Source organism: Mesorhizobium sp. SP-1A (assembly GCF_032460275.1).
Taxonomy (GTDB): Bacteria; Pseudomonadota; Alphaproteobacteria; order Rhizobiales; family Rhizobiaceae; genus Mesorhizobium.
Map to the genome: position 1 here is coordinate 1 of NZ_JAVXZD010000009.1, position 56,168 is coordinate 56,168.

General features: G+C 62.7%; 57 protein-coding genes and 2 pseudogenes (1 of these 59 running past the window's edge). 27 read left to right on the top strand and 32 right to left on the bottom strand.

Annotation, left to right across the window (positions count from 1 at the left end):
• Positions 1-117: 117 nt before the first annotated feature.
• The 4 genes from QU595_RS26515 to QU595_RS26530 form a co-directional block, all read right to left on the bottom strand.
• Positions 118-381: an enoyl-CoA hydratase-related protein gene (locus tag QU595_RS26515; protein WP_315927646.1), complete on the bottom strand. Its 264-nt coding sequence runs from the start codon at positions 379-381 to the stop codon at positions 118-120.
• 80 nt (positions 382-461) lie between these two features.
• Positions 462-2,099: an acyl-CoA synthetase gene (locus tag QU595_RS26520; protein WP_315927648.1), complete on the bottom strand. Its 1,638-nt coding sequence runs from the start codon at positions 2,097-2,099 to the stop codon at positions 462-464.
• A 149-nt stretch (positions 2,100-2,248) separates the two neighbouring features.
• The gene (locus QU595_RS26525) at positions 2,249-2,719 is read right to left on the bottom strand and encodes an IS5 family transposase (RefSeq protein ID WP_315927650.1); all 471 of its coding nucleotides are present in this window, start codon (positions 2,717-2,719) and stop codon (positions 2,249-2,251) included.
• Between the two features lie 150 nt (positions 2,720-2,869).
• Positions 2,870-3,022, bottom strand: coding sequence for a transposase (locus tag QU595_RS26530; RefSeq protein WP_315927652.1), 153 nt, complete (start codon positions 3,020-3,022; stop codon positions 2,870-2,872).
• 365 nt (positions 3,023-3,387) lie between these two features.
• On the opposite strand from QU595_RS26530, the gene QU595_RS26535 reads away from it, so the two are divergent.
• Both QU595_RS26535 and QU595_RS26540 read left to right on the top strand, forming a co-directional pair.
• Positions 3,388-4,878: a phospholipase D family protein gene (locus tag QU595_RS26535; protein WP_315927654.1), complete on the top strand. Its 1,491-nt coding sequence runs from the start codon at positions 3,388-3,390 to the stop codon at positions 4,876-4,878.
• Between the two features lies 1 nt (position 4,879).
• On the top strand, positions 4,880-6,064 hold the full coding sequence (locus QU595_RS26540) for a chloride channel protein (RefSeq protein WP_315927655.1): 1,185 nt from the start codon (positions 4,880-4,882) through the stop codon (positions 6,062-6,064).
• A gap of 40 nt (positions 6,065-6,104) precedes the next feature.
• Here the strand turns inward: QU595_RS26540 and QU595_RS26545 are convergent, their stop codons facing one another.
• On the bottom strand, positions 6,105-6,776 hold the full coding sequence (locus tag QU595_RS26545) for a GntR family transcriptional regulator (protein ID WP_315927657.1): 672 nt from the start codon (positions 6,774-6,776) through the stop codon (positions 6,105-6,107).
• Positions 6,777-6,974: 198 nt separating this feature from the next.
• On the opposite strand from QU595_RS26545, the gene QU595_RS26550 reads away from it, so the two are divergent.
• The 11 genes and pseudogenes from QU595_RS26550 to QU595_RS26600 all read left to right on the top strand — a co-directional run bounded on the left by QU595_RS26550 (position 6,975) and on the right by QU595_RS26600 (position 16,994).
• On the top strand, positions 6,975-7,874 hold the full coding sequence (locus tag QU595_RS26550) for an SMP-30/gluconolactonase/LRE family protein (protein ID WP_315927659.1): 900 nt from the start codon (positions 6,975-6,977) through the stop codon (positions 7,872-7,874).
• Positions 7,874-8,659 carry a glucose 1-dehydrogenase gene (locus QU595_RS26555; RefSeq protein WP_315927661.1) on the top strand — a complete coding sequence of 262 codons (786 nt, stop codon included), beginning with the start codon at positions 7,874-7,876 and terminating at the stop codon, positions 8,657-8,659. Before QU595_RS26550 ends, QU595_RS26555 begins: the two co-directional genes overlap by 1 nt.
• Positions 8,660-8,670: 11 nt before the next feature.
• Positions 8,671-9,867: an AGE family epimerase/isomerase gene (locus QU595_RS26560; protein WP_315927663.1), complete on the top strand. Its 1,197-nt coding sequence runs from the start codon at positions 8,671-8,673 to the stop codon at positions 9,865-9,867.
• A 102-nt stretch (positions 9,868-9,969) separates the two neighbouring features.
• Positions 9,970-10,929, top strand: coding sequence for a sugar ABC transporter substrate-binding protein (locus QU595_RS26565; protein WP_315927665.1), 960 nt, complete (start codon positions 9,970-9,972; stop codon positions 10,927-10,929).
• A 64-nt stretch (positions 10,930-10,993) separates the two neighbouring features.
• Positions 10,994-11,968: an ABC transporter permease gene (locus QU595_RS26570; protein ID WP_315927667.1), complete on the top strand. Its 975-nt coding sequence runs from the start codon at positions 10,994-10,996 to the stop codon at positions 11,966-11,968.
• On the top strand, positions 11,969-12,751 hold the full coding sequence (locus QU595_RS26575; protein WP_315927669.1) for an ATP-binding cassette domain-containing protein: 783 nt from the start codon (positions 11,969-11,971) through the stop codon (positions 12,749-12,751). It abuts the gene before it with no gap.
• Between the two features lie 70 nt (positions 12,752-12,821).
• Positions 12,822-14,069 (top strand): enolase C-terminal domain-like protein, encoded by a 1,248-nt coding sequence (locus tag QU595_RS26580; RefSeq protein WP_315927672.1) that lies wholly within the window; start codon positions 12,822-12,824, stop codon positions 14,067-14,069.
• 110 nt (positions 14,070-14,179) lie between these two features.
• Positions 14,180-14,320: pseudogene (locus QU595_RS26585) on the top strand (IS6 family transposase); the annotation flags it as partial.
• Positions 14,321-14,339: 19 nt separating this feature from the next.
• Positions 14,340-14,630: pseudogene (locus QU595_RS26590) on the top strand (amino acid ABC transporter ATP-binding protein); the annotation flags it as partial.
• 57 nt (positions 14,631-14,687) lie between these two features.
• A complete protein-coding gene (locus QU595_RS26595; protein WP_315927674.1) occupies positions 14,688-15,530 on the top strand; it encodes a MurR/RpiR family transcriptional regulator in 843 nt (280 codons plus the stop codon).
• A gap of 150 nt (positions 15,531-15,680) precedes the next feature.
• Positions 15,681-16,994, top strand: coding sequence for an MFS transporter (locus QU595_RS26600; protein WP_315927676.1), 1,314 nt, complete (start codon positions 15,681-15,683; stop codon positions 16,992-16,994).
• Positions 16,995-17,058: 64 nt separating this feature from the next.
• Here QU595_RS26600 and QU595_RS26605 read toward each other — a convergent pair whose 3' ends face one another.
• The 14 genes from QU595_RS26605 to QU595_RS26670 form a co-directional block, all read right to left on the bottom strand.
• Complete coding sequence (locus QU595_RS26605; RefSeq protein WP_315927678.1) at positions 17,059-17,682, bottom strand: hypothetical protein; 624 nt, start codon at positions 17,680-17,682, stop codon at positions 17,059-17,061.
• Positions 17,682-18,554 carry an ABC transporter permease gene (locus QU595_RS26610; RefSeq protein ID WP_410000576.1) on the bottom strand — a complete coding sequence of 291 codons (873 nt, stop codon included), beginning with the start codon at positions 18,552-18,554 and terminating at the stop codon, positions 17,682-17,684. Before QU595_RS26610 ends, QU595_RS26605 begins: the two co-directional genes overlap by 1 nt.
• A complete protein-coding gene (locus tag QU595_RS26615; RefSeq protein ID WP_315927680.1) occupies positions 18,551-19,330 on the bottom strand; it encodes an ABC transporter ATP-binding protein in 780 nt (259 codons plus the stop codon). The genes QU595_RS26610 and QU595_RS26615 overlap by 4 nt, the downstream gene beginning before the upstream one ends.
• Before the next feature lie 32 nt (positions 19,331-19,362).
• Entirely contained in the window at positions 19,363-19,809 is a 447-nt protein-coding gene (locus QU595_RS26620; RefSeq protein ID WP_315927682.1) for a hypothetical protein, read from the bottom strand.
• 22 nt (positions 19,810-19,831) lie between these two features.
• Positions 19,832-20,761 carry a YVTN family beta-propeller repeat protein gene (locus QU595_RS26625; protein ID WP_410000579.1) on the bottom strand — a complete coding sequence of 310 codons (930 nt, stop codon included), beginning with the start codon at positions 20,759-20,761 and terminating at the stop codon, positions 19,832-19,834.
• Positions 20,762-20,822: 61 nt separating this feature from the next.
• Complete coding sequence (locus QU595_RS26630) at positions 20,823-22,085, bottom strand: ABC transporter substrate-binding protein (protein WP_315927686.1); 1,263 nt, start codon at positions 22,083-22,085, stop codon at positions 20,823-20,825.
• A 220-nt stretch (positions 22,086-22,305) separates the two neighbouring features.
• Positions 22,306-23,451 (bottom strand): pyrroloquinoline quinone biosynthesis protein PqqE, encoded by a 1,146-nt coding sequence (pqqE, locus tag QU595_RS26635; protein ID WP_315927688.1) that lies wholly within the window; start codon positions 23,449-23,451, stop codon positions 22,306-22,308.
• Complete coding sequence (gene pqqD / locus QU595_RS26640; protein WP_315927690.1) at positions 23,421-23,717, bottom strand: pyrroloquinoline quinone biosynthesis peptide chaperone PqqD; 297 nt, start codon at positions 23,715-23,717, stop codon at positions 23,421-23,423. Before pqqD ends, pqqE begins: the two co-directional genes overlap by 31 nt.
• Positions 23,714-24,472: a pyrroloquinoline-quinone synthase PqqC gene (gene pqqC, locus QU595_RS26645; RefSeq protein WP_315927692.1), complete on the bottom strand. Its 759-nt coding sequence runs from the start codon at positions 24,470-24,472 to the stop codon at positions 23,714-23,716. Before pqqC ends, pqqD begins: the two co-directional genes overlap by 4 nt.
• Positions 24,469-25,401 carry a pyrroloquinoline quinone biosynthesis protein PqqB gene (gene pqqB / locus QU595_RS26650; protein WP_315927695.1) on the bottom strand — a complete coding sequence of 311 codons (933 nt, stop codon included), beginning with the start codon at positions 25,399-25,401 and terminating at the stop codon, positions 24,469-24,471. The genes pqqC and pqqB overlap by 4 nt, the downstream gene beginning before the upstream one ends.
• A 357-nt stretch (positions 25,402-25,758) precedes the next feature.
• A complete protein-coding gene (locus tag QU595_RS26655) occupies positions 25,759-26,316 on the bottom strand; it encodes a PQQ-dependent catabolism-associated CXXCW motif protein (RefSeq protein ID WP_315927697.1) in 558 nt (185 codons plus the stop codon).
• 39 nt (positions 26,317-26,355) lie between these two features.
• On the bottom strand, positions 26,356-27,249 hold the full coding sequence (locus QU595_RS26660; RefSeq protein ID WP_410000577.1) for a quinoprotein dehydrogenase-associated putative ABC transporter substrate-binding protein: 894 nt from the start codon (positions 27,247-27,249) through the stop codon (positions 26,356-26,358).
• A gap of 4 nt (positions 27,250-27,253) precedes the next feature.
• Positions 27,254-27,778, bottom strand: a complete 525-nt coding sequence (locus tag QU595_RS26665) for a c-type cytochrome, methanol metabolism-related (protein WP_315927699.1) — start codon at positions 27,776-27,778, stop codon at positions 27,254-27,256.
• Between the two features lie 170 nt (positions 27,779-27,948).
• On the bottom strand, positions 27,949-29,766 hold the full coding sequence (locus QU595_RS26670; RefSeq protein ID WP_410000580.1) for a methanol/ethanol family PQQ-dependent dehydrogenase: 1,818 nt from the start codon (positions 29,764-29,766) through the stop codon (positions 27,949-27,951).
• 819 nt (positions 29,767-30,585) lie between these two features.
• Between QU595_RS26670 and QU595_RS26675 the strand changes: the two genes are divergently transcribed.
• Positions 30,586-30,933, top strand: a complete 348-nt coding sequence (locus QU595_RS26675; protein WP_315927703.1) for a hypothetical protein — start codon at positions 30,586-30,588, stop codon at positions 30,931-30,933.
• Between the two features lie 12 nt (positions 30,934-30,945).
• Here QU595_RS26675 and QU595_RS26680 read toward each other — a convergent pair whose 3' ends face one another.
• The 6 genes from QU595_RS26680 to QU595_RS26705 all read right to left on the bottom strand — a co-directional run bounded on the left by QU595_RS26680 (position 30,946) and on the right by QU595_RS26705 (position 35,648).
• A complete protein-coding gene (locus tag QU595_RS26680) occupies positions 30,946-31,767 on the bottom strand; it encodes a quinoprotein dehydrogenase-associated SoxYZ-like carrier (RefSeq protein ID WP_315927705.1) in 822 nt (273 codons plus the stop codon).
• 141 nt (positions 31,768-31,908) lie between these two features.
• Entirely contained in the window at positions 31,909-32,889 is a 981-nt protein-coding gene (locus QU595_RS26685; protein ID WP_315927707.1) for a quinoprotein relay system zinc metallohydrolase 2, read from the bottom strand.
• The gene (locus QU595_RS26690) at positions 32,868-33,641 is read right to left on the bottom strand and encodes an ABC transporter ATP-binding protein (protein WP_315927907.1); all 774 of its coding nucleotides are present in this window, start codon (positions 33,639-33,641) and stop codon (positions 32,868-32,870) included. Before QU595_RS26690 ends, QU595_RS26685 begins: the two co-directional genes overlap by 22 nt.
• Positions 33,610-34,443, bottom strand: coding sequence for an ABC transporter permease (locus QU595_RS26695; RefSeq protein WP_315927709.1), 834 nt, complete (start codon positions 34,441-34,443; stop codon positions 33,610-33,612). The genes QU595_RS26690 and QU595_RS26695 overlap by 32 nt, the downstream gene beginning before the upstream one ends.
• A complete protein-coding gene (locus QU595_RS26700; RefSeq protein ID WP_315927711.1) occupies positions 34,440-35,429 on the bottom strand; it encodes an ABC transporter substrate-binding protein in 990 nt (329 codons plus the stop codon). Before QU595_RS26700 ends, QU595_RS26695 begins: the two co-directional genes overlap by 4 nt.
• Before the next feature lie 9 nt (positions 35,430-35,438).
• Positions 35,439-35,648: a hypothetical protein gene (locus tag QU595_RS26705; RefSeq protein WP_315927713.1), complete on the bottom strand. Its 210-nt coding sequence runs from the start codon at positions 35,646-35,648 to the stop codon at positions 35,439-35,441.
• 311 nt (positions 35,649-35,959) lie between these two features.
• Between QU595_RS26705 and QU595_RS26710 the strand changes: the two genes are divergently transcribed.
• Positions 35,960-36,340, top strand: a complete 381-nt coding sequence (locus QU595_RS26710; protein WP_315927715.1) for a cytochrome c family protein — start codon at positions 35,960-35,962, stop codon at positions 36,338-36,340.
• 189 nt (positions 36,341-36,529) lie between these two features.
• On the opposite strand, the gene QU595_RS26715 is transcribed toward QU595_RS26710, so the two are convergent.
• The 5 genes from QU595_RS26715 to QU595_RS26735 form a co-directional block, all read right to left on the bottom strand.
• Positions 36,530-37,015: an EF-hand domain-containing protein gene (locus QU595_RS26715; RefSeq protein WP_315927717.1), complete on the bottom strand. Its 486-nt coding sequence runs from the start codon at positions 37,013-37,015 to the stop codon at positions 36,530-36,532.
• Positions 37,016-37,305: 290 nt separating this feature from the next.
• On the bottom strand, positions 37,306-38,019 hold the full coding sequence (locus QU595_RS26720) for a helix-turn-helix domain-containing protein (protein WP_315927719.1): 714 nt from the start codon (positions 38,017-38,019) through the stop codon (positions 37,306-37,308).
• A gap of 188 nt (positions 38,020-38,207) precedes the next feature.
• The gene (locus QU595_RS26725) at positions 38,208-38,792 is read right to left on the bottom strand and encodes a DUF4337 domain-containing protein (protein WP_315927721.1); all 585 of its coding nucleotides are present in this window, start codon (positions 38,790-38,792) and stop codon (positions 38,208-38,210) included.
• A 204-nt stretch (positions 38,793-38,996) separates the two neighbouring features.
• Complete coding sequence (locus QU595_RS26730; RefSeq protein ID WP_315927723.1) at positions 38,997-40,040, bottom strand: LacI family DNA-binding transcriptional regulator; 1,044 nt, start codon at positions 40,038-40,040, stop codon at positions 38,997-38,999.
• A 69-nt stretch (positions 40,041-40,109) separates the two neighbouring features.
• Positions 40,110-41,138 (bottom strand): ester cyclase, encoded by a 1,029-nt coding sequence (locus tag QU595_RS26735; protein ID WP_315927725.1) that lies wholly within the window; start codon positions 41,136-41,138, stop codon positions 40,110-40,112.
• Between the two features lie 94 nt (positions 41,139-41,232).
• Between QU595_RS26735 and QU595_RS26740 the strand changes: the two genes are divergently transcribed.
• The 12 genes from QU595_RS26740 to QU595_RS26795 all read left to right on the top strand — a co-directional run bounded on the left by QU595_RS26740 (position 41,233) and on the right by QU595_RS26795 (position 52,286).
• Positions 41,233-41,502 carry a hypothetical protein gene (locus QU595_RS26740; protein WP_315927727.1) on the top strand — a complete coding sequence of 90 codons (270 nt, stop codon included), beginning with the start codon at positions 41,233-41,235 and terminating at the stop codon, positions 41,500-41,502.
• The gene (locus QU595_RS26745) at positions 41,475-42,524 is read left to right on the top strand and encodes an ABC transporter ATP-binding protein (RefSeq protein ID WP_315927729.1); all 1,050 of its coding nucleotides are present in this window, start codon (positions 41,475-41,477) and stop codon (positions 42,522-42,524) included. The genes QU595_RS26740 and QU595_RS26745 overlap by 28 nt, the downstream gene beginning before the upstream one ends.
• A 54-nt stretch (positions 42,525-42,578) precedes the next feature.
• Entirely contained in the window at positions 42,579-43,793 is a 1,215-nt protein-coding gene (locus QU595_RS26750) for an extracellular solute-binding protein (protein ID WP_315927731.1), read from the top strand.
• 149 nt (positions 43,794-43,942) lie between these two features.
• Positions 43,943-44,971 (top strand): sugar ABC transporter permease, encoded by a 1,029-nt coding sequence (locus tag QU595_RS26755; protein ID WP_315927733.1) that lies wholly within the window; start codon positions 43,943-43,945, stop codon positions 44,969-44,971.
• Between the two features lie 9 nt (positions 44,972-44,980).
• Positions 44,981-46,192: a carbohydrate ABC transporter permease gene (locus QU595_RS26760; protein WP_315927735.1), complete on the top strand. Its 1,212-nt coding sequence runs from the start codon at positions 44,981-44,983 to the stop codon at positions 46,190-46,192.
• A gap of 12 nt (positions 46,193-46,204) precedes the next feature.
• Positions 46,205-46,744, top strand: a complete 540-nt coding sequence (locus tag QU595_RS26765) for an ester cyclase (RefSeq protein ID WP_315927737.1) — start codon at positions 46,205-46,207, stop codon at positions 46,742-46,744.
• A gap of 24 nt (positions 46,745-46,768) precedes the next feature.
• Positions 46,769-48,076 (top strand): histidinol dehydrogenase, encoded by a 1,308-nt coding sequence (hisD, locus tag QU595_RS26770; RefSeq protein ID WP_315927739.1) that lies wholly within the window; start codon positions 46,769-46,771, stop codon positions 48,074-48,076.
• Positions 48,076-48,840 (top strand): SDR family NAD(P)-dependent oxidoreductase, encoded by a 765-nt coding sequence (locus tag QU595_RS26775; RefSeq protein ID WP_315927908.1) that lies wholly within the window; start codon positions 48,076-48,078, stop codon positions 48,838-48,840. Before hisD ends, QU595_RS26775 begins: the two co-directional genes overlap by 1 nt.
• 9 nt (positions 48,841-48,849) lie before the next feature.
• The gene (locus QU595_RS26780) at positions 48,850-49,824 is read left to right on the top strand and encodes an ester cyclase (RefSeq protein WP_315927741.1); all 975 of its coding nucleotides are present in this window, start codon (positions 48,850-48,852) and stop codon (positions 49,822-49,824) included.
• A 4-nt stretch (positions 49,825-49,828) separates the two neighbouring features.
• Positions 49,829-50,797: a cupin domain-containing protein gene (locus tag QU595_RS26785; protein WP_315927743.1), complete on the top strand. Its 969-nt coding sequence runs from the start codon at positions 49,829-49,831 to the stop codon at positions 50,795-50,797.
• 65 nt (positions 50,798-50,862) lie between these two features.
• The gene (locus QU595_RS26790; protein ID WP_315927745.1) at positions 50,863-51,579 is read left to right on the top strand and encodes an alpha/beta hydrolase; all 717 of its coding nucleotides are present in this window, start codon (positions 50,863-50,865) and stop codon (positions 51,577-51,579) included.
• Positions 51,576-52,286: an RraA family protein gene (locus tag QU595_RS26795; RefSeq protein ID WP_315927747.1), complete on the top strand. Its 711-nt coding sequence runs from the start codon at positions 51,576-51,578 to the stop codon at positions 52,284-52,286. Before QU595_RS26790 ends, QU595_RS26795 begins: the two co-directional genes overlap by 4 nt.
• 129 nt (positions 52,287-52,415) lie before the next feature.
• Here QU595_RS26795 and QU595_RS26800 read toward each other — a convergent pair whose 3' ends face one another.
• A complete protein-coding gene (locus tag QU595_RS26800; RefSeq protein WP_315927749.1) occupies positions 52,416-55,565 on the bottom strand; it encodes an efflux RND transporter permease subunit in 3,150 nt (1,049 codons plus the stop codon).
• A gap of 27 nt (positions 55,566-55,592) precedes the next feature.
• Positions 55,593-56,168 carry the 3' portion of an efflux RND transporter periplasmic adaptor subunit gene (locus tag QU595_RS26805; protein ID WP_315927751.1) on the bottom strand. The gene runs 564 nt beyond the window's last position, so only the last 576 of its 1,140 coding nucleotides appear in the window; its start codon lies beyond the right edge, outside the window — the gene reads right to left on this strand; its stop codon occupies positions 55,593-55,595.

Sequence of the window (56,168 nt, forward strand, 5' to 3'; positions counted from 1 at the left end):
AATAACGCCATGTCGATCACTCCATAGCCCCCGCTGAAAACATGCGAGGGAGGGTTCAAACATGGGTCAATTCTCAATGGAAATATTGGGCTGCGCCGGGTCAGTTCTCAGTGGCAATCAACAGTGGGTCAGGCCTGCGAATCCGTTTGGGCCATAATTGATATCGTTCTGCGCCGCCTCCATCTCCTTCAGGTCACCCCCGGTGCAGAAGAACCTACCCTCTGCTGTGAAGATGGCTGCGCGATAGCCTGGATCGGCGTTGAAATCGGCCAGGACCTGATTCAACGCACGGCTCGTCGCGGAATCGATCGCGTTTGCCCTGGGTCGGTCTAGAACAATTTCGAGAACCACGCCGTGCTTTTCGATCTTGAAACCTGTCATCGTCTCCCACTCCCAGGATCGGTGTCCCGATCATCGACGAAGATCAGGTTTGGACTAGCTATGCTCCTCGAGATTAGGTCTCACCAATTACTTCTTCCATTTGCTCCTGCCAGGAGCGCCCTGCGCACCTCCCGACGCTGGATCTTACCGGTCGTTGTCACCGGGATGTCATCGACGAAAATTATCTGCTTTGGATAGCTGTGCACCGCAAGGTCGCGTTTCACCAATTGCTTTAATTCGCCGACGAGCTGGTCGGATTCCTCAATGTGATCCTTCAGCACCAGAGCAGCCACCACCGCCTCGCCGCTGCTCGGATCGGGCAGCCCGACAACCGCAGCTTCCTTCACGGATGGATGGGTCATCAATGTCGCTTCGACCTCTTCTGGACCCACCCGAAGCCCGTTGACTAGGATCAGATCGTCCAGGCGGCCGTAATAATAGAGATAGTTCTGATCATCGATCCGGCCTTCATCTCCGGTACGCAGCCAGCCGCCAATGAGCTTCTTAGCCATCTGCTCAGGACGGTTCCAGTAACCCAGCATGTTAACTGGCGAATCGAACCAGACCGCGATTTCTCCCTTCTCGTTAACCGGAAGTTCCTTGCCATCCGGATCGAGAATGACGACCTTCTTGCCGGGCGCGATACGTCCCACCGAACCGACAGGGGTCTGATACAGCGTCTCGCAGCCGACCGACATCTGGTTGGCTTCGGTGAGGCCGAACTCGTCGTTGACCGGAACGCCAAAGGCCTGTTGCGACCACTTGAAAACCTCGGGCGGCATCGCCTCGCCTCCGGTCATGATCCCGCGGATGCGAAACCTCGCACCCTCGGGGAACGGCTCCTTGCTCATCCGGCGCAGGACCGCCGTAGCGAGATACGGACAGGTTACCTTATGCTCTTCCATGACTTTGTAGGCGCGTTCCGGCGTGAAGCGGCCAGGCATGGCAATGACCGTCCCGCCGCAATGGAGGGCGGGAAACACCAGATCGCCCAGAGACCCGAGCCACGACCAGTCCGACGCAGTCCAGAATACGTCATCTTCCTGAGGCGCCATTTCAAAGCCGAGTTGGAAGCAAGGCAGATGCCCTATGACAAGCCGGTGCCCATGCAGCGCTCCTTTCGGGTTACCCGTCGAACCCGAGGTGTAGTAGATCATAGCCGGATCATCCGGCTCAGTGTCCGCCAACGAGAATTCTCCGCGATCACGCGCGATCAGGTCATCGAAGTCGATCTCGCCGTCGTTGGCGCCGCCGTGGGTCACGACAAGGCAAGGGGTTGACTTGTTTAGGGCATGCAGCTTGTCCGCGCCTGTCCGGTCGGTAACGATGAGGCTCGCCTCGCAGTCGTTGATGCGAAATGTTAATGCCTCCCCCGCATAGAGGCCGGCAACCGGGACCGAGATCGCGCCCATCTTGAAACAGGCGATGTGAGCAAATACCGCCTCTACGTTCTGCCCCAGAGAAACGACCACGCGATCGCCCCGCTTGACGCTGAGATCGGCGAAGGAATGCGCAAGATTATCGGTGATACGCTTGAGGTCTGTGTAGCTATATCGCCTGGCGGATCCTTCGTTATCTTCGATTAGGGCGATCGCATCGGGAATAGACATCGCGTGACGGTCGCAGATGTCAAAGCCGATATTCAGCTTCTCAGGGAGATTCCAGGAGAAATTGGCTATCAATTCCTCGTAGGAGGAAACGGTCGTCGCTATGAGCATTTTGCCCCCTGTCCGACGGTCCCTTGGCAGCAGGCCGGGCCCGTCAGTCGCGGGGCATGAAGCTCCGAAATTCGAAGGCTGAAAAGCGAGTAATTTCGATGTTGGAGTTCGAAGATTTCGATGCCCTTCGAGAGACACGCACGCTCTTGCTAGCGTTCGTGGACAAAGGGTATCCATAGTTTGACTGCGGCGATGGCGACGAAGCCGAGATAGGATTCTTTGGTCTTATCGTAGCGGGTTGCGACGCGTCGCCAGTTCTTAAGTCTGTTGAAGAGGCGCTCGATCTGATTTCGCCACTTGTATTTGGCTCTGTCGTGCGGGATGGGCTCGCGCCGGTTGCTTTTCGCCGGGATGACGGCCTTGATGTCGGCGTTGGCAATCTCCTTGCGAATGGTATCGGCATCATAGCCTTTGTCGGCAAGGAACGCCTCGATGCGGTCAGCGATCATTCGAAACAGAGGTGCGAAGCCCTGGATGTCGTGCGTCTGTCCGGGTGTCAGTACGAAGCCGAGCGGACGGCCTTTGGCATCGCATCGGGCATGGAGCTTGGTGGTGAAGCCGCCGCGCGACCGGCCAAGCGCCTCGGCCTCCTGAGTCCCCTTTTTATGCCGACCGCACAATGATGTGCCCGGACAATCGTGCTGTCGATCATGTCAGCGCTTCGATCCCGCTCGACCAGTTCGGCCGAGGTTTCGAGCATCGCCTCTAACACGCCGGTCTCGACCCATCGTCGGTAACGGCGAAAGATGCTGTTCCACTTGCCGTATTCATCAGCAGATGCCGCCATTGCGCGCCATCCACATCATACCCTCAAAATAGCGCCGGTTGTCCTGCGCCGGGCGGCAGCCCCGCCCTCGTTCAGCGGGCAGTAGCGGTCCGATCAGCGCCCATTCTTCGTCCGTCACACCAATCCGTTCGCCCAAGGACGCCTCCAAAGGAAGCCTTGAATCAAAACCGGGTTCCACAGTCAATCTTTGTCCACGAGCACTAAAGACGTTAACAACAACAGCCGCCTTACTTGGGCTGACCTGAGATAGTAGTCCCCGGACAGAAGCCAACTGGCGGATCGAAGAGTCGGCGCGCCCTGTTCCGGTGGCCGAGCCGTTTCTGGGCAGGATTGATAGTATCGCCAAACGACCAATCTACCCTGTGAAAACGATGGTGGCTTTGCAGGGACAAGGCCGCCGCAAGCTCTCGCCACCGGAGCTGACACAGAAACTTCCAATGCCCCAGCCTGCGAAACTCTCTTGCTCGATCACGCCTTGCCAGCCTTGTCGCTGCGGGGGTCGTGCTGCGCCTGCTGTTCCCGGTTCCCGACATAGCGGGCCGGCCACTGTCCGCCGCCATCAGCGCCGACACGACGGGCGGTCTCGGCCGGCGCATGGCGCAGGCCGCGTCCGGGCATCCTGGCCAGTCCGGCGTCGTCCCCCTCGAGCGCGGCCATGACGCCCTCGTCAGCCGGCTGGCGCTCATCGACGCCGCCGAGCATTCGATCGATGCGCAATACTATATCTGGCACGACGACACTTCGGGCCTGTTGCTGCTCGATGCGCTGCTGAGAGCGGCGGAGCGCGGGGTCAGGGTTCGGCTGCTGCTCGACGACAATGGCGTGCCCGGGTTGGACGGCATCATGGCGGCGCTCGACGCACAGGACAATTTCGAGATTCGGCTTTTCAACCCGTCGACGGTGCGCTCGCCGAAGATTCTGGGCTACGCCTTTGATTTCCCCCGCATGAACCGACGCATGCACAACAAGTCGCTCATGATTGACGGCGCAGTCGCAATCATCGGCGGGCGCAATATCGGCGACGAGTATTTCCAGGTCGGCAACGACCAGTTCTATGTCGACCTTGACGTCCTGGGCACCGGAGCGATCGTGCCGGAAACGGCCAAGGTCTTCGATGCATATTGGAACAGCAGATCCGCGCATGCGGTCAAGACAATCATAAGCGGCCAGGGAGACATCGCGGCCTTCCGGTCGGCGGTCGCCTCGGCGCGGAGCGGCGAGGCCGCCAAGGCCTTCGAACTGGGCATGACCTCCAGCGGACGGCGCCTGATCGATAGCGGTATTGCGTTCGAGTGGACGGATGTAAAGGTCGTTGCCGACGATCCGGTCAAGGGGCAAGGCATCGCCAAACGCGACCAGCTCATGATCGCCCGGCTGGGCGATATCCTCGGGGCGATCGACCACAAACTGCTGTTGGTGTCCGCCTATTTCGTGCCCGGCAAGCAAGGCACCGCCTACTTCTCGGACTTGGCGCGCCAGGGGCGGGACGTGCGGGTCCTCACGAATGCCCTGAACACGACGGACGTGCTGCCTGTCCATGCGGGCTACGTAAAGTATCGCGATCAGCTGCTGAAGGCGGGGATCAAGCTCTACGAACTGAAGCTGCGGGCAAACGGAAATGACGAGTCCGGGCTGCAGCTCAATCCCTTGGGTTTGTCCGGCGCCAGCCTGCACGCCAAGACGTTCGCGGTCGATGACAAACGCATCTTCATCGGCTCGTTCAACTTCGACCCCCGTTCCGCAATCCTGAACTGCGAGATGGGGTTCCTGATCGACAGCGCGACCATGGCCCGCAGCATTGGAGCGGGCTTCGACGGTCCGATCAATGCCGTTGCCTATCGTCCCGCGATCGACGCGAACGGCGCGCTTGTGTGGCATGAAAGGCTTCCCGGCGGCGGCGACGCCACATATGACAGCGAGCCGGGAGCCACCTGGTTCGACGCCATCGCACTGAAAATCATAGGTCTGTTGCCAGTGGAGACCCTCCTCTAGAATGAAAAAACCGGCGCTGAGAACGGTATTGCTCGCCGCACTTTACGGCTTCGTCGCCGGTGCGGCGGCGGCCGCCGTTCTGTGGCTCATGGGCCTGGTGTCGGGCATGGTTTGGTCCGGCTCCCGCCCGCGATGGTACGTGTTCGTGATGGTCATGGCCGGAGGCGTGCTCATCGCCGTCCTGCGCTACTGGTACGTCGGTGAAGGACTGTCGGAACAGATCGAGAAGGCGACGCGGCGCGCCGACGCGCAGAAGGCGCGGGACGCCCTGCTGCTTGCCTTGATGGCGATCGTGGCGGTCGGGTTCGGCGGCGCCGTCGGCCCCGAGGCCGGTATCCTGGCCGTCGTCTCCGAATTGTCGGGCCTGGTCTCCATGCTGATCGCCCGCAATGCCGCCGAGGCGCGTTTCATTGCCGAGACCGGTGCGGCGGGCGCGTTGGGCGGCCTGTATGGGTCTCCTCCCGGAGGCGCGATGTTGTCGCAGGACGAGCACGCGGCACCGCGATGGCAGATCTACCTGGCGGGCGTGGCCGGGCTCCTCGGCTTTCTTCTGACCGCAAGCCGGATATTGCCCGGCAACCCGATCCGCATCGAATTGCCGCCCCATGTTTCCGCCAGAGACGGAAGTGACATGTTCGCAGCCGTTCTGCCCGCCATGGTGGGCGCGGCGAGCGGCCTTCTGTTCGTGCTGGTTCTTCCGCGGATCGAAAAACATCTTCACCGGCTTGGCAACATTCACCTCCAGACCATCGTAGGAACGGCGCTCTTTGCAGCCCTGGCCACGTGCTTCCCCATCCTGTTGTTCTCTGGCCACCATGAGCTGGACTCGATGCTGAGTTGGGCGCAGGATGCCGGTATGGGAGCGCTGCTGGTGCTTGCGCTCCTCAAAGCGCTCGCGCTGGCCCTGTGCCTGGCCTCCGGCTGGCGCGGGGGTGCGGCTTTTCCCCTGTTGTTCATCGGCGCCGCAGCGGGCGCCGCCACGCTGGTGCTGGTCCCGCAAATTCCGGTGACGGTAGCGCTCGTCGCCGGCATGTCAGCCGCGCTCACCGTCGGCATGGGCCGGCCGATCGCGGCGATGCTGATTGCCGTCCTGCTGATCGGGCCGGCAGCGCTCGGGCCGCTCTGCATGGGGTGCCTCGTCGGCTGGGGGGTCTCCAGTCTCGCCCCGGCGCCGAAGCTCCATTGAGCTGCCCGGCGGTGCCGCAAGCTCAGCCAGGGTCGAATGATCACTGCGGTTCGAAATATTGAGGGAAACGTCCGCGAATCTCGGTCAGGTCGTGAATGACACGCCGCAGGTGGGTCTGCATGATTTGCGCGGCGGTGCTCCCGTCTCCCGCGCCGACGGCGTCGGCGATGCGCCGGTGATCTTCGACCAGAATATCCAGGTGACCGCCTTGAATGGAAAGCATCCGCATACGGTCCATATGTTTCTTGGCGTCTGAGATGATGGCCCACACGCTTTCGCGACCAGCCATGGCGCAAAACATCGTGTGCATGCGTTCGTCGGCTTCGAAGAACAGTTCCGGGCTGTTCTCCTGGATCGCCAGGTCCTGTTCCTCGATCGCTTGGCGAACTCCGAGCATGATACGCCGGTTGGGATGGCCCGCCGCTTCGCTGACGATCGCCATCTCCAGTTTTTCGCGCACGAATTGCGCCGTCTGGACGGCGTCAACGCGGATAGGAGCAACGATTACGCCGGCACGCGCGCGCAGGTCCACCAGCCGCTCGTCGCTCAGGCGCGACAACGCCTCGCGCACCGGCGTGCGGCTCACGCCCAGCATCCCGGCCAGCGCCTGTTCGCCGATCGACTCGTTCGGTTTCAACTCGAGCGAAACAATCTTGCGCGAAAGCGCCCTGTAGCAACGCTCCGCTGCAGACACATTGGAATCGCGCGTCATTCATCAGCACTCCACCGCTTTGTTTTTTTGTATGCAATCTCAGCATAGGTCAAGTCTGCCGACTTTATAAGGGTTTATCTGGATGCTTCGGCCTTGCTTGACATGCAAAGAGGTTTTTGCATACAAGGATACAACACGAGGGAGGAGGCTCGACAATGCTTGCCTGGCGAGTGACGGACGTGGCTGCGGTCGGCAAGAATGATTGACTTGGCCTATGACGCTCGCGACATCGTCGGAGAGAGCATCATCTGGTCACAAGACGAGCGCGCGCTCTACTGGGTCGATATCGTCGGGCGTCGGATACATCGGCTTGAGCCGGCCGGCGGTCGCCATGATCTGTGGCCGACCCCCGATTTCATTACTTCGATCGGCATGCGCCAGGATGGCGGTTTCATCGTCGGGTTGCGCCAGGAAGTGTTCTTCTGGTCCCCGGGTGATGATTTCGTGCCCTTCTCGAAGCCGGAGCCGGACTTACCCGACAACAGACTCAACGAGGGAAAGGTGGCGCCCGACGGCTCGTACTGGGTCGCCACGATGCAGACCAACCTGCATCCGGATGGTTCCCCAAGAGCCATGGATCGCCGCTCGGGCGCCATCTACCGCATCGACGCGGACGGAAATGTCAAAAAACTGACGGACAACGAATTCGGCATATCGAATACAATGGCCTGGACCGAGGACGGGCGTTTCCTTTTCGCGGACACTGCCGCCAACGAGATTTACAGCTTCGACTACGATGCCGGCAGTCATACGCTGACCAACCGCCGAACGATCGCCGCCGGACTTGAAAGAGGCTTGCCGGACGGGTCGTGTCTGGATGCGGCCGGCACGTTGTGGAACTGCCGCGTCGCTGGCGGAGCCGCCGTCGCCAATTTTGATGTCGACGGAAGCCTGCGGCGCCTCATCGACATGCCGGCCACATGGCCGACGAGTTGCACCTTCGGCGGCGACGACCTGTCGACGCTCTACGTCACATCCGCCCGTTTCACCATGGCGCCGGAGCATCTCAAGGCGCACCCGCTGGAGGGCGGACTGTTCGCGCTCGATGCGGGCGTGCGCGGGCTTGCGGAGCCCAAATTTGGAAGGGAGAGCGCATGATGGCCGAGTTCAGCGGCAAAAGCGTTGTCGTGACTGGCGGCAGCCTCGGCATGGGCCGTGCCTGCGCGGAGCGCTTCGCTCGTGCGGGGGGCAAGGTGCTGATCGTCGCAAACGACAAGGCGTCGGTTGATGCGGCCGTGGGCGATATCGGCGAGAACGCCGTCGGGTTCGTCGGCGATGTCCGCAGAGAAAGCGACATGCAGGCTGCGATCGGCGAGGCCGTGACCAGGAACGGCGGCGTGGACATTCTTGCCTGCTGCGCGGGCATCCAGCGCTACGGAACGGTGGTCGATACGCCGGAAGATGTTTGGGACGACGTTCTGGACATCAATCTCAAGGGCATCTTCCTCGTTTCGAAATTCGCCATCCCGGAAATGAGAAAGCGGGGTGGAGGCGCCATCGTTGCGATCTCGTCGGTGCAGTCCTACGCCTCGCAGGCGGGGGTGGCCGCCTATACGGCCAGCAAGGGCGCCATCAACGCGCTGGTGCGCGCCATGGCTCTCGACCATGCGCCTGACAATATCACCGTCAACGCCGTCTGCCCGGCGTCGATCGACACGCCGATGCTGCGTTGGGCGGCCGATCTCTGGAAGGGCGACAGTACGGCAGATGAGACAGTGCAGGCCTGGGGCAAAGGGCATCCGCTCGGGCGGGTCGGAAAGGCGTCCGAAGTAGCCGATCTGGTAGCGTTCCTTGCCAGCGACAAGGCTCGTTTCATCACCGGCGCGGACATGAAGATTGACGGTGGCGTGATGTCGAAACTCGGCATCGTGCTGCCGGATTGAAGGAAATCGCGATGCGCCCGACTCCCGATTTCCGTTCGAAGGACTTTCTCGTCTCGCATCTGCGCGAGATCATGGATTTCTACCATCCACGCTGCCTGAACCAAGGGGATGGCGGCTATTACAACGAGTATCGAGACGACGGGACCATTACCGACCGCAAGACCCAGCACATCGTTTCCACCACACGCTTCATCTTCAACTACTCGATCGCGTCCGACGTCCTGGATCGCGGCGAATACGCGGATGCCGCGGCGCATGGCGTGAAGTATCTGGATGAGGCGCATCGTGATCCGGAGCATGGCGGCTACTTTTGGGTGATGAGCGGGCGCGAGCCGGCGGACGCGACCAAGCACTGCTACGGCCACGCCTTCGTGCTGCTCGCCTACGCCTCGGCGGCCAAGGCCGGGATCACCGGCGCCAGGAACAGGATCGCCGAAACCTGGGAGTTGCTGGAGCAGCGCTTCTGGGAGCCCGAACGCGAACTCTACAGGGACGAGATCAACCGCGACTGGTCAATCGTGTCGCCCTATCGTGGCCAAAACGCCAACATGCATATGACCGAGGCGATGTTGGCTGCGTATGAGGCAACCGGCGAAACGCGATATCTTGATCGGGCGGAGGTCCTGGCCAGACGCATCTGCGTGGAGCTTCCTGCCCAGGCGCAAGGCGTGGTGTGGGAGCATTATCGCGAGGACTGGTCGGTCGACTGGGATTACAACAAGGACGATCCCAAACATCTCTTCCGTCCCTACGGCTACCTGCCGGGCCATATGACGGAGTGGACCAAGCTGCTGCTGATCCTCGAACGCTACAGGCCGAGCGACTGGATGCTGCCGACGGCCGTCACGCTCTACGAGACGGCCCTGGCCAAGAGCGCCGACCTCGAGTTCGGCGGCATGCACTACAGCTACGGCCCCGACGGCAAGCTGTACGACCTGGACAAATATCACTGGACACATTGCGAGACGATCGCGGCAGCGGCGGGACTTGCCGTGCGCACTGGCCTGGAACGCTATTGGCAGGACTATGATCGCCTCTGGAAATACAGCTGGCGGCATCTGGTCGACCATCAATATGGTTGCTGGTTTCGCATTCTTTCGCCTGACGGCGCGAAGCAGAGCGACATCAAAAGCCCACCGGGAAAGACGGACTACCACCCTTTTGGTGCGTGCTGGGAAATCCTGCGCGTGTTGGGAGAGGCGAAGTAGCGAGGCAGAGATACCGGACCTATGCCGCGCGCTCCATGGGCCTCCGGTTTGAAACAGGGCACGTCAGCACGCGGAGGAGAAGACATGGTGAGAAACTCATTGATGGCTCTGGCCTTGGGCGCAGCCGCGCTCGTCACGCCGGCGCAGGCCCAGAACAAGCCGAAATTCGTCTATTTGACGCAGACCGGAATCGACAACAGCTTCTGGCAGTCGATCAAGAAGGGCATGGACGATGCCTGCGCCCAGTTCGAGGCGGATTGCCAGTTGCTGTTCACGACGCCGAACGGCGATCTGCAGAAGCATCTCCAGAACCTGGAGACTGTCATCGAGCAGGGCGTCGACGGCATCGTCACCGTCATCGTCAATGACGACCTCTATGATGAAGCCGTGAAGAAGGCGATCGACAAGGGCATTCCGGTTATCAGCGCCAATGTCGACGACACCAAGCACGGCGAGGGCAATGCCCGCCTGGCCTTCGTCGGACAGGACCTCTTCCAGGCCGGCTATCTTCTGATGCAGGGGCTCTACAGGAAGATCCCGGAAGATCAGCCCGTGCATGCGCTGCTCGGCCTGTCGCGTCCGGGAGAAAGCTGGGCTGAAGACCGTATCGGCGGGGCCAAGAAATTCCTGGACGAGGCGAAGGCGGCCAATCCGAACCGTCAGATCACCTATGAGGTGATAGATTCGTCGAACGACATTTCGGTGACCGCGCAGCGTATCTGCCAGTACGTGCAGGGCAAGCCGGAGACCAACGCCTATGTCGACGCCGGGTTCTGGGGGGCGGGCGCCGGCGAGTGCCTGCGCGACCTCGGCATCAAGCCCGGTCAGCTTCACATGGCGACCTTCGACCTGGTGCCGGTCGTGCTGGACGAAATGAAGAAAGGGTATGTCGATCTGACCATCGACCAGCAGCCCTACTATCAAGGCTACCTGCCGATCCTGCAGCTCGCGATGATGAAGAAGTACGGCCTGTCCGCCTTCGACGTGAACACCGGCAAGGCGCTGATCGAACCGAAAGACGTCGAAGCAGTCGAGAAATACGTCTCGATGGGTGTGCGCTAAGTCCCGACGACTTCCCTAAACCCAGCCTCCCGCCGGCGCGGGAGGCGCAGCCAAGGTTCGGCCTATGCGCGTCAATTTGCGATCCCTGATGGTGCGCCCGGAAATGGCAGCGCTTGCCATCTTTCTCGTGCTCTTCGTTCTTTTCAGCTTCCTTAACGGCCGGTTCTTCACCAGCGGCAACATGACGGTCTACCTGCAGCCGATCCCGGAATTGGCGATCGTCGCGATAGGCATGACGATCCTGATCATTGCAGGCGAGTTCGACCTGTCGGTGGGGTCCGTGTTCGGGTTGTCGCCGATGGTGACGGTGCTCCTGATACAGGCCGGTTGGCCGGTGGCGGCCGCGATCCTGATCGGCCTGCTGGTCGCGGCCGCGATCGGCGTCGCCAACGGGTTGATGACGCTCCGGCTGAAGATACCGTCATTCATCGCGACGCTCGGCATGCTGTTCATGGCGCGCAGCTTGACCGTGGTCCTGGCGGGCGGTTTCCCGCCGATCTTCCCGCGCGAGCTGGACGTGTCGTGGCTGGTGGGGCGTCTTGATCTCGGGCTGGTTACCCCTCGCGCTTCGCTGCTTTACATGATCGCCATTGCGCTGGCGCTCGGCTTCATGCTGCGGCGCATGGATTTCGGCCACTGGATTTACGCTACCGGCGGCCAGCCCCAGGCGGCGCGCGACATGGGCATCAAGACCGACCGAGTGAAGATGGCGTGCTTCGTGCTTTGCGCGACGCTCGCCGGTTTTGCCGGCATCATCCAGAGCTTCCGCGTCAAGGTCATCGTGCCGAACCTTGGTACCGGACTGGAGATGCAGGCGATCGCCGCTGCCGTCATCGGCGGCGTGGCGCTGACTGGCGGGGTCGGGTCAATCCTCGGCGCCATCGTCGGCACGCTCCTGATAGCGGTCATCGAGAACATCCTCGTGCTGAGCGGCGTCAACGCAAACTGGTTCATGTTCGCGGTGGGGGCGATGATCGTCATCGCCGTGGTTCTCAATACGCAAACCCGGCTCAGGGCCGAAGGTATGAAGGGGGCGTAAATGAGCGACATCGCCGCAGAAATCGTGCCGGTCATCACGTCCAGGCCTTCGGCCGATCCGATAATCCGATGCACCGGCCTGCAGAAATGGTACGGCGCGGTGCATGCGCTCAAGAACGTCGATTTTCATGCCGAGCGCGGCGAGGTTGTCGGTCTGGTTGGCGACAACGGCGCCGGCAAGTCGACGCTCATCAAGATATTGTCAGGCGTCCATACGCAGGACCAGGGCCGGATATTCATCGAGGGCAAGGACGCCTCGATAACCGGCCCGGAGGTCGCGATGAGGCTCGGCATAGAGACGATCTACCAATATACAGCGATGGTTCCGGAGATGAGCATCGCGCAGAATTTCTTCATCGGCCGCGAGCCGCTGAAATTCGGCCGTGCCGGATTCGGCGTGGTCGACCGCAAGAAGATGCGGCGTGAATCCATGGAAGGGCTGAAGGGCGTCGGCCTCCATCTCCGCGGGCCGGATACGCCGGTGAAGGCCCTTTCCGGCGGCCAGAGGCAGGGTGTGGCGATCGCCCGGGCGATGCACTTTCGGTCCAAGGTGCTGATCCTGGACGAGCCGACGAACCATCTCTCGGTGAAGGAAACCAACAAGGTGCTGGACCATGTCGTGGAGTTGAAGGCACAGGGCGTGACCTCCATTTTCATCAGCCACAATCTGCATCACATCCATCCCATCTCCGACCGGATCGTTGCCATGGCGCGGGGCCAGAAAGTGCTCGACGTGCCGCGCGACGAGGTCAGCGTCGAAGAGATGACGCGCATCATCAGTTGACCGGAGCCTTTCAGCCGCGCCGGCCCTCGAACGGCCGGCGCCATTCCAAATCCATTCCAGGAATTCGACCATGAAGCGGCCAAAGATTACCGACATCCGCGCGACCACTGTCACCGTTCCGCTGGAGGCGCCGCTACGCCATTCCAATGGCGCGCACTGGGGGCGCTTCGTGCGCACCGTCGTGGAGCTGGAAACGGATGTCGGGATCGTTGGCCTCGGCGAGATGGGCGGCGGCGGCGAAAGCGCCGAGGCGGCGTTCCGGGCGCTGAAGCCCTATCTCGTCGGTCACGACCCTTTCGAACTTGAAAATCTCCGCTTCTCGATCTGCAACCCGACGGCAAGCCTGTACAACAACCGCACGCAGATGCATGCGGCGATCGAGTTTGCCTGCATCGACATTATCGGCAAATTCCTGGGCGTTCCCGCTTATGACCTTCTCGGCGGCAAGATGCGCGATGCCGTGCCCTTTGCCAGCTACATGTTTTTCCGGCTGCCCAACAAGGACACCGGCGAGGGCGAGACACGCACTGCCGACCAACTGATCGAGCAAACGCTGGCCCTGAAGCAGAAATGCGGCTTCACCACGCACAAGCTGAAGAGCGGCGTGTTCCCGCCCGACTACGAACTGGAGGTCTACCGCGCTTGGGCGAAGGCGCTCGGCGACGACAAGGTCCGTTACGATCCGAACGCAGCGTTCAGCGTCGAGGAGGCCATCCGTTTCGCCAAGGGCATCGAGGATTTGAACAACGACTACTACGAAGACCCGACATGGGGCCTCAACGGCATGCGGCGTGTGCGCGAGAATACCTCGATGCCGCTCGCCACCAACACCGTAGTTATCAATTTCGAGCAGTTGTCGGCCAATGTCCTGAACCCGGCGGTTGACGTTATCCTGCTCGACACGACCTTCTGGGGTGGCATACGGCCCTGCATAAAGGCGGCCGGCGTCTGCGAGACCTTCCAGCTCGGAATCGCCGTGCACTCTTCGGGCGAACTCGGCATCCAACTTGCCACCATGCTGCATCTTGGCGCAGTGGTGCCGAACCTCGTCTTCCATGCCGACGCACACTACCACCAACTCGTCGACGACATCATTGTCGGCGGCCCGATGCGGTATGTGAACGGCGCCATTCAGGTTCCCACGAAACCCGGCCTGGGCGTGGAACTCGACCGGGACAAGCTGGGCAAATACGCCGAACTGTACAAATCGCTCGGCGGCTATCCATATGACCGCGACCCGTCGCGGCCCGGCTGGTTCTCTGTGGTTCCGAACACGCGTTGGGCCGATCCCACCGACGGCAGGGTCGTCCAATATTGACAGGCGGTGGACCTTGCCGTTTTGAGGGATCGGCTTTGGAAGGTTGTGTTGCAAACTTTCCGATAATGGCCGAATGTCATGAGGTCGGCTCCAACTTCGGAACTTGTTTCATGTTCAAAGGCCGCCACTTCGATCGATCCGTCATATTGCTCTGCGCGCGGTGGTATCTGGCTTATGGCCTGAGCTTGCGCGATCTGAAGGAGATGATGGCCGAGCGCAGTATCAGCATCGACCATTCGACGATCCGCCGCTGAAGGCAGCAACAGCGCCGCGATCGCGCGGGCGCTTTGCATGAGCCCGAAGGTCATGCTGTTCGATGAACCGACCTCCGCCCTCGACCCCGAGATGGTGAAGGAGGTTCTGGACACTATGGTCGGGCTTGCGCATGAGGGTATGACCATGATCGTCGTCACGCACGAGATGGGGTTTGCCAGGCAGGTGGCCGACCGGGTCATCTTTATGGACAAGGGCAGGATTGTCGAGGAAAACAATCCCAAGGATTTCTTCGAGAACCCGTCGAACGAGAGAAGCAGGCTGTTCCTGTCGCAACTGCTTCATTGAGCGGGCACGAATGCGAGCAGCAATCATGGTAAGCTACAGGAATAGCGGCGAGGGGTGATGGCTGTCAGGGAAGCACATACGGTCGACGACGTCCTGCAAGCGATCCAGCGTGAACTGGAAAACCTGAGCGCCCGTCTCAAGCAGGCGGGAACCTACGTGCTGGAACATCCCAACGACGTGGCCCTGCAATCCATCACCGCGCTGGCAAAGAATGCCGATGTGCAGCCCTCGGTTTTCATGCGCTTGTCCAAGCATTTCGGCTTTTCCGGCTTCACCGATTTCCAGAAGGTCTTCCGCGCGGCCCTGGCCGATCAGTCGCCCACATATGGCGAGCGGATCAAGCACCTTCAGCGCGATTTTCCCGATGCGGGAGTCGCATCGCAGCCTGTCGACTTCGTCAGGGAGTTCGCGGCCATAAACACCGATGCCCTCAGCCATCTGGCGACGAGCATCGACGAAAAGGCCATCAATGAGTTCGTTCGGCGGCTCAAGGAGGCGACGGAAATTTTCATTCTCGGGCAGCGGCGTTCCCATGCCGTGGCGAACTATCTTTCCTATGCGCTGATGCGGGCCAACCTGCGTACGCGCCTTATGCTGGGGGCCGGCGGCACGCTCCATGACGAGATCAGGCTGATGCGCAAGGGCGATCTTCTCGTCGCCGTCAGCATGCACCCCTATTCGAACGAGGTGCTCGAGTTGGTCGATCACGCCAGGAACTCTGGCCACGACGTGATCGCCTTGACCGACAGCAATTACAGCCCGCTTGCAAAACGCGCGAACACCTCGATCGTGGTGCGCGACGTCCATTATCTAGGGTTTCGATCGCTGGTCGCGCAGGTTTGCCTCGTACAGGCGATCGCCATCAGCATAGCCGCGGCAGCGGCAAAGGCGGACAGCTAGGCTGAGGGAGAGGGTCAGCGCATGGCGGATGCTAGCCTTGGGACCCCCGGTTCAGCCAAAAAAGAAAACGATCTAGCGATCGCATCGGTTAATGTGCTGTGATTTCGATGAACCGCAAATGCATAGACCGCAAATGCATAGAATGACCGAATGACGACAATCACAGTAGATGAGGCGCTCGATCGTGCCGGCACGGGGACGTATCAATGGCGGCTTCTGTGGATATTTGGCCTCGTGTGGACCGCCGATGCCATGCAGGTGCTTGCAGTTGGCTTTACGGCCGCATCGATCGCCGCCACCTTCGATCTCACGGTTCCGCAAGCGTTGCAGACCGGCACGCTTTTCTTTCTCGGGATGCTTGCAGGTGCCGCCGGTTTCGGTCGGCTTGCTGACCGCATCGGCCGGCGCCGGGTTCTGATCGTCACGGTCGCGTGCGACGCACTCTTCGGCGCCCTGTCCGTCTTCGCTCCCAATTTCATGCTTCTGCTCGTGCTGCGCTTCCTCACCGGGATGGCAGTGGGCGGCACATTGCCCGTCGACTACGCGATGATGGCGGAATTTTTGCCCGCGCGTAATCGCGGGCGCTGGCTGGTCATGCTCGAGGGCTTCTGGGCGATCGGCACGCTTATCATCGCATTCGCCGCCTGGGCTGTCGGCCGCGCGGGCTTTGCCGATGGCTGGCGCTACATCTTTGCCGTGACGGCGATCCCGGCGATGCTCGGTATAGGCTTGCGTTTCCTGGTGCCGGAATCGCCTCTCTACCTGCTGCGTCTCGGCAAGAAGCAAGAGGCAAAGGCTGTGCTTGACCAGATGCTGGTCACCAACGGCAAGATGCAGTTAGAAGCGGATGTGACACTGGTTTCGCCACCGGTTCCGCACGAGGCCGGGATCTTTTCGGCGGAACTGCGTCAGCGCAGCGTGATGGTCCTGGCGATCTGGTTTTTGGTCTCCGTATCCTATTACGGCGTTTTCACCTGGCTGCCTCCGAAGCTTGCGGGTGACGGATTCGGTTTCGTCCGGGGATATGGCTTCCTCGTTTTCCTGGCGCTGGCCCAGATTCCCGGCTATGCGCTGGCGGCCTACGGTGTCGAGAAGTGGGGCCGCCGTCCTACCCTCATAGGGTTCTGCCTGCTGTCGGCGCTCGGCTGCCTCTTGTTCGTGGAGGCGAGCACCGGCGCGCTGATCGGCGCTTCGCTGCTGATCATGAGCTTCGCTCTGCTGGGCACCTGGGGTGCGCTCTACGCCTTCACGCCGGAGCTATACCCGACGGCGTCGCGCGCTACCGGGATGGGTATGGCGGGAGCTATGGCCCGGTTCGGCGGTTTGCTTGCGCCATCGTTGATGGGATTGGTAGTGGCGCAAAGCTTTGCCCTCGCCATCGGCATTTTCGCCGGACTTCTCGTCGTCGCGGCAGTTGCCGCCGTCATGGTCGATGCGGAGACCAGGCGCACATCGTTGGCATAAGTACGGCACGCCGCTGCGGCATACTTCTTTCCCGACCTGGATCGGCTGAGACGTCTTTCAGGCGTCACTGCTTCGGCAGGGCTTCCCGCACCGCCCTGGCCAGTTGATAAAGGCGTTGCCCGATGATCGTCGGCACTTCGCAGACGGAACTCAGCGACTGCCGGCGCTCATCGTAGATGCGGGTGGCGAAATTGAACCGGTCCGTCTGCCGCTCTATCTCGGCCGGGTCGGCATCGGCTTTGGTGGCCAGCACGTCCAGCGCCGCGCTCTGCTTGCGCAGGTCCGCGGCCATGGCGGCCTGCTTGCGCGCATAGCGGGCGATGCCTTCCATGACTTGCGTGCGTTCGCTGTCCATGTGGTCGAACAGCCCCTGCATCAGCATTTCCAGTTTCGGCGTGAGTTGATCCGCCGGCTGCGCGGCGACGAGATCCTTGATCCGCTTGCGGGCCTCGTCCAGCGGCATGCGTCGTGCCGACAGTTCCGCCACAAGGGTTGCGATCTGGGTATCCTTTTCCCAATCCGCGGCCGATTTCGGCAATTCCGGCCCGTTCCAGACCTCGCCGACGGAAAGGCGCGGCACCTTGCGCTGGACGCAGGGCCAGTCGGAATCAATATTGGCCGCCACGGCGCCCGCCGGAACAAGCAGCGGCGCAATGGCGGCGATCGCGACAAGCAATATCCTGGCCATCAGGCGTTAGCTCCCATGTCCTTCTTGCGGTTCATCAGCCCGCGGGCCGGATCATAGGCAAGGATCGCGGCGGCGAGAAACAGTGCGGTGCACGCGCAGACAACGCCGAGCGAGGTCCATTCGACCTGACCGTAAAGGGCGAAGCGCACCAGTTCGACGGCATAGGTGAACGGGTTCGCGCGGCAGATCCAGTAGAGCATCGGGCTGGCTTCCTGGATGCGCCACAGCGGATAGAGGGCCGGCGAGGCGAAATAGGCGGGGAAGATCACGAAATTCATGACTCCGGCGAAATTCTCCAGTTGCCGGATGACGGAGGAAAGAACCATGCCGAGCGCGCACAGCATCAATCCGGCCATGAAGAGCGCCGGCAGGATCCAGAGATAGCCCATTGCCGGGGCGCGGACATTGAAGAACCATGCTACGGCGAGAAAGGCATAGACCTGCGCGATGGATACGGCGACGCCGGCCAGCATCTTGGCAAGCAGAAGGAACCAGCGCGGGAAGGGGCTGACAAGCAGGGTCCGCATATTGCCCATTTCGCGGTCGTAGACCATCGACAGCGACGATTGCATGCCGGAAAACAGCAGGATCATGCCGCACAGACCCGGCATGATATAGACTTCGTAGAGCACGTAGGTCTTGTAGGGCGGGATGATCGACACGCCGAGCACCTGGCGGAAGCCGGCAGCGAAGATGAACAGCCACAGCAGCGGCCGGACCAGCGAGGAGATGAAGCGCTCGCGCTGATGAAGGAAGCGCAGGCCCTCGCGCACCACGATGCCCTTCAGGCAGGTCATGTATTGGCGCAGGCCGAGGCGCGTGCCGCGCGGCGCAAGCACGTCTTGCGCGGCGTTGTCCAGCGGCGCGCTCATGACGTTGTCTCCGCTGTCTCTGCCCGGTTCAGGAGTGCGAAAGCTTCGCCGATCGAGCCGCATCCGCTGGCCTCGACGATGTCGCGGACCCGGCCCCGGGCCGCGACCTCGCCCTGCCGCAGCACCACGGCGTCGTCGCCGTCATCGACTTCGTCGATCAGATGCGTTGCCCACAGGACCGCGAGGCCGCGCGATTTCACCAGACCCCGGATCGTCTTGAGGATGCCGGCACGCGAGCGGATATCCAGCCCGACTGTCGGCTCGTCCAGGAGCATCAAAGCAGGGCTGTGCAACAGCGCCCGAGCGATCTCGACGCGCCGCATCTGGCCGCCTGAAAGGTTGCGCGCCTTGTCGTCCACCCGATCGCTCATCTCGACGATCTCAAGCGCGGCAGCGGTACGCCGCGCCTCCTCTTGGCCGCCGATGCCGTGTAGCCGGGCGTGATAGGCGAGGTTCTGGCGGACGCTGAGATCGAGGTCCAGCGTTCGTGCCTGGAAGACAACGCCCATGCGTCGCAGCGCCTCGCCGGACTCGCGGTTGATGTCATGGCCGAACACGCGGATCGTGCCGTGGCGCGTGTCGTAGAGATGGTTGGTCAAGGAAAACAGCGTCGTCTTGCCAGCGCCGTTCAGGCCGAGCAGGACAGTGAAGCTTGCCGGACGGACGCTGAAGGACACGTTCTCCAGCGCCTGCTTGCGGCCATAGAAATGGCTGACGCCGGCGACATCCAGCGCCGCCGGCCCGTCCTCACGGTCGATTGTCCTCACATGCTGCAAGACGAGTTCCTCGCAAGCCTGAACATAGCCGGTTACTTGATGATGATCTTTCCCTTCATGCCCTTGTCGGCCAGATCGGGGATCGACCAGGTGTATTCGCCGGGCCGCACTGTATGGAATTGCACCAGGATGGTGCCCTTGTCATCGAATTCGAGCCATGCCGGGGCGCCCGCCATGTGGACCTCGAGGTCGTCGATGACGATCTGGTCTACCCAGACGTTGCGGAACAGATCGGTCATGAACTTGTATTCGAAGCCGCCATGCGAGGAAATCTTCCAGCGGTAGCCCTGACCGGCGACCAGCTCGAAATCCTTGCGATTGACGTCGTAAGTCGAATCCTTTGAGCCGAGCACCAGTTCCGGCAGGTTCTTGCTCGCCCGTGTGACTTTGGGCGCATCCTCGTCGTCGGCATGAGCGGTGAACGGCGCAAAGACCAATCCCGTCAAGGCCGCAAGGGCGAGGGCGGTGTGGAATTTCATCATGTCCTCCCTGGTGGCGGTGCTATTTCGGCGCGACAACGACACCCCATGGCTCCTTGCCCACGGTCAGCGACTGGACGGGCTCGTCCGTCGCCGTGTCGATGAAGGTGATGTCGTTCGAGTTGCCGTTGGTGGAAATCAGCGTCTTCTGGTCAGGCGTGAATGCCAGATGCCAGACGCGCTGGCCGACGAGGATGTATTTCAGCACCTCGTATGTCTTGGTGTCGACCACCGCGACATGGTTGGCGGGGCCGAGGGCGACATAGGCTTTCTTGCCGTCGGCACTGATGTTGACGCCGACCGGCTGGATCGTTTCGGCCCTGAGCCCCTGAATATCGAAGCTGATCTTGCGCACCACTTCGCGCTTGGCGTTGTCGATCACGCTGACGGTGCCGCCAACCTCGGCGCTGACCCACACTTGGGAGCCGTCGGGAGTGAATTCGGCATAGCGTGGCCGGGTGTCGACCAGCACGTTATCGGTCACCTCATGCGTTTCGGTGTCGATGAAATGGGCCATGCTGGTGGTTTCGGACGTGTTGACCAGCACCTTGCCGTCAGGGCTCACGCCCATTCCTTCCGGCTCCACGCCGACCGGGATCTCCGAAAGCACCTTGTTGTTCTGGACGTCGATGACGGTGACAAGATTGTCATCCTCGTTGGCGACGTACAGGTTCTTGCCGTCCGGCGAGAGCACGAAGAGTTCCGGGTCCGGCCCCGACGGCAGCGAACCGACCACTTCCATGGTCGCAGTGTCGATGACCTGGACCGTGTCGTCGTCACTGGCGCACAGGTAGATCAACTTGCCGTCACGCGAGAGGGTGATGCCGCGCGGGCGCTGCCCGACATCGACCGTCTTGACCACCTTCATCGTCTCGGTATCGACGACGCTGATCGAATTGCCTTTCTCGTTCGAGACATAAGCAGTGTAGGCGAAGGCAGGGCCGCTCGCCATGCCGGCTGCAAGCAGTGCCAATATGCGCGCTCTTACTCGCACCGATTTTCCTCCTGTCATTTCATTTGAGGGTGCATTTGGTTTCCGGCTTGTCGACGCCGAGAGTGTCCAGTTCGGAGACCTGGTGCAGATAGCCCTCCTGCGGCGAAGTCGAGATCACCGATGTCGTGTCGCCAAGGAAGAGCGGCTGCCGAAGCTGGAGGTTCCATGACCGGAAGGTCAGCTTCTGGCCCTTAAAGGCCGCGACCGAGAACTTGTCGGAGCGCAGGTAAGCTTCCATCGTCTTCGCGTCGGTGCCACCGGCGCGGGTTGCGGCCTCGCCGACGATGCGCACCGCCGTCCAGGCCAGCATGTCCCTGGAAAGCATATGACGGCCGCTGCTCTTCAGGAAACGGCTCTGCATCTGGATGCCGGCCCATTGCTCGCTGGCGGGGTGCCAGGCCGAAGCGGCCAGCCCGGCGGTTCCCGCCACTGGCCGCGGCATCCAGGTCCGATAGGGAACATAGCCGCCGAACACCTCGCTTTCATCGGCGACCAGCATCACGTCGTAATCCGGGAACCCTTGCGTGAAAGTCGAGATCTGCTTCTGGATCTGCGTCACGCCGGTGTCGGTACGGCGTGCCGTGCCCGTGTCCTTAAACTCCTTTTCGGCAACGATCTGCCCGCCGAAGCGGGCGGCGGCGCGCCGCAGCGCATCGGCAAAGAGTCGGTCGCCTTCATGAGAGCCGTACACGAGCGCCCAGTTCGACCAGCGCTTCCACATCAGATACTGCGCGAGCGCGTCGGCCAGCATCGAGCGCGTCGGCGCGACGTGAAAGACGTTGATGCGGCAATCCTCCTCCCGCAGGCTGTCGTCGGTGGCGCCGATGTTGAAGACCAGCACCCCCTTGTCCCGGGCGATGTCGGCAATGGCCAGCACCTGCCTGGCCGAAAGATCGGCCACCACATAGCGGTCGCCCTTGGCGACAAGATCGTTGAACGCTTGCACCGGATCGGTATCCGGCTTGATCTCGACGGTGTCGAGCACGAAATGCTGGCGCAGGAAGCGGCCGGTGGTGTCGTTGTCGTCGATACCCACCTTGGCGCCAGCCAGGCCGAGATCCTTGGGCGGCCGGTCGAGCAGGGAAAGCGTCAGTTCCGGCGCGAATGCGCGCAGATAGCCGATCCGGATTTCGGCGGCAGGCTTGTCGGCTTTCTTCGCGGGCGCCTGCTGAGGCGCCTGGCTCTGCGCGACGGCAATCGGAATCCCTGCCGCGAAGCCGCTTATGGCAAGCACAACCAAACCAGTAAAGACCGCGGCGGCGCGTGGTCTAGCGGTTGTCATCAAAACCAATACCCATTCTTGCGCCAAAGCTCGGCAATGGCCGATCAGAAGCGAAGTCTAGGTGCCCGGACCGACTGTAACCGGTTCACGAAAATTATCAAACCCGGGAAATGTGTCTGGGCCATCGCGCCGAGCCACGTTCCGTGACGACGGTTGTCGATGCCGAACGGCGAAATTCTGTTTCGCGGTGACCGACACTGAGCGTAGGATCGCCTTACACCTAAACCGTATCGTGTGCCTTCTGCATGCCTATGCGTCGATAGACGAAGGCGGTGGCGTGGCCGGGCGCAACCGCTTGCGCCTCTGTTACCGCCGCTGCCATGCGTGCATGAAGCGGCGATTTTATACAGGCCGGATCAGTCGCCGCCGCGTCGCCAGCGATTGCCATGGCCTGGCAGCGACAGCCGCCCCAGTCGATTTCGCGGCGCTCGCAGCCGCGGCACGGCTCCTGCATCCAGTCGGTTCCACGGAAGGCGTTGAAAGCCGGTGAATCTTCCCAGATCTCGGCCAGCGTCCTTTCGCCGAAGCGCTCGAAAGTCAGCAGAGGAATGGTTTGCGCGGCATGACACGGCAGCACCGTGCCGTCGGGCGCGACCATGAAGGCATCCCGCGCCCAGCCGCCCATGCAGGGTTTCGGATAGGTCGCGAAATAATCCGGCGTCACGAAGTCGATATTGAGAATGCCGGCCAGCCTTTGCCGGGCCTCTTCCACGATTTCCGCGTGACGCTCGATCGCCGCCCGATCGGGCATCAGCGTCTGCCGGTTGAGAAGCGCCCAGCCGCCATATTGCACATTGGCGATTTCCAGCCGCTCCGCGCCCAGCGACAGCGCCAGTTCGATGAAGGCCGGCACTTCATCGATATTGTGGCGATGGACCGGCGCGTTGATGGTGAGCGGCAGGCCAGCGGAAACGGTTTGCCATGCTGTCTTCAGCTTGCTTTCGTGTGCGCCGCGCCGGTTGCCGATCCTGTCCGTTGTTTCGGCCCATGCGCCTTGGAAGCTCAGTTGCAGATGGTCGAGCCCGGCTTCGGCGAACGCCTCGATGCGGCCTTCGGCGATACCGACCCCAGCAGTGATAAGATTGGTGTACACGCCGCGGGCAGCGAGCCCTGCGATCAACTGTTCCAGATCGCGTCTGAGCGTCGGCTCGCCGCCCGAAAGATGTACTTGCAGTACGCCGAGATCGGCGGCCTGATCGAACAGGTCGAGCCAGCTTTCGGTGTCAAGCTCGCGGTTCGCCTTGAGCAACTCCACCGGATTGGAGCAATAAGGACATTGAAGCGGGCAGCGATGCGTCAGTTCCGCCAGCATGCCGATGGGAGGAAGCTGCGCGCTCACAATCGCACCAGAAGTTTGTCGGACCATTCCTGTAGAAAGAGCATGACGTCGCCGGCCAGCTCTTCCTGTGGGGCATCGTAGATCCGCGCCAGATCGGTGACGATCTCGCCGACCGTCGTGACCCCGTCGCAGCGGTTCAATATGTCGAGGCTGACCTCGTTCGGCCAGAAGACCTTCTCCGGCGACAGCACGGCGTGTGCCTGCCGGACCGGATCAAACTGGATGCGCACATGGCCGGGCAGGCGCGGCACCGATGCCGACGAGACGATCGACCTTTGCCGGCCGGCCGTCATGACGGGTCCGGACGGAAGGCGCCGGGCGGGATGTTCGCGCCTCCCTCGCCATAGGCGTGTTGCAGCGCATCGAGCATCGCCCACAATATATCGCATTTGAAGACCAGCGCATCGATCACTTGCTGCTGGCGTTCCGGCGTGTCGGCGTGCCGACGGACATAGGCCAGCGCGAAGTCGGAATCGCGGGCGGCCTGTTCGGGCCTGAGGGTGAAATAGGAAAGGGTGTCAGCGGTTACATAGTCGTATTTCGCCAGCATCGCCGGTACGCGCTCGTTGATGATAACCGGCGAGAACAGTTCGGTGAGCGAGGAAGCGACGGCCTCCAGCAGGCTGCGTTGCGAGCAGAAGGAGAGGTATGCGCCGACGGCGAAGCGCGTCGCCGGAAGGGCCAGCCGCTGGCTTTTCACCAGTTCGGCATCCAGCCCGAGCGAGGTGGCGAGATGCAGCCAGCGTGCGATGCCGCCGTTCCAGCCGTCGCCGCCGTCGTGGTCCTCGATACGCTTGCGCCATTCCGCCCGGAAAGCCGGGTCTTCGGCGCGCGCCAGAATCGCCGCGTCCTTGCGTGGAATGACAGCCTGGTAGCAGTAGCGGTTCAGCGCCCAGGCCTGCAATTCGCCCTTTGACAGTTCGCCCGCCGTCATGCGGTGGTGATAGGGGTGGCGGTTGTGGTAGCGCAGCGCGCCGACTTCGCGCAGCACCGCCTCGAGTTCGTCTTGCGAAAGCCCGTTGCGGGCAGCGTCATGGAAACCGCTCACAGGTCAAGCTCCATGCCGTCGTGGGCGATCTCCCAGCCGGCCATCCTTATGCGCGCATGTTCGGGCGAGTTCTCGTCAAGCACCGGGTTGGTGTTGTTGATATGAACGAAGATGCGTCGACCGATGGCAAGGCCGGCGAGTGCCGCGACGGCGCCGGTTGCCCCCTCCATCGAGATATGGCCCATGCGACGGCCGGTCTTCTGGCCGACGCCGGCGGCAATCATCTCGTCGTCGGTGTAGAGCGTGCCGTCGAACAGCAGGCAGCTTGCACCGGCGAAGCGTTCCCTAAGCGCGGCATCCACGCGCGCGCAACCCGGAACGTAGAAGGCATTGCGCCCGCGATCGGCGATGCGGATGCCAATCGTGTTGCCACTGTCCGATCCAAAATCGGCCTGCGGGTCGCTGCTGTCTTCGAGATAGAGCGCGATCTTGCCCGCAACCGCGAAGGCTTCGACGGCAAGGCCGGTTTCCTCGCCCTGGCCGTCGAGCACGGCGACGGTTTCGCCGAGCGGCAGCGGCCGGCGTGGCACGATTGCAGGATCGAGCACGTTGAAGATGGAATTCTGCGCGATCACGTCCAGAACCTCTTGCGTCGCGTAGAGTGCGAAAGGCTGTCGCTCGCGCAGGCTGAGCAGCCCCGCCACATGGTCGACATCGCCATTTGTAAGAACCACCGCCCGGATCGGGGTGGCGCGCAGTTCCCCGTCCGCCCGCGGCTGTAGCTCCGGCGTCGCCGCGATCTGCTGCCTTATGTCCGGCGAGGCGTTGAACAGCACCCATCCTTTGCCGTCAGGCGAGACCGCAAGACTCGACTGGGTTCTAGGGCGCACGCCGGCCTGTCCGAATCGCGCCGCCTGGCTGAGACGATGGTTGCAATTCCATTGCGGAAATCCGCCGCCCGCGGCCGAACCAATGATTTTCAGACGCAACACAACCTCCGCTCAGAAAATCCGAACATTGGCCGAGATCATCCGCTAGGCGGGCGAGTGTTCAAGACGGCCGAAAACGTGTGCCCGGCTTTCCGGGCACACGTCCAATGCCGGCTTATTTCTTCGGCGTGACTTCGGCGGGCAGATACCGCGAAATCTCAAAACCGGCGGCCACCTGGCACATGGCCGGCTTCTTCCAGCTTTTCTTCATCGCTTTCTCCTCTTCCTGGCTCGCGAAGGCCATCTTCCCATTTCACCATTGCAGACACTATTATGCAATGGCTGGTCCACTCCAAAATGGACAAATGAAATATTTCGACATGAAATCAATCAAATAAAGGCGATATAGAACAGCATTCAATTTTCCAGGATGTAAGGTCTGTTTTCGTTCAGGGGCAGTTTTGCTTTTTCCCAGCCGTCGGCTCCTGGCGGATACCAAAGCACCGCGCTGTAACCCCATTCGATCGCCCGCCTGGCCGCGTTCCAGGACATCCAGCAATCGGTCATGCAATAGAACAACAACGCCTTGTCTTTGGCGCCCCGCGAGGCCTTTTCCAGCGCCTTGCGATAGTAGGCCTCGGTTTCAGGCGGCAAGGCGCCGTAGCCGACATTGGCCAGCCACAGGCTGCCGGGAATGTCCTTGCGGCCCGGCTCGCGCCAGATCGTTCCCGCGGGCAGGTCGGCCGGCTTCGGCGTGTGCGCCATGGTGTCGAGGAACACCACCTCGCCGCCACGCCACAGCGCTTCCGCCTGCCCGGTCGTCACCACCTTGGCACCGCGCAGCGTCGCCGGCACCGGAGCATGATAACCCTCCATGCGATAGCCAGCCGGCTCCTCGACTGTTTCCGCCCAGGCCGGCGCGAAATGGCCGGGGAGGGAAGCTGCAAGCAGCAAGGCTGTCACCTTTTCCTTCATCCTTCGTCGCCTAGGACTGTCTGCTGCGCCGACCCGACGCTACTGCGTGATCGGCTTGTCGTGTTCGTCGATGATGGGCACGTTATAGTCGAGCAGAATCCTGTTGATCTGATCCTGGTTTTCCCGAATGACCTTGTTGAGCGTGCGCTTCCATTCCTGGTCGGTGCGCCGCACACCCATGGTGATGCGATAGGCCATGCGCTGGCCGGACTTCTCCTTGACCAGCGGCACCAGCGCCACATCGGCCTTCATCTGCTTGGCATAGTAGCCGGCCATCGGCCCCCACAGGATCGCCGCGTCGATCGCCCCTGCCTTCATGTCTTTGAGCATGCGCTCGGCCATGGATTCGGTGACGCGCGTGTCAACGGCCAGCGGATAGACCTTGGCCGTCCGCATCAGCCCATTTGCGGCCATGTTGGCAGTCGGCGGCGTGCTTTCCACTACACCGATGCGCTTGCCGGCCAGTTTCGCATCCTCGATCGTGTCGGCGCCGGCGATGTCGCTGCCTTTGGGATAAACCAGCACATAGACGGAGCGGTAATAGGCGTTGGTGCTCTGCACGGCGTCGCCGCCCTGGGCGTAGCCCATGATGAGGTCGCAGCGATGCGCTGCCAGCGTCCTGCGCACGAAGCCCATGATCGAGGGGAACCAGGTGTAGGAAACGGACTTTCGACCGGTCTTTTCCGCTACCAGCGTCGCCAGCCTGTTCTCGAAACCCTCGCCGTTCTTGTCTGTGAAGGGCATATTGGAAGGATCTGCGCACACCCGTAGCACGTTCTGGTCCACCAGTTCGCCGGCAGTGCCCAATCCGCTCGACTGCGCCAGCGCGCCGCCCGGCGACATCATCGCCGTCACCAGCGCGCCGGCTGCAAGACCGGCCGCCACCTTTTTCCGCAACCCGGTTCGCGGCGTGGCGCCGCCCCGCTTCGCCATGGCGTCAATTGCCCATGCAGGAGGCTTCCGCGTCCTTGGCCGCCTGCGACTTCTGTTCATGCTTGGGTGGCCTGCCGCGCGGCGCGGCGCCGTCGGCGCGCGCACGCAGGTAGATGTAAAGATCGTCCATGTAGCAGTAGACGTTCTTGTTGTCTCCGAACGCCGGCATGACGTTTTCCTTGCCGCCGCCGACATTCTTGCGGCCCTCCGCGACGATGGACAGGAAGGTGGCGTAGTCCATGGTCTTGAGGCTGTTCACCAATGCTGGAGCGTAGCTCGAGCCGGTACCGTCTTGCCCGTGGCAGACATGACAGTCGGAGTGATAGCGGCGATAGCCGCTGAACGTATACCAGTCCACTTGACCGTTCTCGATCTTGTAGGTGGGGTTGCCCTCGGCGTCGTAGTATTTTCCATTCTCGTCCTTGACGGCCTTGGCCTTCTCGGCGCTGTCCTGCGCATAAGCCGGAAGGCAGACGCCCAGAGCCGGAAGAGTCAGGATCAGGACGGGAATTGCTGCGCGGATCGACATCAAGATGCTCTTCCTCAATCTGGCCTGCTGTTGACAGCGGTCAAGTGAGATGGCCGGTTGGTTCGTTTATGACAGGCGACAACGGCGCGACGGAAGTCACCGAATTCGGCCTGGCCCTTTTGGCCTCCCGCCGTTGTCGTCCGGCGGGAGGCTTTTCCGGTCCTGGGAGGTCAGTCGGGAAGGCCAAACACCGTGAGCTGGCCACCAAGCGTGGTATAGTCGGCGAGCGCGGCATAGCCGCCCACCGCGCCGAGGCCCGCGGTGCCGACGACCTCGTTTTCGTTGCCCTGCGCACGGCCCTGGTCGACCGCGCCATGCCAGGCAGCGGCGTTGTCAGGCGAGAGCAGGCCGCCCGCGAGGCCGATGCCGGCCCAGCCGCCGACACCGGACAGAACGGCGATATACTGCTTGCCGTCACGTTCGAAGGGCGTGATGTTGCCGATGATGCCGGAAGGGGTCTTGAACTTGTAGAGTTCGTTGCCCTTCTCGTCGACCGCCTTGATGTAGCCTTCGAGCGTGCCGTAGAAGACCACGTCGCCCGCCGTCGCCAGCGCGCCGGACCAGACCGAGAACTGCTCGGGCTTCGACCAGACGATCTCGCCCTTGGCGGCATCCCAGGCAATGAAGTTACCCATGTTGTCGCTACCCGGCGCCGGGTACATCGAAACGGTCGCGCCGACATAGGGCTGGCCCGCCGTATAGCTCACCTTGTACGGCTCGTAATCCATGCAGACATGGTTCGTCGGCACGTAGAACAGGCCGGTCTTGGGCGAATAGGACGCGGGCTGCTGGTCCTTGGTGCCTAGCGCCGCCGGGCAGATGCCCGCCGTGTTGGTGTCCTCGCCGTTATGGTCGGTCGAGTATTTGGGATCGACCAGCGGCCGCCCGTAGGTCTTGCTCGTGGGATCCATATCGACCTTGGAGGCCCAATTCACCGCGGGATCGTATTTCGCGGCGACGAGCAATTCGCCACTTTCGCGGTCCAGCGTGTAAGCGAAGCCGTTGCGATCGAAATGCACCAGCACGTCATGCTTCTTGCCGCCGACTTCCATGCCGTCGACAAGGATCATCTCGTTGACGCCGTCATAATCCCACTCGTCGTGCGGCGTCATCTGGTAAAGCCACTTGGCCATGCCGGTATCGGCGTCGCGTGCCATGATGGTCATCGACCAGCGATTGTCGCCGGGACGCTGCACCGGGTTCCAGGTCGAGGGATTACCCGTGCCGTAGTAGATCAGGTTGAGCTTGGGATCGTAGGAATACCAGCCCCAGGTTGTGCCGCCGCCAGTCTTCCACTGCTCGCCTTCCCAGGTCTTGAGACTGGAATCCTTGCCGATCGGCTTGCCGAGTTCGGTGGTCTTTTCCGGGTCGACGAGCACCTCGTCGTCCGGACCCGTGGAATAGGCTCTCCAGGCCACGGAACCGTCTTTCAGATTGTAGGCTGCGAGCGAACCGCGCACGCCGAACTCGGCGCCGGAAATGCCGACCAGAACCTTATCCTTGACGACCACAGGCGCCGACGTCCCGGACTCGCCTTTGCCGCCGTCGGTGTTTTCGCCGTTCTTGACCTTCCAGATCTCCTTGCCGGTCTTGGCGTCGAGCGCCACGACGCTGGTGTCGGCCTGGTTGAGCAGGACCATGGCTGGATGGTCGCTCGCCGCCGGCGCATAGGCAACGCCGCGGTTGACTGTGTCGCAGCACATGATCGGAATGACGTTGGGGTCCTGCTTCGGTTCGTATCTCCACAGGATCTTGCCATCATTCTTCAGGTCAAGCGCATAGACGTTGTTCGGAAAAGGCGTGTGGAGATACATCACGTCGCCGATGATCAGCGGCCCGCCTTCATGGCCACGCAGAACGCCGGTGGAGAAGCTCCACTTGACCTGAAGGTTCTTCACGTTGTCCTTGTTGATCTTATCTAGAGTGGAATAGCGCTGGTTCGCATAGTCCCCGGTCTGCATGACCCAGTCTTTTGCATTCTCACTCATCTTCGCCAGATCGTCATTGGCGAACGCAACGCCCGCTACCCCGACCGACAGGAAGGTCGCGGCAGTGAAAGCTTGGGTGACTTTGGCTATTACGCGCATAAGAATCCTCCCAATTGTCGCAATGGCGAATCGTCCGTTCATCCACCAGGGCATGCCCAAGCGATTCAGGTACGGGGAAATATTTCCGACAGCGTGTCACGACCAAGCGAGACGGGTCGGCGGGCACCTTTACCACCCGCTCGCTTGACCTACGAAAGGGTTGCGCGCCTCCCTATGACGACGCATCCATTGAAGCCAGAAGCAAGAAAAGCCTATGGCATCGAAAACCAATTCGCAAGCACAATAGTCGCTACGCGGGGAAGCGCCATATATTGCACTGCAATGTGCTAAATTGTGCCACGCAATATAAATATAGATATTGCATTATACTTACAAATCTACATTTTATAGGAAACAATCTGTTGAGATAAAATTCTCTGAAGAACCAACCGATGAATATGTACAGATTACTACTTGAAGAATTCGATCAAACCCGAAAGGGGGTTTCGATGGGCGATTTTGTCAATTTGGAAACGGGCCGCAAACGCGCTTCCTGTAACAGAGCGGCGCAATGTTACAGCGCCGGCATGCATCCGCCTTATGGGATTCCGCCATAGTCCCTCAGGCTCTGCAGTGCTGCTACTTTAGTCCTAGATGCCATCCGACTGCGCTTGACCTGTCTCCATGAATGACACCAACTGCGGCTTCGTGTGATCGGAGCTGGTCGATGCGGACCGACCGGTTTGATGGGTTCCGGCTCCTGCGATACGGAGTTGTTTGATGAGCAGACATGCAGCATTGCTCGCGCTGCCACTCTTTGCCACGATGCTTGCGCCCGCAACGGCGGAGGTTGTCGACCGTTATCCCACAGTGGCAGTGGTGGATTACGTCCTGGGTTGCATGCGCGCCAACGGCCAGACGCGACAGGCCCTCGAATCCTGTTCCTGTTCCATTGATGTGATCGCCTCCATCTTGCCCTATTCCCGCTACGAAAGGGCTGCGACGTTCAAGAGCATGTCGCTGATGTCCGGCGAAGGCGCGGGGCTGTTCAAGGAGAGCAAGCCGGCCAGGGAATCGAGCGATGAACTCAAGCGTGCCCAGGCCGAGGCAGACGCCCGCTGCTTCTGAGCTTCGGCCGGGTCACATGCCGTTCGCTTCCGGCAGCCACGCGCCGTTGAATGTCTTGCCTTTGGTGTCGGTCGCCTGCGCCTTGATCTCGCTGGTGCCGATAACCTTGTAATCGAAGCGGAAATTAGGATCTTCCGAGATCGAGATTCCGCCTTCCATCGACATTAGCGGCCGGCTGCCCTGCGAGATGTCCAGTGTCTGGATGAAATGCGCGGGAATGAAATATTGCGTCAGCGGATCGCGTTGCAGGCCCGAATTGTTGGGGTGTCGGATCATCAGTTGCAACTCAGGCTGCTTGCCGCCTGTCTGTGAGGCTGCAAACTGGCGCAGCTTCATCTGTCCCATGGTCTTCAGCGCCTCGTCCATGTTTTTCACTGCCGGTGCCGAGCAGCCGCCGGATGCCTTGACGAAGCTCTTGGCCATGTGGAGCCCGCCATCCGGCGTTTCGGCGATGACGCGCACATAAGAATAATCATTGACGCGAACGCGCGTGGCGATGTGGGTGACGCCGGCGTCTTTGCCGATCTTGAAGATCGCGGCGACCGGGGAGGGATTCGCGTCGATCACCAACGTCAGGCCGATGACCCCTTGCGGCGCCCGCGCTGGATCGATCGTGATCCCGATCGGCACCAGGGCTGCGTCTTCCGCTCGTTTCGGCGCCTGGATCGAAACCACGCCATTGGCATCGCCGATGCTGCGGTCGCCGAATACGTCACCCTTGAGGCCCTGCCAAATTCCCTCCGAAGAGTCCGGGGTTTGCTGGGCCCACGCTGGGGCGACGCCGATGCCTATGCCAATGGCAGCAAGTGCCATGCCGAACAAGATTTCGGACAAGAAAGCCCGCCGTGCACGCAACGTCCTGGTCTGCATCACTTGCCTCCACCGATGGGAAAGGTGGTGCCCGGCAAGTCGCCACCATAACCCCTTGACTGGCGGTTGACAAACCGAAGCCCGAAGCTGCCGGCCCGGGCGGCATCATTCCCATTCGAGTTCGGCATAGGCCGCGATGGCATTGCGGCCGTTGTAGTCGTCGAACAACGCCCACTCTTTCGCTTCCCTGGCACCCGCTTTCGCAACCGCATCTGCCATCGGCACGCCGGCGGCGATGGCCTTGCGAAGGTCGGCGACAAGCGTTTCGAAATAGCGGCGTTCGGCGGCGAGCGCCTGCGGCCAGGGCGAAGGCACCGGTCCATGGCCGGGCACGACGCGGATGGCGGGAATTGCGGCGAGCGCATCCATCTGCCGCATCCAGCCGAGCAGCGAGCCGTCCAGTGTCGGAACGTGGTTGACGAACACCAGATCCCCGGCAAACAGCGTACCGCTCGAGGGGTCGTAGACCGTCAGATCATTGTCGGTATGGGCGGCCTGCCAGGCCTTCAACTCGAGCCGGCGATTGCCGAGGTCGAGTTGCATCGTGTCTTCGACCGTAACGCTGGGCGGCACGATCTCCATACCTTCCATCAACGCCGGGCCGATCTGCTCGCGGTAGCTTTGCAGATAATAGGCGCCGCGCGCTTCCAGTGCGCGCGGCAGATTGCGGTGCCCGACGATCTGCGCGCCGAGTTCGTGGAACGGAGCGTTGCCGAATATGTGGTCGGGATGCATGTGGGTGTTGATGAGATAGCGAACCGGCTTCGCCGTCACCGCCTTGATCGCGGCGATAAAGGCTTCCGCCTGTGCCACGCTGCCGCCGCTGTCGATCACTGCCGCCGCTTCCGATCCGATCACCACGCCCAGATTGGCGATGGCTCCCTGGTTCCGCGGCGTCTCGAGTTCGACAACGCCTTCGAAGGCCAGAACGCCATCGGCGACGGTTTTCAACGCGAGAGGGGTTTTGCTGGCGAGCGCGGCAGAGCCGAGCGATAATGGCGCCAACGCCGCCTGCGCGCCGAGACAGGTAAGGCTGCCGACCAGCCTGCGCCGCGAAATGTCCGTCACGGGACGATGTCGTTGCATGCCTGCTCCGCTCCGGCCTGATCGGGAAATTTCGAGTGAAACGACCGCAACAGATCGCTCATCGCCTGCGGGTCGCGACTTTCGCGCGGCAGGTTGATGTCGAAGACGCCGAGCACATGGGCGGGCCGTGGCGACAGCACCACGATCCTGTCCGACAGCGTCAGCGCCTCGCGAAGATTATGGGTCACCATCAGCGCCGTGGTCGGGCGGGCCGACCACACCGATATCAAAAGGTCTTGCAGCCGCCTGGCGGTCGGCTCGTCCAAAGAGACGAAGGGCTCGTCGAGGAAAAGCATCGTCGGCTCTATGGCAAAAGCCCGCGCTAGCGCTACGCGGCGCGCGAGACCCAGCGAAAGCTCACCCGGATAGAGCGTGCGCATCTCGGAAAGGCCGAGCGTGTCGAACAATCCTTCGAGGTCAGTGTGGCGCTTGCCTGGCGGCATGGCTAGCCTGACATTCTGCTCGACCGTGCGCCAGGGCAGCAGCGTCGGCTCCTGGAATACCGCGGCGATGCGTGCCACGCCGCCTCCAGGCAGGCCGTACGAGCCTGAAAATTCCCGATCGAGGCCGAGCAGGATGCGCAGTGTCGTGCTCTTGCCGCAGCCCGACGGTCCGAGCAGGCAAGCGAACTTGCCGGCGGCGACCTCAAAGACGAGGTCGCGCAGTACCGTCAGAGGAACGCCTTGGGCCGGGACGAAGATCTTTTCGGCGATCCTGACCTCAAGCGGTCCGGCGGCGCCAACGGGTCGCATGTCGTTCAAGGGGCTGCACCATGAGGAACTCCACCGCCAGCATGACCGCTGCGAAAGCAAACGTGTAGGCCAATATGCCGGCGACATCGAAAAGTTGGAAATAGACGCCGATCTGGAAACCGACGCCGTTCGAACGTCCCAGCAATTCCACCACCAGCACTATCTTCCAGATCAGGGCGATACCGGTGCGCGAAGCGGCCGCAAGAAAAGGTTGTAGTTGCGGCATCATCACGTGGCGGAGGCGATCGGCCCAACCGAAGCGGTAGACCGCCGCCAGATCCGTATAAGCAGGGTTCAGAGCCCGCGCACCCTCGCGCATCACTACGACGACATTGGGAATCTTGTTGACTGCAACCGCCCCCACCGCCGCCGTCTCGTTAAGCCCGAACCAGATGTAGGCGAGCACGATGACGACGAGGGCCGGAATATTGAGGAAGAGAATGAGCCACGGGTTGAAGAAGCGGTTCGCACGCCGCGACAACCCGAGAAAAGTGCCGATCGCCGAGCCTATCACCATCGCCACGATATAGGCCGCAGCCACGCGGCCGAGCGTGGCGCCAAGATTGTAGAAGAGATCGCCTCCGACGGCTTCCGCCGCCAACGTGCGCCAGACGGCAAACGGCGTCGGAAGGGCGCGGTTTTGCCATGCATTCGCGACGACCTCCCATAGCAGGCCGAGCGCGACAAGTGACGCGACGACCGTCAGTGCCGGAATGAAGGAAAGGGAAAGGCGGGAGCGGCTGGAAACCGCGCGCCCCTCGACCGTGGTGTCGGCGTTTCCTGCAACTGCCCGCGACCTCATTGTGCCGCCGCCTGCCAGAATGTTCCGGGCGCCATCTCGGCGGCTCTGCCAACCAGCTTCCGTCCGCCGATTTCGGCCAGAACCCGGTAGAGTTTGGCCGCATCGGCCGCTTCTTGGCCCAGCGGTCTTCTGGGAATGCCGCCGCGATAGCGGTCGCGCAGGGTTCGCAATTCGTCGCCCTGGGCACGCATGACGGGTGCGAGGGCTTCCCAGTCTTGGTCGGACTTCGCCAGCACGTCCTTTGCGGCGGCCGAGGCCTTGATAAATCCTGTCAGGCTGGACGGATTCCGCTTCGCCCACTCTTCGTGGAAAACATAGCCTAGCGACGAGACCGGCCCCGACGCGCCGAGCGCCTGTGCCGCGTCGTCGGCCCCGAACAGCCGGCGAAAGCCTTTCGCCTCCAGCCGCGCGCAGAAATGCCAAAAGTTCAGCACTGCATCAAACTCGCCTTCGATCATCTTCTGTTGCAGGAGCGGGGGGCTGCCGTAAGCGACCCGGCTTTGCCTGACGAGGTCTATACGCTCGTCGCGCTCGCTCATTGCGCGGATCAGCAGCCAACTTTTGTCCAGCGGACCGCCGGCCACGCCGATCGTCTTGCCGGCGAGGTCGCCTACGGCGTGGATGGGCGAATCCCCCGGCACCATGATCGCGCCGACGGATGTCGAATAAGGCACGAGCGTCACGTCGCTGCCTTCCGAGCGCATCCGCGAGACCCACAGCCAGTCGGATACGATGATGTCGATGTCGCCGGCCAGAAAAGCGACATTGCTGGCCTCCTCGCCGGCAAAATAGACGAGGTCCAGATCAACGCCGCTGGCTTTGTCGAAGCCATGCTTTTTGAGCGCTTCCATCTCCCAGTCGACGGTACCGAATTTAAGGATGCCGATCCGCACTCTTGCATTGGCGCGGGCATAGGACCATGGCGCCGCAAGCAAAGCGCCGGCGCCCAGCACCATTCCAAGCATGTCCCGTCGCGCGATGCCCATGTCTCTGGATCAGATGTCCCGGGATCTGCCAGGGAAAGCGCATTTCCAACGCTTGACCCGGAGCTTGGGGTGCTGCTGCGTCCATTTGGCGATTTCGCTCGGTGCGAGGAACATGCAGTTCATCAAGAGCCCATTGCTCTCGAAATGGAGATGCTCGTCGCGGCATGTTCCCGGATTGGTCACCAGGCAAACCGTCAGGATGAGATCGACGATACTCACTTCGCACCATGCCTTTCGCACGCAACATCACCGTTGCGCCTACAATGACGGCGGCGATCAACCACCTCGACTGGTCCCTCAGGTGCCGGAAGAGACCGTCGGCGAAACCTACGTGTTCCGCTGTTGCCCGTCAACAAAAGGGCCGGACGGACGCACGGCTGACCCTTGCGCAGTTGACTTCGCCGGATCGGGGGCTAGCTTCTTCGCGCCGGCGGGGTTTCACCTTGTAGGCATATATCGGCAGAGGAACGGATCAAGCCGTGCCGCACATATCATCGTTAGGGCATCCTTGCGATGCTTGAGGAGAACCCATGCGCACAACCATGATACTATCTGCAATGTCCCTGTTGGGCCTGATCGCTGGCCAGGCACAGGCTCAGGACGCCGCAGCCGGTGAAAAGGTCTTCGTAAAATGCAAGGCCTGCCATTTCGCCGATCAGGACAAGAACAAGATCGGCCCCTCGCTGCACGGCGTGGTAGGCCGCACCGCCGGCACCCATCCTGGTTACAGCTATTCGCCCGCCATGGTCGCAGCCGGCAAAGGAGGGCTGGTCTGGACCGAAGAAGAACTGGCCAAATATCTGCACGATCCAAAGGCCACGATAAAAGGCAACAAAATGGCCTTCGTCGGGCTGAAGCAGGACGCCGACGTCGCCAATGTGATCGCCTATCTCAAGCAGGAATCGCAATAGCACAGGACGAGGAACGGCCTTCGCTTGCTCCGGAACAGACCGCGTTCCTTTAGTCAGTCGGGACCAGGCAAAGGTTATGAAGCATGGACTTTGGTTTTCGCTTCGAAACAGAGAAGGCGGCGGTTGGCTGCACGACAGGGCCTCTTGTCTGTAACGCACAGGCGGGATGCACGGGCCGTTGTCTCGTAATCATTCCTGCGGGCTCAACGCCGCGCGCAAAGCGACCAGCACGGAAAAGCCCCTGATGAATTCCTTCTTGGATAGAAGCTTGTCATTGTCGATGTCGGCTCTTTCAAAGTCGGCAATACTGGCCTTACGAAACTCGGTTTCATCCACCTGGCCGTCGTCATTCAGGTCCCACAGGCTGTGGAGTACCTTTAGTGCAGTCTGATAGGCAGTCTGCCGGTTATTTTCCGAAGCGAGATTCGAGAAACCGTAGTCCCACTGCAGCATCTCGTTTCGCGAGATTTTACCGTCACCATCGGCATCCATCGAGGCGAAGACCATCTGCTGGATTTCCAGCATCTGAGGCAGATCGATAAAGCCACGGCCGGTCGTATCAAATGTTTCGAATGTAAGTTCCGCCAGCCGGTGCCCTTCTGGAAGTCCTTTCGCAATTGCAAGGCCGGGTGTAAATGCAGAGACAGTCAACAACGCCAGAGAAAGTAATTTCATTAATTAGCTCCTTCGAATAAATTGCGATAGAGCATCGTAAGATCATCTGCCGACGCAGACAATTTATTTCAATCAATTATGGCTGCTGTGGCACAATTCTATTGTTGATTTCTGGTGCCCCATGCAGCGGCGGTACACGTGACCTGTGGTCCAGCGATGAGCTTGCAGAGCTTTCGTTGACACCCGTGTGCTCAGTACCTGAGCCGATATTGCATCTATCCATGATGTCGGGAAAATTTCCCGAACCTGCGACACCTGTTGCGACAAGCTCAGGTGGTGACATAAAAGGTTTAGGAATTACGCGACAGTTTCAGTTCCGCTATGTCAACGCCAAGCTGCTTTTTCAACGCGTTTGATCCCTTTGGCGTGACGATGATGGCCCGCGATGACCGGGAGCGGCGAAGCCAGCCCTTCGCGCACAAAGTGGCCATGAACCGAACGCCGAGAGGCCCGGCGAGATGATGGACGCGCTCCGTCCAGTCGAGGCATTGTCGCGCGAAGCCGCGACGGGTCGGCTTTAGGGAAGCGACGTTTACGCCGATGTTGCCGAACCATTCGGCTCCGGCTGCGGTTACGATGAACTGCTTGTCTGATGCCGATCGGATGTAATCGAGATTCTGCAAGGCCCGCGTCACCTCTACGCCCACCTGTCCGGCCAGATGATCATAACAGCGCCGGCAGAAACACAGCTGCCGATGCTGGGACGTGAGGGCTTCCGGTCTCGCCGTGGCTTCGGGCTGGATCGCGGCCAGATGCTCAAGGGTTTGAGCAACATGGCTGTCGGCGAGGCGGTAATAGCGATGCCGCCCCTCCGTTTCCACGGAGATCAAACCGCCTTCCAGCAACTTGGCGAGGTGGGAACTGGCGGTTTGCGGGGTGATTCCTGATGCACGGGCCAGGTCGCCGGCGGGTAAAGCGCGTCCGTCCAGCAAGGTTATAAGCATGGCCGCGCGGCTCTGGTCTGCAATCAGAAACGCCGTGGCGGAAATACTGGGGTTCGGCATGGCGGCCTCCAAATGATCGCGACGACTATAAGCCAAATTATAGTGCCCCATGTTTCGACACGCATCGAAACATCGGGCTCCGGACGCCGATACGCTCGCCGGCATGAAAACCAAAAGCTCTGTCAATATCGCAAGGTTTTGTGTCTCTCGCGAGGTCATGAGCGCCGAAGGCCGGCGATGGACGCGGCTCAGGAAGTGACCAGCGCCCAGAGGAATATGCAAGCGCCGATGACACCAAGAGCCGTCGACCCGACCCAGGCGAGGCGCTTCCGCGTCAACGCCGCCACGGCCCCGAGTGCGATCGCGACCTGCAGCAGCGCAACGGCATAGGCGAAGAAATGGTGGCGATGGATCAGGTGATCGGCTTCCGCGTTCTTCTCGTCGCGCCGCCGTTCGAACTCCTGAGCCTTCTTCTGCGATTCCTGCTGCTCGTCCCTGTAGCGCTTGAAGTTTTTTTCGATGTCCGGCAAAGCCGCTTTGCCGGCGCTCGACAGAAGGCCTTGCTGGCTTTCGAGAATGACGGCCTTGATGCCCTTGGCCTGATAATATGCCCACTGGTCGGACGCCTGCGTCTGCATCTGCGTCGCCTCGGTCTTGAGCGCGAGCGCCTCATTGACCGTACTGCCGGCCAGCAATGAGGCCACTGCCGCCAGCGCGGCGAACAGCGCCGTCGTCAGCGCGATCGTGCGCAGCAGCGCACCGCCTTCCCGCTCGACCTCCTCCTGGATCGCCTCATGCAATTTGTCGGTGTCGACTTCGATCTCTTCGGGCATGGCGCGCTCACAAAGTCACGCTCCAGCGTAGGCCAACTGCGGTTTTGCGCCAATCACAGAAAATAGAAGCGAGGCCGCTCTCCGCCATGCTTCTGGCGGGGACCTTGCCGCTTGCAGCAAGTTGGACACACCTTGCGTCGCGCGAAGGCGGCTAACCGACGGTCAGGGCGTGTTCCTGTCGGAAAACCGGTTCGGGAACATGCCCTAGCGGCGGCTTTGCGCGATGATGCTGTCGAGCACCGCGTTGTCGGGCAGCCGGGCGGACGTCCGTATCGAGATTTCCGCCGGAATGACGACGTTGGCCTTCCTCACCTCCTGCGTCTCGATCTGTTGCAGCAGGATATTGACCGTTTCGCCGATCATCCGGTCGGCGCGCTGCGCGACGCTGGTCAGTCTATAGCCGCCCCAGCCGGCTTCCGGAACGTCGTCGTAGCCCACGACCGATACGTCCTGCGGGATGCGAAGGCCGAGTTCGCCGCGAATGACGTCCATCGCCGAAAACGCCATATGGTCGTTCGCGACGAAGATGGCGTCGGGCCGATCCTTGCCTGCGAAAAGCCTGCGTGTCGCGTCGGCGGCACCGGCGAAGCTGTAGTCGCCGATTTCACGTCGCCACAAAGCGTGGCCGCTTTCCGCAAGCGCCTTCCGGAATCCCGCCTCGCGATCCCGGTTGGTGGAGGAGTCTTCGGCGCCCGCTATGAAGGCGATCCTTTCATGCCCGGCCGCCACGAGAAGCCGGCCGAGGAGCTGGCCGCCCTCCATATTGTCCGAGGTCACGCTGCTTGCGGGGGAAATCGGGACATAGCGGTTGAACAGCACCACCGGGATGCCGGTGTCGGCGCATTCGCGGGCGAGGCTCGACGACATCGTGGCCGACGCCATGACGATTCCTTCGACCTGGTACTGCAACATCTTCAGCACCATCTGGTCCTGGTTGCCCGGGTCGGTCATGAAAAGGAGGACCTGGAAATCGTTCTCCTGCAGGGCTCTCGTCAGCTTCTCGAGGACGATCGGATAGAATTGATTGTCCAGGTACGCCACGAGGACGGCGATAAGCCGCGACCGGCCGCTGATCATCGCGCGGGCCAGGGCGTTGGGACGGTAGCCCAATTCGCGCGCCGCCTTCAGGACACGCTCCTTGGTCTGCTTCGAGACGCTTGCGCCGGGCGTGAAGGTGCGGCTTACCGCCGACTGCGAGACCTGCGCCAGGCGCGCCACATCTTCGGACGTGACCGGATCCTTAGCCATCGGCTCGCGCCCTTCGCAGTCCGGCTCGCATGCTGCTGATCACGTTTCCCCCTCCCGGCAGGTGTTCGACTACCGGCCGCGCCGAAAGAACGACTGCATCCGGGCGAAGACGTCAATGTCCATCTGCAGAAGAAGATGAATGATGTCGAGCGGCACCCAGTTTTCCCGGATCAGGCCGCCGTCCGCGAGATAGAAGTCCATCACGCGCATGGCGACATCCCTGCCCGTAGGCGCCACGCCGAGGAAATTGCCCCCGAGATGCCGGGCGCGAACGCTCGGCCAGCCGCCTGTCGCCGAATATTTCCCGTCGCCGATGCGGGCATAGTGGTTGCCCCCTTCGCGGTTGGGAAAAGCAACGCGGAAAGGAAGCTGGTGATAGTCGACGAAGCCCTGGAGCGTGCGTGTGGTTCCGATGCCCGCGGGCCCGTACCACATCATCTTCGGGTGCCAGAACTCCTTCTGCGGCATGTCGAGGAGCCCCTCGCGCCCTTCCGCGCGCTCGTCGTCATAGGCGCCCAGCGTGGCCTGCATGTCGAGCGTGAGCTTCAGGCTCGCCGCCGACGTGGCGGCATCCTGTTCGGTCAGCAGGATGCCGTCTGCGCTGATGGGGCAGGGCCATTGCTCCTCGGTTCCGAGGCTGGGCGCCAGGGGCCAGAATCCCGCCTGCCGCATCACGTCCAGGATATCGACCAGCACGGTGCTCGAGCTTATCTTGCCATCGACGATCCGATGAAACTCCCCGTAGCGGATGTAGATCGGCCGCCCCGTTGCCGGGATCGACAGCCAGTCGTTGCGAAAGGTTCCGCAATAGTGGCCGACGGCGCCCACGAGGTCGGTTCCGTAGCAGCTGCCGCCCATGAAGATGGTGTCGCGGCGCTCCAGGTCGGGAAAGGCGGCGTGCAGCGGCCGCCAGACCTTCTGTTCCATCTCCTCCAGGCCGGTCATCTCGTTGAGGGGGTGAGAGCCGCGCCAATGCGCATTCGGGTGATAGGCCTCCGCCAGGCGCGCTCCGATCGTGGAGGAATTCGCCTCGGCTATGCGCGCCAGCGCGGCGAACGCGAACTTCTTGTTTTGAAGGGTGATGCTCTCAAGGCTCATGGGTCGACGCCGGATCCGATCGCGATTTTCGCATTTATTGCATACGTAGTCACAAAGTCAATCGCGCGGACCGATCCGAAGCCAACGATCGGCGATGCCGCTGCAATTTCGGCGGAAGCGCCCGGTGACGGATATTCCAGATATCTCTTTGATTCAAAATGCCAAACGGAAAAACGTGAAGCGCGCTCCCGCCGCAGGTCGATCATCCATTGCTAAAATTCAGCAGGAAAGGCCGTCAGGGCACTTGCATACGTATTCAAAATTTGCCACTGATTATCCGCGGATCGCGATTTCGATCGCGTCGTCCTGGCTGTTTCGGACCAGCAAGAGGCTTGCATGGCATCAGTATCGTTATGCGGCGTGACCAAGCGCTGGGGAGCCTTCACCGGCGTGCAGGAAGTTTCGCTGGATATTCCGGACCGGGAGTTCACGGTGTTTCTGGGCCCGTCGGGTTGCGGCAAGACGACCACGATGCGCATGATCGCCGGGCTGGAGGACCCGACTTCGGGCAAGATCATGATCGGCGACCGTGTGGTCAACGACCTGGAGCCCAAGGACCGGGATGTGGCCATGGTCTTCCAGAGCTACGGACTCTATCCCAACCTCACCGTTTTCGAGAACATCCGCTTTCCCCTGAAGGTGCGCAAGATCGATCCGGCCAACCAGGAGGCCCGGGTGCGGCGTGCCGCCGACATGGTCGAGCTCGGGCCGCTGCTCGGCCGGCGTCCGCGTGAACTGTCGGGCGGGCAGAGGCAGCGCGTGGCGCTTGCCCGGGCCATCGTGCGGCGGCCGGCGGTGTTCCTCATGGACGAGCCGCTTTCCAACCTCGATGCCAAGCTGCGCGTTTCGACCCGCGCGCAGCTCAAGAACCTGCATCACGAATTGCAGGTCACGACGATCTACGTCACGCACGACCAGATCGAGGCGATGACGCTGGCCGACCGGGTGGTGGTGATGAACAAGGGCGTCTTCCAGCAGGTCGGCACGCCCATGGAAATCTACGACAGGCCGGCCAACACCTTCGTCGCCGGCTTCATCGGCTCGCCCGCGATGAATCTGATCGACGGCGAACTGAACGGCGGCGTCTTCAATGCCGGGGATGTCCGCATCGACGGCCTGCGCGACGACTTCAGCGGGCCGGTGACGCTCGGTTTCCGGGCCGAGGATGCCGCCGTCGGCGACATCCAGGCCGCCCAGGTCCGCGCGCCGATCTACAGCGTCGAACTGCTCGGCGAAGCCACAATGGTCACGGTGAGGACGGGAGGCGCCTCGCTCGCGGTCAAAGCGTCGAAGGAATTCAGGGCCGAGATCGGCGATCCGGTCGGCTTCGTCGTGCGGCCGGAGATCTGCCATTTGTTCGCCCGGTCGACCGGGGTGCGTCTCTAGAGCGAGGCGATTCTTCACGCCGTCGGGACGGCGCGACATCACAGGGAGGTAGAAATGATCACGAAAATCGGATTGGCGGTGGCGCTTGCGCTTTCGGTTCCTGCGGGCGCCCACGCGGCCTGCAGCTACAAGAACACGGTTCCGCTGAAATCGCTCAGCGCGGGTTTCGAAGCCTGGAAAGCCGTGACGGGCGCCATGTCGGAATGCGGCAACTTCCAGCCCGAACTGGACCAGGATTTCGGGCAGAAGGAGCAGGCCGCGATGGCGGCCAAGCCCGCCCTCTACCAGATCGCCGGCGTTGCCACCGAGACCATCGTGCCGCTGCTGCAGGACGGAACCATTCGTCCGCTCGACGGGCTCATCGCCAAATACGGGCAGAACCTGCAGCCGAACCAGCTGATCAGGATCGACGGCAAGACGATGGCCATAGCGATGATGGTCAATACGCAGCATCTCGTCTATCGCAAGGACATCCTCGACGAACTCGCGATACAGCCTCCCAAGACCTATGACGAGATGCTTGCGGCGGCGAAGAAGATCAAGGACTCGGGGAAAATGCAGTACCCGATCGGCGGCACCTTCAAGACGGGCTGGAACCTCGGCGAAGAATTCGTCAACATGTATCTCGGCTTCGGCGGCAAGTTCTTCGGCGACGACAACGCCGCGACCGTGAACAACGAAGCCGGTGTCAAGACGCTGGAGATGCTGAAGGCGCTCAGCGGATACATGGATCCCGAATTCCTCGTCGCCGACTCCACCGTCGTCCAGCAGCAGTTCCAGCAAGGCAAGATCGCGATGGCCAATTTCTGGGCTTCGCGCGCCGGATCGCTGGAGAACCCCGCCGAATCCAAGGTGGTCGGCAAGATCGCCGTCGGCCCGGCGCCGGCCGCCGTGCCGGGCGGAAAGCCCGCCACGACGATCTGGTGGGACGGCATGACCATCGCCGCGAACATCAGCGACGAGCAGGCGGACGCGGCATTCCGGCTGGCCATGGAAGGCCTGAAGGAAGATATGGTGAAGGCAAACAACGACGCGGCCGTGTGGCTGGTGAAGGGCTACAAGCCCAACGATCTGGCGCAGGGCGCGTTCGAGACCGCCAAGGCGGGCGCCCCGGCCTATCCCGCGACCACGGCCATGGGCCTCCTGCACAGCGCGTTCGGCGACCATGCCGGCGATTTCCTGACCGGCAAGAAAACCGCGCAGGAGACGCTCGCCGACATCGAGGCCCAGTACACGACGGCCGCCAAGGAGCAGGGCCTGATCAAGTAGTTCCCTCGGCATGGTCCCGGGGCCGACGCCTTCGGGACCATGGTCCGGACAAGCCACGCAGGCGTGACCTCGGATCAGCCCGCGCCCGACAAACCGTCTCCCCTGGTTGCGGGGGGACATTCGAGTAACTCCAGCAAGGGAGCCTGCCGATGAAACCTCGCGTGTTCTTCGCCTTCGTGGCGCCTTCGCTGGCGCTGATGATCCTGTTCATCGCCGTGCCGCTGGTCGCCGTCTTCGTGCAAAGCTTCCAGATCACGCAGCAGGTCTACAAGCAGGTCACCGTCGAAACCTGCACGCCGGGATTCGTCACGCAGAACTGCGTCCAGGAAACCAAGAGCCAGGCGGTTCTGGACGAGAACGGCAAACCCCTCGTGGAGACCCGCTTCGTCGGCTTCGCCAACTATCTGGAACTCCTGAAGCCGAATGCGGTGATGAAGGCGTTCGCTCCGGGCGGGGGCGGGTTTGCAGCGCTTCTCAACATCGACTTCTACAAGGCGTTGCGGTTCACATTGACCTTCACCTTCGTCACGCTGCCGCTGGTGCTGGGGCTGGGCCTGCTGGTGGCGCTGGCGGTGGAAAACACGCTGCGCTCGCTGCGCGGGCCGCTCATCTTCGTCACCCTGCTGCCGTTCATCATTACGCCCGTGATCGGCGCGCTTTCCATCCGCTGGCTGTTCGTCGGCGACGGCATCATGACCGCGGCGCTGCAGCACCTGCTCGGGCACAAGGTTTCGGTTTTCTCGAACGGCTGGGCGATCGAAGCCCTGATGATCTTCTATCGGGTCTGGTCGGTGACGCCCTTCGCCTTCGTCATCTTCTACGCGGGGCTGCAGACGGTGGACAACGACACGATGGAATCCGCCATCATCGACGGGGCCACGCGCCTGGAGCGCCTGCGCTATGTCATCATACCGCATCTGATGCCGCTGATCGTGTTCGTGGCCCTGATCCACCTCATGGACTCCTATCGTGTGTTCGAGGAGGTGATCGGCTTCTCCAGCCAGTCCTACCGCATCTCGCTGCAATGGCTGACCTATGACTTCCTGATCCCGGACAATACCGGCAACCGGTCGATACCGCGCGCCTCCGCCTCTTCGATGCTGACGATGATCGGCATCGTGATCCTGCTTGTCCCATTGTTGCGCCGGGCCTGGCGCGACCACAAGCGCAGCTGCTAGGAGCGCGACATGGTTCAGACGAAGGCGCTCGCGCATCCGCTCGGACTGAAGATCGTCACCGGAGGGTTCATCGGCTTCTGGTCGCTGTTGGCGGCGTTCCCGCTGGCCTGGATCGTCCTGATGTCGGTCAAGCTGCCGCTGGATGCCTTTGCCGACGATCCCCTTCAAGTCGTCGTCGGATATGGTACGCTGGCGGAGCGCGGCGGCATTTCGATAGCGGGCATCGCGATCTTCCTGGCGGCAGGCTGGGCGGTGTGGCTGCTGGTCACCCGGCGGGCGCGAAAGCTGGTGCGGGCGATCGCTCCCGGTTCGCTGGCGCCGCTCGGCTGGCTTGCGGTGTCGGTCCTGTGCGTGGCCGGATGCGCCGTGGCCTTCTGGTGGCTGGTGCCCGCGCTGGTTCGGGCAGTGGAGGCGGCATTGTCCGCGATCCCGGGCCTGCGCCTTCTCTCGAAGCCGATCCTGGGGCTCACGACGGAACACTACCGTGCCGTCTGGTTCGGCTACGGCTTCTACCGCAATTTCATCAACTCGCTCGTCATCACCTTCGGGACGGTCGCCATCTCGCTGACCGTCGGCACGCTGGCGGGTTACGGCCTGGCGCGCGCCAACAGCAGCCTGGCGTTCTGGCTGCTGATCGCGGCACTGATCTTCCGGGCGCTGCCGCACTCCGTTCTGGTCACGGGATATCTGCCGGCGTTCATCAATTCGCGCGCGCTGCTGATGCCGCTGTGGAACGCGCCGCTCCTGGGTCCGGTCCTGCATCTCTTTTCCGATGCGCCGCCCACGCTCTACGGCCAGCCGCTGGCGGTCATCATGGTGCTGGTGTCGATCAACCAGCCGTTCACGATCTGGATGCTGCGCTCGTTCTTCCAGAACATTCCCCAGGAACTCGACGAGGCCGCCCGGGTCGACGGATGCTCGCACTTCGGCGCCTTCTGGCGCGTCATCATGCCGGTGATGTGGCCGGGCGTGATCACCACCGGGCTGTTCTCGTTCCTGCTCGCCTACAACGACTACCTGGTCTGCTCGCTGTTGCTGGACGCGCAGTCGCAGACGATGGTGCCGGCCATCACCGGCTTCTTCAACCGCGAAACCACCACCACCGACCAGGTCCAGGCGGTGGCGGCGGCCGTGTCGATCACGGCGCCGCTGTTCCTCCTGGTCATGGTCTTCCAGAAGCAACTCGTGTCCGGCCTGACCGCCGGCGCGGTCAAGGGATAACGGAGAACGAACATGAAAGGCTCACGTCCGGAGCAGGCAGTGCTTACCAAGAACAACGACCGTTCGAAGACCGAGGCGACCCGCCGCGTCGTGGAAACGATGGTCGACGGCCTCAACGATCACGTCATCGACGGCATCGGCACCTTCTTCGCCCAGAACTTCCGCTGGATGGGCAATGCGGGCTGCGGCACCAAGAACGGCCTGAAGGAATTCCAGGACAATTGGCAGCGTCCGTTCCAGGCGGCTTTCTCCGACAAGGTCTGCATCGACGAGGCGAGGCTGGCCGAAGGCGAGTGGATGGCGGCGTTCGGCCGTCAGGAGGCGACGCATTCGGGCGAGTTCATGGGCATCGCCCCGACCGGAAAGCGCGTCGAAATCCGCTACATGGATTTCTGGAAGGTGGTCGACGGCAAGATCGTCGACAACTGGGTGATGGTCGATTTCCCGCATGTGATGCGCCAGCTCGGCGTCGATCCGTTCAACGGCCACGGCTGGGAAGAGTACGATGCCGGCCGCAAGGTTCCTCCGCGTCCCGACAACAAGGCCGCCTGACGGGAAGGAACGCAGGAAACGCTCATGATACGCCATCTCAAGACTGCCATAAGCGCCGAGGCCCGCGCCGAGGACGACGCCCGGGTCCGGGCGACGGTGGAAGCCATCCTCGCCGACATCGAAAAGCGCGGCGACGCGGCCGTGCGCGAACTTTCCGAAAAGTTCGACAAGTTCAGCCCGGCCTCGTTCCGGCTGAGCGAACGGGAAATCGAGGCGGCGCTGGCCAAGGTCGCGAAACGCGATCTCGACGACATCAGGTTCGCGCAGGCGCAGGTCCGCAATTTCGCCGAGGCCCAGAAAGCTTCCATGCGCGACATCGAGGTCGAAACGCTGCCGGGCGTCGTCCTCGGCCATCGCAACATCCCCGTCAATTCGGTCGGATGCTACGTGCCGGGCGGTAAATACCCGATGGTCGCGTCGGCCCACATGAGCGTGGTGACGGCCAAGGTGGCCGGGGTCAAGCGCGTCGTCGCATCGGCGCCGCCGCAGGACGGCGCGCCGCACCCCGCGATCGTCGCCGCCATGCATCTGGGCGGCGCCGACGAGATCTACTGCCTCGGCGGCATCCAGGCGGTCGGCGCCATGGCGCTCGGCACCGAAACGATCGCGGCGGTGGACATGCTGGTCGGTCCCGGCAACGCCTTCGTGGCGGAGGCCAAGCGCCAGCTGTTCGGCCGCGTCGGCATCGACCTGTTCGCGGGTCCCACCGAGACCATGGTTATCGCCGACGAGACCATCGACGCGGAGATCTGCGCGACCGACCTGCTCGGTCAGGCGGAGCATGGGGCGAACTCCCCCGCCGTGCTGCTGACCAATTCGGAAAGCCTGGCGCTCGCGACCATGGCCGAGATCGAGCGCCTGCTGAAAATCCTGCCAACGGGCGCGACGGCGCGCAAGTCCTGGGAAGACTACGGCGAGGTTATCGTCTGCGACACCTATGAAGAGATGCTGGAGCAGGCGGACTTCATCGCCTCCGAGCACGTTCAGGTGATGACCGACCGCGACGACTGGTTCCTCGAGAACATGACCAGCTACGGCGCGCTCTTCCTGGGAGCACGCACGAACGTCGCCTATGGCGACAAGGTGATCGGCACCAATCACACGCTGCCGACGAAGAAGGCGGGCCGCTATACCGGTGGCCTGTGGGTCGGAAAGTTCCTCAAGACCCACAGCTACCAGAAAGTGCTGACCGACGAGGCTTCCGCTCTCGTCGGCGCATATTGTTCGCGCCTGTGCATGCTTGAAGGCTTTGTCGGGCACGCCGAGCAGGCGAACGTGCGGGTCAGGCGGTACGGTCACCGCGACATCCCCTATGCGGAGGCCGCGGAATGATGCCGCTGCCGCGCACGCCCTCCATGCGCCTCGACGGACGCCGGGCCCTGGTGACCGGGGCCTCGCGCGGCATCGGACTGGGTTGCGCGGCCGCCCTTGCCGAAGCGGGCGCACATGTTGTGTGCGCCGCGCGGGGAAGGGAGGCGCTGGAGGAGGCGGCCGGGGCGATCGTTGCCGCCGGCCTGTCCGCCGAGCCGTTGGTGCTCGACGTGGACGACGTCGCCGCGGCCGGCGCCGCCATCCAGAGTGCCGGTCCCTTCGACGTCTTCGTCTCCAACGCGGGAGCGGCCCGCCATGCGCCGCTTGCCGAAACCACCGCGGCGGATTTCGACGCCGTCGTCAGCGTCAATCTGCGCGGCGCCTATTTCGCCACCCAGGCCGTTGCGCGGGGCATGATCGCGGCGGGGAAGGGCGGATCGATCATCGGCATCTCGTCGCAGATGGGGCATGTCGGAGGGATCGACCGCACGGTCTACGCCGCCACGAAGCACGCCATCGAAGGCATGACCAAGTCGGCTGCCATCGAGCTCGCGCCACATCGCATAAGGATCAACACCGTCTGCCCCACCTTCGTGCGCACGCCGCTCACCGAACAGACCTTCGCCAATCCGGAGCGTGCGGCCTGGGTCGCTTCCAAGATCAAGCTCGGCCGGCTGGCCGAGATCGAGGACATCATGGGCGCGGTGGTTTTCCTGGCCGGGGACGCGGCGGCGATGATTACCGGAACTTCACTTCTGATCGACGGCGGATGGACCGCCGGATGAGGTACTGACATGGCTCTCAAAGGATTCGATCCCAAGTTCAGGGATTTGCCCGACTACATCATCGGGATCACGAAGGAGATCTGGGAAGACCGCCGAATCTCCACGCTGCACCGCTACTATGCGGAGACGATGCCCGTGCGCTCGCCCGCGTCGCTGGTCATCGGCAACAAGAACGTCATCGCCGCGACCATGGCGACGCTCGCGGAATTCCCCGACCGGACGCTTCTGGGCGAGGACGTGATCTGGTGCGGGGATGAAGATCAGGGTTTCCTGTCGTCCCACCGGCTGCTCTCGACCGCGACCCACTCCCGGCCCGGCATGTACGGGGAAGCTACGGGAAGGAAGCTGACCTACCGCATCCTTGCCGATTGCGCGGTGCGCGAGAACCAGATCTACGACGAATGGCTGGTTCGCGACCAGGGTGCGATCGTTCGCCAGATGGGGTGGGACCCGAAGGCGTTCGCGGCTGATCTCATCGAGCGAGAAGGCGGCCCGGAAAAATGCGTGAAGCCCTTCACGCCGGAAATGGACGTGAGCGGCGGCTATGCCGGCACGGGCAACGATCATCCCACAGGCCAGCGCTATGCCGACATACTGAGCCGTATCATGGGCGCCGACATGGCGGTCATCAACGAGGAATATGATCGCGCCGTGCAGTTGGAGCTGCCGGGCGGGGTGACCGGTCACGGCTTCGGCGATGCGGACCAGTTCTGGATGGGCCTGAGGGCCGCTCTGCCCAACGCGAAATTCGAAATCCATCACCGGATCGGCCGCGACGATCCGGAATTCTCCCCGCGTGCCGCGCTGCGCTGGTCGTTGACGGGCAAGCACGAAGGCTGGGGGGCCTTTGGCACCCCTACGGGAGCCGATGTCCACGTGATGGGCATCAGCCACGCGGAGTTCGGCCCCTGGGGGCTCCGGCGCGAATACGTGCTCTTCGACGAGACCGCGATCTGGAAGCAAATTCTTCTCAAGACAGGATGATCACATGACACCCGCAGACATGGAAAAGCGCATCGTGCGCTATGGCGATCTTGTGCCGTGCAAGACCGCCTTCATCGATGCCCACACGCCAGGCTCCGACCAGAAGGAGAATTTCACCATCATCGGCGGCGGCGTGTCGGAAAGCGCCGACCAGCATGTCCACATCAGGGACACGCCGGGGTTCAACATCGGCGCGGCCGGACAGCCGCCGAAGTGCCGCAACTCGCTGCATTCGCACCGCACGGCGGAAGTGTTCTACGTGCACAAGGGCCGCTGGCGCTTCTTCTGGGGTCGCAACGGCACGGCCGGGGAGGTGATCCTCGAAGAGGGCGACATCTTCGACATTCCGACGGGCATTTTCCGCGGCTTCGAGAACATCGGCACGGACTACGGGATCATCATGGCGATCCTCGGCGGCGATGACGCGGGCGGCGGTGTGATCTGGGCGCCGCAGGTCATCGAGGACGCGCGCGCTCACGGCCTGGTGCTGTCCGAGACCGGCAGGCTCTACGACAGCAAGAAGGGCGAGCACCTGCCGGCGGGCGTGAAGCCGATGCCGTTGCTGACCGGAGAGGAGCTGGAGCGCTTCCCCGAAACGCCCGTCGACAAGGTGGTTCCCGCCTATGTCGGACGCTATCTCGACATGGTGTCGCTGTCGAAATCCGCCCCGGCACGCGTGATCGGAGCGTCCCCCGAGGCCATGATCCGCGACAGGACCGGGTTCGAGGTCGAATTCCTGAGCGCCCGCTCGCTCGGGCCGGGCCGCTATTCGACGGACCGGCACGAGGTGCTGCTCGTGCATCGCGGCCACTGGCGGCTGGAGTGGCAGGCCGGTTCGGTCACGCTCGCACCGGGCGACACCTGCGCGGTCCCGCCAGGGCTGGAGCGCTCGCTTGCGCCGTCCATGTCCGGGGAAGCGGCCCTGTTCCGCGTCCGCAACACCGACGACCAGGCGGGCCCGACGCGGCAGTGAAGCTCGGCAGTGAAGCTCGGCGGCGCCATCGTCGGAACGGCGCCCTTTCTCGGGAAGCGGCATAGATGCGAGCCAAACGGCAGGCCCTGGTCCTGGTGCCGGGAATGATGTGCGACGAAAGGCTGTTCGCGCCGCAGTCGGCGCATCTTTCGGCAGGCTGCGACATCTGGATTCCCGACATCGGCCGCAAGGCATCGATTACGGAACTGGCGCAGGAGGTCCTGACCTCCTGTCCCTTTCCCGCCTTCGCCCTTTGCGGGCTTTCGATGGGCGGCATCGTCGCAATGGAAATGGCGAGGCAGTCCCCGGACAGGATCGAGCGCCTGGCGCTCCTCGACACCAATCATCTGGCCGATGCCCCCGAGCGTCATGAGATCCGCAACCGGCAGATCTCGGCTGCCCGGTCGGGCGGGTTCGAGCGGGTCGTCGCCGAAGAGATGATGCCGTTCTATTTTTCGGCCGCGAACAAGGACGACGCGACGCTCCGGGGCCTCGTCATGGCCATGGCGCGCGACGTCGGGGCGCGCGCTTTCGTCAACCAGTCCATTGCCCTGCGCGATCGCAACGGCGCCGAAGATGTCGTCGCCGCATACGCCCGCCCCATGCTGGTCCTGTGCGGGGCGGAGGACATCGTATGTCCGGTGTCCCGCCATCAAGCGATTTCGGCGCTCAACCGGCGCGCGGAGCTCAGGATCGTGGCAGCGGCGGGGCACCTCTCGACGCTCGAACAACCCGCTCACGTCAACGCCGCCTTGGAATCCTGGCTCACGAGAAAAGCATGAACACCAAGACCCTGGACCCCAGCCTTCTCGACCTGCTGCGCTCGGTCGATACGCCAACCGTCTGCAACGCGATCGAAGTGGCGCAGGGCAGGCGGGGATTCGACCGCTTTACCCGCCGGACGGTGCTGGCGGCCCATCCCGGTCTGGCCCCTATCGTCGGCTTCGCCAGAACGGCGCGGATACGCGCCAGGACGCCGTCCGGCGATGCGGCCGAGACGGTGAGAGCCCGGCGCATGGCCTATTACAAATACATGGCGGAAGCGCCGCGCCCGGCTCTGGCCGTGATCGAAGACCTCGACTTCCCCGACTGCGTCGGCGCCTACTGGGGCGAAATCAATACGGAAGTCCACAAGGGGCTCGGTGTCTCGGGTGCGCTGACCAACGGCGTGATGCGCGACCTGGGTGACATGGCCGCGGATTTCCAGGTCATCGCCGGCTCGGTCGGCCCCAGCCATGGCTTTGTCCATGTCGTGGATTTCGACGAACGGGTCAATGTCTTCGGTCTCGAGGTGGCGCCAGGCGAACTGGTGCATGCCGACCGGCACGGCGCCGTGGTGGTGCCGAACGAGACGATACCCGTTCTGGCCCGTTCCATCGCGAAGCTCCAGGCGAGCGAGCGCCTGATCCTCGATCCGGCCCGTCGTCCGGGTTTCGATTTCGCGGCTTTCGAGGCCGCATGGGCCGCCTTCGAAAGGTCGCGCATCTAGTTCGGGCTCCGGAGCACTACCGCCAGAAGGCAAGGAGCGGTTCAAGACCCTCGGCATGTTGATCGAGGGCGATCAAATGGCCGACCTCGGCGACGAGGTCCGTTCCCGCCGCGCTCGGCGCCTTGTCTGCTATTCGGCCGCCAGCGCCGGGCGGTTGCCGGTTTCCGCGACGCCGTGGCCGGCGTTCGGGTCATGCGCGGCGGCGGCGTGCCCGCCCTTTTTCTGCCGCGCGAAGAAGAGCGCGTAGCCGGCCGGCAGGACCAGGATGGTCAGCACGGTCGCAACCAGGATGCCGCCCATCATCGCATAGGCCAGAGGGCCCCAGAAAACGCCGCGCGAGATCGGGATCAGCGCCAGCACCGCCGTCAGCGCGGTCAGCATGATCGGCCTGAAACGGCGTACGGCCGCGCCGACGATCGCCTCGGCGCGCTCCATGCCGCCGGCGATGTCCTGGTCGATCTGGTCGACGAGGATGATGGAATTGCGCATGATGATGCCGAGCAGGGCGATCACCCCGAGGATCGCCACGAAGCCGAAGGGGGCGCCGCTGACGAGCAGCGCCGCGGCGGCGCCGATGATGCCGAGCGGGCCGGTCGCCAGCACCAGCATCGCCTTGCCGAAATGCTGCAGCTGCGCCATCAGCAGCACGACGATGACCAGCAGCATGATCGGCGCCTTGGCGGCGATCGAGGCCTGGCTTTCGGCCGAATCCTCTGCGCCTCCCTGGATCTCGATCTTGTAGCCGGCCGGCAGGCTGGCCCGCAGGTCCTTCATGCCGTCGTAGAGCCGGGTGACGACGTCGTTCGACTGGACGCCGTCGGGCAGCGTCGCGCGCACCGAGATCGTGGGCAGCCGGTCGCGCCGCCATTCGATTCCCTGCTCCATGACGGGCGCCACCTTGGCGATCTGCGAAACCGGCACGAAGCCGCCGAAATCCGTCGGCACATAGACGGAATCGACGGCCGACAGCAGCGAGCGGCTGGCATCCGGCTCGCGCGCCACGATCGAGACCGTTTCCTCGCCGTCGCGGAACTGGTCGAGCGGCGCGCCGGACGTCGCGGCCTGCAGCACCTGGCGCACGCGCTGCGAGGTGACGCCGAGCGCCCGTGCCCGGTCCTGATCGATCACCAGCTTCATCGAGGGCACCGGCTCGAGCCAGTCGTCATGCACGGCGCCGAGCAACGGATCGGCCTGGAACCGCGCCTTGACCTGGTCGGCGATGGCGCGCACCTGCTTGCGGTCGGGGCCCATCACGCGCATCTGCACGGGCCAGCCCGTCGGCGGCCCGAGGAAGAGGCGATCCACCTTGGCGCGGATCGAGGGGAAATCCCTTGCGAGGATCGAGCGCAGCTTGACGATCAGGCGCTCGCGCGCCGGCTCGTCCCTGGCCATGACCAGGAGCTGGGCGAAGTTCGGGTTGGCGAGCTGCTGGTCGAGCGGCAGGAAGAAGCGCGGCGCGCCCTCGCCGACATAGGTGGCGATGAACCGCTTGTCGGGGTCGTCCATCATCCTCGCTTCGAGGGCCTCGGCCTGCTTTTCGACCTCCTTGATGCTGGTGCCTTCGGGCAGCCACAGATCGACAAGGATCTCGGGACGTTCGGATTGCGGGAAGAAGTTCTGGGGAATGAACTGGAACGACCAGAGGCTGGCGCCGAACGCCGCCAGCGTCAGGACCAGGACGGCGATGCGGTGCCGCACCGCCCAGCCCACGGTTGCCCTGAGACGCCGGTAGAAGGGCGTATCGAAGACGTCGTGACGCTCGCCGGCGTGGCGGCGCTGCTTCAGGATCGCATAGCCGAGCCAGGGCGTGAAGTAGACCGCCACGAACCAGGACACGACGAGAGCGATGCCGACCACGTAGAACAGCGAGCGCACATATTCGCCGGCGGTCGAGGCCGCGAAGCCGACCGGGATGAAGCCGGCGGTGGTGATCAGTGTGCCGGTCAGCATCGGGAAAGCGGTCGAGCTGTAGGCGAAGCTGGCCGCATCGAGCTTGACCAGCCCCTCCTCCAGCTTGCGTTCCATGAGTTCCACCACGATCATGGCGTCGTCGACTAGCAGCCCGAGCGCGATGATGAGCGCGCCGAGCGAAATGCGCTGCAGGTCGATGCCCAGTTCGTACATGATGGCGAAGGTCGCGGCCAGGACGAGCGGGATGGCGATGGCGATCACCAGGCCCGAGCGCCAGCCGATCGACAGGAAGGAGACGGCGAGCACGATGGCGAGCGCTTCGCCCAGAGCCCGCATGAACTCGCCGATGGCATCGGTCACCACCTTCGGCTGGTTGGCGATCTGGTCGATCGACACCCCGTAGGGCAGGGATTTCTCGAAGCGGTCATATGTTTCCCGGACCGCGGCGCCGACATCCGTGACCTTGAAGCCCTTGGCCATGACCACGCCGATCTGGACGCTGTCATGGCCGTTGAAACGGTATCTGCGCTGGGGCGGGTCCTGAAGGCCGGCGGTCACCATGGCTATGTCGCCGAGCCGGATCACGCCGTTGCCGGTGCGCAGGCGCAGTTCGCGCAGCTCCGCCACCTTTTTCAGGTCGCCCTCGACGGAAATGCGCACCGAACGCGTGCCGGTATCGACAGTGCCGGCCGGATCGACATTGTTCTGGCCCCTGATCGCGTTCTGCAGGTCGAGCACCGTCAGTCCGCGCTCGGCCAGCGCCTTGGACGAAACGTCGATGTAGATCGCCTGCGGCTGGTCGCCGATGATGACGGCCTTCTCCACGCCCGGCGTCGTCAGCAGCACGTCGCGCGCCTGGACGGCGAATTTTTTCAGCTCCGGATAGCTGTATCCGTCGCCGCTGATCGAATGCAGCGTGATGAAGGTGTCGCCGAACTCGTCGTTGAAATAGGGCCCCAGCAATCCGCGCGGCAGGTCGCCGGCGATGTCGCCGACCTTCTTGCGCACCTGATAGAAGGCGTCCGCGACCTGCGCCGCGTCCGTGTCGCCCTTGATCTGGACGGTGATGATGGCGCTTCCGGGCCGCGAATAGGAGCGCACGAAATCCAGGTGCGGCGTTTCCTGCAGCTTGCGCTCGATCTTGTTGACGACCTGGTCTTCCATGTCCTGCAGCGATGCGCCGGGCCACACGGCCTGGACGACCATGACGCGGAAGGTGAAGGCCGGATCCTCGCTCTGGCCCATGCGCAGCAGGCCGAACGCGCCGGCAATGATGATCAGCCCGAACAGGAACCGCGCGATGCTGGGGTGGCGGATCGCCCAGCGCGACAGGTTGAAGGGCTCCTTGGCGTCAGCGGAGATCGTCATGACCGCCTCCTGGTCGAGCGGGTTGGTTCAGCGGACGGCGACGGCGTCGGCAGACGCGGCGCTCCGGTCGTCCGGCAGCTTCACCTTCAGGTTCTCGGTCATGAACTGCGTGCCGGCGGCCACCACGAGGTCGCCAGGCTGCAACCCCTGCGCGACGCGGACCCCGTCGGGCGTGAAATCCGCCACGGCGACGTCGCGCGCATGGACCGTCGCGGTGCGCTGGTCCACCACCCACACGATCGGCTTGCCGTCCCTGTCGGCCAGCGCCGCGAGCGGCACCGACGCCGACCGCGGCGCGGCCTCGACCTTTGCCCGGACCGTGGCCGTCATGCCGAGCAGCACGCGCGGATCGTCCGGAAGGCTGACGCGGACGGAGAAGGTCCGCGACTGCGGGTCCGCGCTGCCGGCCACCTCCCGCACCTTTCCGTCCAGCCGCAGCCGGTCGTCGGTCCAGAAGCCGACTTCGATGGCCTGGTCGCGCCTGAAGTGCGAAATGTCCGTTTCCGGCACGGCGATCTGGACTTCCTTCTCGCCGTCCGCCGCCACCGCGAGAACCGGCGTGCCGGTGCCGACGACCTGGCCCCTGTCGGCGCTGACGGCCGT

What these genes read in the sequence shown, in the direction of transcription:
- QU595_RS26665 (WP_315927699.1), bottom strand. Translation starts at nt 27,778, where the DNA reads ATGTCGATCCGCGCAGCAATTCCCGTCCTGATCCTGACTCTTCCGGCT.
- QU595_RS26710 (WP_315927715.1), top strand. Translation starts at nt 35,960, where the DNA reads ATGCGCACAACCATGATACTATCTGCAATGTCCCTGTTGGGCCTGATC.
- QU595_RS26700 (WP_315927711.1), bottom strand. Translation starts at nt 35,429, where the DNA reads ATGGGCATCGCGCGACGGGACATGCTTGGAATGGTGCTGGGCGCCGGC.
- QU595_RS26780 (WP_315927741.1), top strand. Translation starts at nt 48,850, where the DNA reads ATGGCTCTCAAAGGATTCGATCCCAAGTTCAGGGATTTGCCCGACTAC.
- QU595_RS26775 (WP_315927908.1), top strand. Translation starts at nt 48,076, where the DNA reads ATGCCGCTGCCGCGCACGCCCTCCATGCGCCTCGACGGACGCCGGGCC.
- QU595_RS26695 (WP_315927709.1), bottom strand. Translation starts at nt 34,443, where the DNA reads ATGAGGTCGCGGGCAGTTGCAGGAAACGCCGACACCACGGTCGAGGGG.
- QU595_RS26550 (WP_315927659.1), top strand. Translation starts at nt 6,975, where the DNA reads ATGATTGACTTGGCCTATGACGCTCGCGACATCGTCGGAGAGAGCATC.
- QU595_RS26795 (WP_315927747.1), top strand. Translation starts at nt 51,576, where the DNA reads ATGAACACCAAGACCCTGGACCCCAGCCTTCTCGACCTGCTGCGCTCG.
- QU595_RS26660 (WP_410000577.1), bottom strand. Translation starts at nt 27,249, where the DNA reads ATGGCGAAGCGGGGCGGCGCCACGCCGCGAACCGGGTTGCGGAAAAAG.
- QU595_RS26575 (WP_315927669.1), top strand. Translation starts at nt 11,969, where the DNA reads ATGAGCGACATCGCCGCAGAAATCGTGCCGGTCATCACGTCCAGGCCT.
- QU595_RS26515 (WP_315927646.1), bottom strand. Translation starts at nt 381, where the DNA reads ATGACAGGTTTCAAGATCGAAAAGCACGGCGTGGTTCTCGAAATTGTT.
- QU595_RS26655 (WP_315927697.1), bottom strand. Translation starts at nt 26,316, where the DNA reads ATGAAGGAAAAGGTGACAGCCTTGCTGCTTGCAGCTTCCCTCCCCGGC.
- QU595_RS26800 (WP_315927749.1), bottom strand. Translation starts at nt 55,565, where the DNA reads ATGACGATCTCCGCTGACGCCAAGGAGCCCTTCAACCTGTCGCGCTGG.
- QU595_RS26555 (WP_315927661.1), top strand. Translation starts at nt 7,874, where the DNA reads ATGGCCGAGTTCAGCGGCAAAAGCGTTGTCGTGACTGGCGGCAGCCTC.
- QU595_RS26520 (WP_315927648.1), bottom strand. Translation starts at nt 2,099, where the DNA reads ATGCTCATAGCGACGACCGTTTCCTCCTACGAGGAATTGATAGCCAAT.
- QU595_RS26600 (WP_315927676.1), top strand. Translation starts at nt 15,681, where the DNA reads ATGACGACAATCACAGTAGATGAGGCGCTCGATCGTGCCGGCACGGGG.
- QU595_RS26755 (WP_315927733.1), top strand. Translation starts at nt 43,943, where the DNA reads ATGAAACCTCGCGTGTTCTTCGCCTTCGTGGCGCCTTCGCTGGCGCTG.
- QU595_RS26720 (WP_315927719.1), bottom strand. Translation starts at nt 38,019, where the DNA reads ATGCCGAACCCCAGTATTTCCGCCACGGCGTTTCTGATTGCAGACCAG.
- QU595_RS26610 (WP_410000576.1), bottom strand. Translation starts at nt 18,554, where the DNA reads ATGAGCGCGCCGCTGGACAACGCCGCGCAAGACGTGCTTGCGCCGCGC.
- QU595_RS26760 (WP_315927735.1), top strand. Translation starts at nt 44,981, where the DNA reads ATGGTTCAGACGAAGGCGCTCGCGCATCCGCTCGGACTGAAGATCGTC.
- QU595_RS26620 (WP_315927682.1), bottom strand. Translation starts at nt 19,809, where the DNA reads ATGAAATTCCACACCGCCCTCGCCCTTGCGGCCTTGACGGGATTGGTC.
- QU595_RS26580 (WP_315927672.1), top strand. Translation starts at nt 12,822, where the DNA reads ATGAAGCGGCCAAAGATTACCGACATCCGCGCGACCACTGTCACCGTT.
- QU595_RS26740 (WP_315927727.1), top strand. Translation starts at nt 41,233, where the DNA reads ATGCCGCTGCAATTTCGGCGGAAGCGCCCGGTGACGGATATTCCAGAT.
- QU595_RS26630 (WP_315927686.1), bottom strand. Translation starts at nt 22,085, where the DNA reads ATGACAACCGCTAGACCACGCGCCGCCGCGGTCTTTACTGGTTTGGTT.
- QU595_RS26730 (WP_315927723.1), bottom strand. Translation starts at nt 40,040, where the DNA reads ATGGCTAAGGATCCGGTCACGTCCGAAGATGTGGCGCGCCTGGCGCAG.
- QU595_RS26765 (WP_315927737.1), top strand. Translation starts at nt 46,205, where the DNA reads ATGAAAGGCTCACGTCCGGAGCAGGCAGTGCTTACCAAGAACAACGAC.
- QU595_RS26545 (WP_315927657.1), bottom strand. Translation starts at nt 6,776, where the DNA reads ATGACGCGCGATTCCAATGTGTCTGCAGCGGAGCGTTGCTACAGGGCG.
- QU595_RS26735 (WP_315927725.1), bottom strand. Translation starts at nt 41,138, where the DNA reads ATGAGCCTTGAGAGCATCACCCTTCAAAACAAGAAGTTCGCGTTCGCC.
- QU595_RS26595 (WP_315927674.1), top strand. Translation starts at nt 14,688, where the DNA reads ATGGCTGTCAGGGAAGCACATACGGTCGACGACGTCCTGCAAGCGATC.
- QU595_RS26785 (WP_315927743.1), top strand. Translation starts at nt 49,829, where the DNA reads ATGACACCCGCAGACATGGAAAAGCGCATCGTGCGCTATGGCGATCTT.
- QU595_RS26750 (WP_315927731.1), top strand. Translation starts at nt 42,579, where the DNA reads ATGATCACGAAAATCGGATTGGCGGTGGCGCTTGCGCTTTCGGTTCCT.
- QU595_RS26690 (WP_315927907.1), bottom strand. Translation starts at nt 33,641, where the DNA reads ATGCGACCCGTTGGCGCCGCCGGACCGCTTGAGGTCAGGATCGCCGAA.
- QU595_RS26625 (WP_410000579.1), bottom strand. Translation starts at nt 20,761, where the DNA reads ATGGCGAGCGGCCCTGCCTTCGCCTACACTGCTTATGTCTCGAACGAG.
- QU595_RS26675 (WP_315927703.1), top strand. Translation starts at nt 30,586, where the DNA reads ATGAGCAGACATGCAGCATTGCTCGCGCTGCCACTCTTTGCCACGATG.
- QU595_RS26605 (WP_315927678.1), bottom strand. Translation starts at nt 17,682, where the DNA reads ATGGCCAGGATATTGCTTGTCGCGATCGCCGCCATTGCGCCGCTGCTT.
- hisD (WP_315927739.1), top strand. Translation starts at nt 46,769, where the DNA reads ATGATACGCCATCTCAAGACTGCCATAAGCGCCGAGGCCCGCGCCGAG.
- QU595_RS26745 (WP_315927729.1), top strand. Translation starts at nt 41,475, where the DNA reads ATGGCATCAGTATCGTTATGCGGCGTGACCAAGCGCTGGGGAGCCTTC.
- pqqE (WP_315927688.1), bottom strand. Translation starts at nt 23,451, where the DNA reads ATGGTCCGACAAACTTCTGGTGCGATTGTGAGCGCGCAGCTTCCTCCC.
- QU595_RS26560 (WP_315927663.1), top strand. Translation starts at nt 8,671, where the DNA reads ATGCGCCCGACTCCCGATTTCCGTTCGAAGGACTTTCTCGTCTCGCAT.
- QU595_RS26725 (WP_315927721.1), bottom strand. Translation starts at nt 38,792, where the DNA reads ATGCCCGAAGAGATCGAAGTCGACACCGACAAATTGCATGAGGCGATC.
- QU595_RS26790 (WP_315927745.1), top strand. Translation starts at nt 50,863, where the DNA reads ATGCGAGCCAAACGGCAGGCCCTGGTCCTGGTGCCGGGAATGATGTGC.
- QU595_RS26715 (WP_315927717.1), bottom strand. Translation starts at nt 37,015, where the DNA reads ATGAAATTACTTTCTCTGGCGTTGTTGACTGTCTCTGCATTTACACCC.
- QU595_RS26670 (WP_410000580.1), bottom strand. Translation starts at nt 29,766, where the DNA reads ATGAGTGAGAATGCAAAAGACTGGGTCATGCAGACCGGGGACTATGCG.
- QU595_RS26570 (WP_315927667.1), top strand. Translation starts at nt 10,994, where the DNA reads ATGCGCGTCAATTTGCGATCCCTGATGGTGCGCCCGGAAATGGCAGCG.
- QU595_RS26540 (WP_315927655.1), top strand. Translation starts at nt 4,880, where the DNA reads ATGAAAAAACCGGCGCTGAGAACGGTATTGCTCGCCGCACTTTACGGC.
- QU595_RS26685 (WP_315927707.1), bottom strand. Translation starts at nt 32,889, where the DNA reads ATGCAACGACATCGTCCCGTGACGGACATTTCGCGGCGCAGGCTGGTC.
- QU595_RS26565 (WP_315927665.1), top strand. Translation starts at nt 9,970, where the DNA reads ATGGCTCTGGCCTTGGGCGCAGCCGCGCTCGTCACGCCGGCGCAGGCC.
- pqqD (WP_315927690.1), bottom strand. Translation starts at nt 23,717, where the DNA reads ATGACGGCCGGCCGGCAAAGGTCGATCGTCTCGTCGGCATCGGTGCCG.